Below are 57,509 nucleotides of genomic sequence, written 5' to 3' on the forward strand. Positions count from 1 at the left end.
CTCCAACCGCCTGGTTCGTAGCCAGGTACTCTATCCAGTTGAGCTACGAGCGCGTTGCTTCATGATTCATATTGTATCGACACCGTGCCGCGTCATGGTCAGGCTTCACCAAGGTGAATGTGACGTGAGTTGGCAAAATGGCGGTGAGGGAGGGATTCGAACCCTCGATAGGGCTACAAACCCTATACTCCCTTAGCAGGGGAGCGCCTTCAGCCTCTCGGCCACCTCACCGCGACTCGATGGGCGTGAATGATAGCGTTTTGTCAGAAGTTGTCAAACGCTTTTTGCCCTGAAACTGTTTAACTGCGTCATAATTAAACAGTCTGCGTAGTTTTTAGCCCCAAAATAAAAACCGGCTGCAAAAGCCGGCTTCTTGATGTGGCGATTACACCACAAGACCCATCCGTTATTCAGGCGCTTGATCGGAATCCTTCTCCGCCTGAATTCGCATGTAAATTTCTTCTCGGTGCACAGAAACGTCTTTTGGAGCATTGACACCAATTCGTACCTGATTTCCTTTGACGCCGAGCACAGTGACCGTGACATCATCACCAATCATCAGTGTCTCCCCGACCCGTCGCGTTAATATTAGCATCTAATTTTGCTCCTTCATTTCAACTACATATCCTGCGACACATGACCACACTGTGCTGGATAATCATCAAATACTAGCACCATCTCTGATCAGCGCGGATATGATATTTTTCATATCGGCGGAGACAAGCATCAGAGCTTCACAAGACTGTTGTTTCTTTGTCAGCGTGTCACATTCCTGTGATAACGAATGTACGCTTTTAGCATAGCACAGCTGCTATGCCTGCAAGGCGAAAACAGCGTCTATTTGACAAAAAAACACGCTCGGTTTCAACACTTCACGACATATTCTGACGTAACGTGCTTATTTTACTCACAGAATGCCCGCAGATTCCTCTCTCGCGGCTACCCATTCAGCTTTTCTTCAAGCCATCCTGGCACGCTTGACAACGCCTCCGTTAACTTCTCAGGCTGGGTTCCTCCGGCTTGAGCCATATCGGGACGCCCACCCCCTTTGCCACCGACTTGTGCCGCGACAAAATTTACCAGCTCGCCAGCTTTAACGCGTGATGTAAGACTCGCCGTGACACCGGCAATCAAACTCACTTTGTCGCCCTGGCGTAACCCCAACAGAACAATGCCATCACCCAAGCGATTCTTCAGGTCATCAACCATTTCACGAAGCGCTTTCGGGTCTGCATCATCGAGTTCTGCAAGAATAACTTTTTGTCCACCTATACGCTGGGCTTGGTCAACTAGCGAAGATCCTGCGTGTTTCGACAGCTGACGCTGGAACTCAGCAATTTCTTTCTCAAGTGATTTCTGTCGTGTGATTAACTGCTCAATACGCTCACTGACCACCGCCGGATCAGACTTAAGCACACTCGCGATACTCTGTAGCCGCTGTTGCTGCTGTTGCGTATATAAAACTGCACTGGCGCCCGTCGTAGCCTCGATACGACGAACACCGGACGCAATCCCCTGCTCGCTTGTCACCCGGAACATCCCAATGTCTCCGGTCCGCTCAACATGTGTTCCGCCACACAATTCGAGTGAGTACGGACCCATCTGCACGACACGAACTTCATCATCATATTTCTCACCAAACAGCGCCATTGCACCACGAGCTTTCGCTTCCTCAATTGGGAGAATGTCAGTCGTGAGCGGCGTGTTAAGCCGAATCTGTTCATTCACTTCAGTCTCAATTGCGAGAAGTTCTGATGCAGTCACCGCTTGAGGATGTGCAAAGTCAAAGCGCAGCCGCTGCTCATCAACCAAAGAGCCTTTTTGCATCACATGCTCGCCTAATACGTTGCGCAAAGCTGCATGGATAAGGTGCGTGGCTGAGTGATTCCGGCGAATTGCCCAACGGCGCTCGTCATCCACCACGGCAGTCAAGCTATCACCGACGCGCAATTTCACCTCGGCCGAGCCATGATGTCCTACAGCCTTCCCAATGTATTGGGTGTCGGTCACAACAAAGACTGGCTCACCATCGAGTTCGAATACGCCGATATCACCGACCTGCCCACCACTCTCTGCATAGAATGGGGTGTGGTCGAGGACCACAATCGCATCGTCTCCTGCTGCAACCTCACTCACCGCCTCGCCGTTCACAAAAATATCGGTGATGGTCGCTTGATGCTCATAGTCCGTGTAGCCGTGAAATGTAGAGACGGTTTCTGATTGAAGACGGGCGTTATAGTCCGCACCGAATTGCGACGCCTGCTGTGCGCGTTTGCGTTGCTGCTCCATCGCAACATCAAAGCCAGTTTGGTCAAGCCCAAAGCCACGCTCACGCAAAATATCTGCCGTCAGGTCATATGGAAAGCCATAGGTGTCATACAGCTTGAACGCAATCTCTCCGTTCAGGGCCTCGCCCTCCGCCAAGTCGCTCATCGCGTCTTCAAGCAGGCTTAGTCCCCGTTGTAAGGTCCGCGCAAATTGCTTCTCTTCTTGCAACAACGCTTGCTCAATGCGTGTTTGAGCCTGCTGCAATTCTGGAAATGCTTCTCCCATCAGACGGACTAACTCGCTAACGAGTGTGTGAAAAAATGGTTCGTTTGCGCCAAGTTTAGTCCCATGTCGAACCGCCCGACGGATAATACGGCGTAACACATAGCCTCGCCCCTCGTTCGAAGGCATTACGCCGTCGGTAATCAAGAACGCGCAAGAACGAATGTGATCGGCAATCACCCGCAATGATTGCGCTGAACGATCGTCAGTTCCTACGGCCTTCGCTGCCGCATCAATGAGGTGAACAAACGTATCGGTTTCATAGTTCGAATGAACTCCTTGCATCACTGCAGCAATCCGCTCGAGTCCCATGCCGGTATCGACCGAGGGCTTCGGTAATGGCTCAAGGGTTCCGTCCGACTGTCGGTTGTACTGCATGAAGACCAAGTTCCAGATCTCGATATAACGATCACCATCTTCTTCTGGCGTTCCAGGAGGACCACCCCAAACATCCGGTCCGTGGTCATAGAAAATTTCCGAACACGGACCACACGGACCTGTATCGCCCATCTGCCAGAAATTATCTTTCGCGCCAATCCGAGCAATTCGATCCGTCGGAACACCTATTTCATTGGCCCAAATCGCGTAGGCTTCATCGTCCTCTTCAAAAACCGTTACCCACAGTTTCTCTTTCGGTAACTTGAGTTCCTCGGTTAAAAACGCCCAGGCATATTGAATGGCTTCACGCTTGAAGTAGTCTCCAAAACTAAAGTTTCCAAGCATTTCAAAAAACGTATGGTGACGCGCAGTATACCCAACATTCTCAAGATCGTTGTGCTTCCCACCCGCCCGGACACAGCGTTGTGAGCTCGTTGCACGCGAATAACTCCGCTTGTCAGTGCCCAGAAATACATCTTTGAAGGGCACCATTCCCGCATTGGTAAACAGCAAGGTGGCGTCATTACCAGGGATGAGCGAAGCACTTGGCACGATGGCGTGGCCACGTTCAGCGAAGAAATTCAAAAAGGCAGTACGAATATCGGCACTGGTCATACTCATAAATACATTCCTGCTGTCAGTCCGGTTTTGCGATATGCGGGGACACAAACGTCAATTTTGAAAGTGGCTAAGAATACCATAGGGATGGCACAGAAAACAGCCACTTACCGGGGTTTAGATGGGGTCTTCTAGCGAGGAATCCAAGGCCGAGCGGACTTGTTCTCCGGTAAATCCACGTTGCGCCAAATAACGCATCCGACGGGCTTGCTCTTTCCGTCGATCAGCGGCATCTACTGGGTGTGGAAACCGCCGTTGAAATCGCTCGCGAGCAAGCGCAAACCAATCGACATCTTCAGCCTCAAATACGCGCTGAATTTCGTCTTCATCCACGCCTTTATGTTGCAACTCAGCGCGAATTCGCAATGGGCCGTATCCTTGTTGTACACGCTGACGAAAAAATACATCGGCAAAACGCGCATCGGATTGCCACTTACGCGTTTCCAAACGCGCTACTACTGCCCGGACAGCATCACGCTCAAAGCCCTTTTGTTCCAACTTGTGAGACAATTCATGAGCGCTGTGCTCACGTCGGCTCAGTAGCTGGACCGCCCGATGTTCAATCGCACGCTGATCGGTGGGATCGTCTGGTCCACGCTTGCCTTTACGACGCCGTTCAACCATCAGAATACTGTCTAACGTGCTGGCCGCAAGGCAAACTCAACCTGCACCGAGACGCTAATGTGTTGCTGACCTGGCTCGGTCACACTGGACTCCATCGCCATTCGCATCGGGGCCATATCCATGTGTGCGGGCGCATCTCCCTGTTCCGTGATTCGCAGCAGATGAGAAATCCGTCGGCTACTATGCTTGGCCAGCTCATTCGCCTTCTCGTGGGCCTGCCGAACCGCTTCTTCCCGTGCTTGCGCATACAACGCAGTCGGATCGGCAATTGAGAAGCGAATACTATCAACCTGCACCACCCCTACATCAATCGCATCATCAATCACCCGATCAAATAGGTTGAGATCCGCTAAAGTCACTTGTACCACACGGCTCACTTCATACCCTGCGAAAATAGCTTCTCCATCACGATAATTGTAGCGTGGTTGGATTTGCAGTTGCCACGATTGGATATGCTCCCGCGGAACCCCGTGTTCGAGTAAGACATCGCGCAACTGGCCGGTTACGCGGTCGGTATTTGCCTGCAGGTCTCCGAGTGCATCGCCTCGAAAACGAACCGTAAATCGAATATTTGCCTGATCAGGGACCCCAACCGCACTGCCAGATGCCGTCACGTGCACCGTGTCTGGATCGATATTTCCATGCGGCGCCGGCATACAACCCACGAGCGCCATTACAGCCATCAGACCAAGCGCTGTCAGGGATAAACGGAGCTTAAAAAAACAAGTTCGGTGTGTCATACGCTTTCCTTCCCTTTACTCTGTCGGACCGGTGAAACAGAACGACTCAATGCAATTGCTTGCGGTCTGCGCACTTCACAGCGCAAGCGTTGCGCAATGCCAACTTCCCCCACCGACCAGTAAACCGCGGGCAGAAACGCTTACCACACGTGCTGTTGGTTGGATTTCGGCCATTGTTTGGACCATAATTTCCAGCGCTCGTTCATCCTGCGGTAATCCGTACGCAGGCAGTAAGATCACGTCATGGTCACCAACTCGGACCCGGGCAAAATTCACGTAACTCGCCATTAACTGCATGCCTGCAATCCGTTTGCGGACGCCCAGACGGTGTTCAATCGAAACCGCTTCCGCTGCACTCAAACGAGGCGCGCGCGGCAGCGGAAGTTTTATAAGTTTTAAGGAACGTCCCTGCGCATCCGTATGAGTCTGGAGAAAATCGACGACACGACGACAGGTCGCATAGTCAGGGTGCGCTGGGTCATCTGTACTGGCAACAGCAACGACTCCCGGCGCTAAGAAACAAGCGATATTGTCGATATGACCGCCGGTTTCATCTGCAGTTAGTTTTCCTGGCACCAAGAGCAGCTTTTCAATTCCGAGGAATTCTTTCACGTGGGTATGCAAGGCGCGAGCGGTCAACCCACTATTCGTCGGGCGAAATAGAATACTCCCACTGCACGCGAGCGCGGTTCCTTCACCATCATGGTGCAAAGCACCGCCTTCTAACACCAAGTCATGGGCTTGGCTAGTCAACCCAAGATGCGAGGAGAGCCAATCTCGGGCAGTCACGTCGAGTTTAAATTGGTCATCAATTCCGCCCCACCCGTCAAAGCGATAATGCAGCGCCGCCTTTTGATCGCAATCAACAAAGGGTGCACAGTCGCGAATCCAAACATCACCGAAAGGAACCGAGTGCACGCGAACGTTTGTCGGCAATCCGCTCGGCATGGGTGCGTCAGGATGCACCTGCAAAGCCACCGGTACATTCAAGTCGGATAGTATCGATAAAAAAGCCCGCACATCCGCTTGGGCTGCTTCGCCACTCTGAGGCCATATATCGCGCCGATAGGGCCAACGCAACCAAAGTGCGGATGCCTCAGACCATTCGGTTCGCCAGTTGAGTTGCTGCTTGGTGGCTGCGACCTGAGTACTCATGATGATTTCTGTCCACCTGGGTGTTGTCTTTTCGAGGGTCTGCCTCGACTCGGACGTTTTGCTGATGGTTTGCCAGCAGGTTTTCCATCCGTTGCTGGTGTGCTTCGATGCGTTTGTGGCCTTTCTTTCGGGGTACGTCGTGATTTTCCTTGCCCAGTCCCAGCGCGTTGACTGCCTTCTCGATGACGGCGACTACCGCGCCGTGCTTGTTTTATCTGGCGTTGTTGATCTTCTTTCGTGATGACCGGCGCGGAGGTAAGCTCGGGAAGTTCGACTAATTTTCGCAAGTAGTTCACTTGTTCCATGGGTAACTCGACCCAACCGCCTTGAACGAGTCCTTTGGGCATCGTAAGTTCGCCCATCCGTACACGAATCAAACGGCTCACAGTGGCGCCCTGAGATTCCCACAAGCGACGGACTTCTCGATTCCGCCCCTCGGTTAACGTGACATGGAACCATTGATTCATGCCTTCTCCGCCACGACGACGAATGCGCTTGAAGCGGGCCATGCCATCCTCAAGTTCAACACCACGCAATAGTTTTTGAATCTGTGCCTCAGAGACCTCACCAAACACGCGAACCGCATACTCACGCTCGACCTGATAGCTTGGATGCATCAAACGATTGGCCAGTTCACCATCTGTAGTCAGCAATAAAAGCCCGGAAGTATTGATATCCAGACGCCCCACCGCAATCCACCGGGCTCCTTTCAAAGGTGGCATCCGCTCGTATACAGTGGCCCGCCCTTCTGGATCTTTCCGAGTCACCAGCTCGCCTTCAGGTTTGTGGTACACCAGTACGCGGCAAGGGACAGATTCTTCATCACTGGTCTTCACGACATGTCCATCAAGACGAATCACGGCATCGGCTGTGACACGTTCCCCTAGGGTCGCAACATGATCATGCACACGGATCCGCCCCTCGGTGATCATGGTTTCAATTTCACGCCGCGATCCATAACCGGAACGGGCTAATACTTTTTGTAGTTTTTCGCTTTCTTTCACTCGATGGGTTCCTCTGGGTTGTCACGCTCCCGCGTGTCATTAATTGCCGTGCTCTCGGTAATTAAGTGTAATTCATTTTCGCGATCCGCGTCAGACTTCAGGCGCGGTTTTTCACTGTCGCTATTCTGCTGTTCCTGCGGAGCTTGCAGGGCAAACTCGTCCTCGGTCGGCTCGAGATCCGGCCGCGGTTGCGCCAGCGCTGGTAAATCCGCCACCGACGTCAACGCAAAGTAATCCAGGAACGCCTTCGTAGTTGCATACAACGCAGGACGACCAGGAACTTCTTTATGGCCGACAATTTTGACCCACCCCCGCTCTTGCAGCGTTTTCATAATCTGAGAGCTCACGGAAACGCCGCGGACCGCTTCAATCTCCCCCCGGGTGACCGGCTGTCGCCATGCAATCAGAGCAAGTGTTTCAAGCAATGCTGCTGAATAGCGTGGTGCACGATCAGGCCACATATGAACAAGGGCCGGGCCCAATTCAGGTTTCGTCTGAAAGCGCCAACCTGAAGCGACTTCAGCCAATTCAATTCCACGGTCTTTGTAATCTTCCTGCAAGCCGTCAAGCACTTGACGCAAACGCGGGCGATTCAAGCGGAAGTCAGCAAGCACACCATTTAACAGCTGATCCAGAGTCACCGGCTCATCAGCGGCGAAGATCGCAGCTTCCACCAACTGCTTCAGTTGCTGATCAGATATCATGCAATAGCCTCCATGGTCGCCGCCTCACTCCGTCGACCGTCACGCCCCACATAAATGGTGGAGAAGTTCTCCGCTTGGGTCAGCACAATCAATCCTTCCTTGTTGAGTTCAAGAATGGCCAAAAAACTCACCACAACACCAGAACGCCCCTCTTGAATATCAAACAAGCGTGAAAACTCGACTCGTCCGTGCTCCTGCAAAAGCTCCAACACACGGCTCATGCGCTCGCGGGTCGATAGAACCTCGCGTTTGATTTGGTGATGGGCTTGCACTTTGACTAGCTGCATGACTTTCGCTAACGCGAGTCCGAGCTCTTCTAAAGTGACTTCGGGCGGTGTTTGCCCCGCAAGTTCACGTGCATCCGTTGACGCAGTGGCCGGAAAGAAATCACGATATTGTTGTGGTTGCTGGTCTAGTTGATTCGCACCTTCACGAATAATTTCATACTCTTTCAATCGACGAACAAGTTCAGCACGCGGGTCATCTTCGTCATCGTCCTCGCTCTGAACCTTGGGCAGAAGCATACGGCTCTTGATTTCCGCCAGCATCGCCGCCATCAGCAAATAATCTGCCGCGAGTTCGAGCTTCAGCTCACGCATCATATCGACATAATGCATGTACTGTTCTGTGATTTTTAGGATAGGCAAATCAAGGATATCCATCTTCTGTCGACGGATAAGATACAGCAGGAGATCCATCGGGCCCGAGAACAGATCGAGCATAAGCTCCAAAGCTTCGGGCGGAATGTAGAGGTCCTCCGGTTGATCAAAAACCGGCTCTCCTCGCACAAATCCTAGCGGCAGCGACTGCTGCACAGACCCCAAATCACTCATGATGTACCGTTCTCGTTATTATTGGCTCGCCACAAACTATGGTTTTTATTGAAACGGTGTTGGATCCCCTTCCCCCACACGAATAATGTTGATCTCATCATCGACCAAGTCAACCACTGTGGTTGGCTGTTCCATTAAGTGGCCACCATCAATCACCAAATCCACAAGTTTTTCAAGTCGCAAACGAATTTCATAGGGATCCGGCTCGGCAAATTCTTCTCCTGGGAAAATCAAGGTCGTCGACATCATGGGTTCGCCCAGCTCGGCAAGTAACGCCTGCGCAATTGCGTTATCCGGCACTCGCAAGCCAATCGTTTTACGTTTTGGATTCATCAGGCGCCGCGGGACCTCTTTTGTCGCCATCAGCACAAAGGTGTATGGACCGGGCGTATTGTTTTTTAATAAACGAAACGCTTGGTTACCAACTCGCGCGTAAACGGACAGTTCCGACAGATCACGACACACTAAAGTGAAGTTGTGTTCACTTCCAAGTTGGCGAATACGCAAAATCCGCTCCACCGCGTCCTTATTTTGCAACTGGCAGCCGAGTGCATAGCCCGAATCTGTGGGATAGACGATAACCCCACCCTGACGCACGATATCGGCGGCTTGCACGATCAGTCGATGCTGTGGATTCTCGGGATGAATTTGAAAAAACTGACTCATCCGTTCTCCACCTTGCTCCATTGTGTCCACACGGGCGCTACCTCACTTTGATACTTTAAATTTCGTCCCAATTCCCTGTATTTACCGGGCGCATGAAAATCCGATCCCATTGAGACGTAAAAACCATACTCGTTGGCTAACTCCAAAAGCCATTGGCGCTGCCAGGGCGCCTGCTGTGATGAGACCGCCTCGAGCGCTTCTGCACCACATGCTTTTAATTCAACTAATAACCGGCGCAACCATTTGTTGCTTAATCCATACGCCAGCGGATGTGCCAGACCGGCCACCCCGCCTGACGCTCGAATCGCTTCCACTGCCTCTTCCACTGAGCACCACTGAGATGCCACATAAGCACACTGGCCACGTCCGAGGTAGCGGTCAAAAGCGCTTTGAATATCTTTGCAATGACGTGCTTTCACCAGAGCTTCCGCAAAATGCAGACGAGTGAGCACCGCGTCCCTAGGCTGCTGGTGTGGATCCGGTAAATCTTCAGCTGGGATCCCTTGCTTAAGTAACTTCCCATGAATCGCGACGCTACGTTCCCGACGCTTATTTGCTTGTGCCGTTAATAGGGCCGTTAAACGCGGAGCTTCCGGATCAAAATTCCACCCAAGAATATGGATTTCAAATCCTTCCCAGCGTGTGCTTATCTCAACCCCCGGAATCAAGACGACGCGTGCAGCACGCTGTTCGGCTAACACGCGCTGCGCCGCTTGGTACCCCGCAATCGAATCATGATCGGTAATTGCGAGCACATCAATCTGCATATTTTCAGCACGCAGCAGGAGCTCATGCGGGTGAAGTGCTCCGTCAGAACATCGGCTGTGGCAATGTAAATCAATGCGTTCCGAGCCGGGAGGCACGGCCACAAAGGGCTGCGATCTTCGGGAAGACCGGCCGGCGTTCGAAACGTTTTCCTGTGTAATGGCGTCGTTTTTTGCGTTTATCATAAGAAGCATCATACGCCCTTTCGCCCCACAAAACTAACCTCGCCATCCAAAATTTTCTAACTTTTTGTTGACAGCGAAAGGGCCTTCCGTTTACCTTTCGAGTATCGAATTTTAAATACAAGTTTCATTAAGTTGTCTATGCAAACAACAATCCACAGCAACCCGTTGTCACGCTCACATGCAGGCCAAATCGGCGCGGCAGGTGCGCACGTTCATGCGTGGTGGTGGCATCCCGGATGCGGGTGATGTTGTGCGTGTAGAAACGTAACGAGAGAAAGCCAAATGAGGCACCTCACGTTGACCAGATAACCACAACAAGCCCGCTCTCTGAGCGGGCTTGTTTCGTTTTAGCCAAAGGGAAAAATAGATGACATCCCGATTGACAGAATTTCCGGTCGCCACCGTGCGCTTAACGCTCGACTATCAAGCTGATCCTGTCCACATGTTTCGTCAACTCACGGCAGGGCAAAGCAAACAAGCAGAGCATATCTTGCTTGAGTCAGCTGAGATCTCCTCCCGTCAAAACCTAAAAAGTATTTTGATGGTAGATGCAGCGCTTCGCCTGATCTGCCGCGGAGATATCGTCACCATTGAAGCGGTTTCCGATAGCGGTGCGCTGCTGCTGCCCTGGATTGCGGAACAGCTTCAACCCGACGCAACCATAGTAGAGAGTGTCCCCTCTCAGAAGCGCACTTTGGTTCTGCGTTACACCCCCCCGCCCGAAGGGTTAAGCGAACAGGAGCGTCTGCAGTATCCAAGTCAAGTGGCTCCGCTGCGGCTCCTCCAACAACAACTCAAGCACCAGGGACAAAACCACCCCCTCGGGATTTTCCTTACAGGTGTTTTTGCCTATGACTTTCTGGCAACCTTTGAGTCCTTACCAGATGTGCCTGAGGGCGCGAACACCTGCCCAGACTATCAATTCTATCTCGCCGAAACCTTGGTCGTAGTAGACCATGCGCGGGAACACACAGAACTGCTCGGTCTGCTCCCTCACAGTGACCGTCAGGCGGAAGAAGACCGTCGCGGTCAACGTTTATACCAGCGCATGGGCGAACTGATGGCGCGCTTGCAGGCTCCAACAACTCCGACTGCGACGCCTCCCATCTCAACTCAGCCCGCGGCCAAAGATTCAGCCTCCATTGAGGCCCAGCCTTCGCAAGCCGTGTTTGCCGAAATTGTTGAGTCCATGAAAGAACATATTCGTGCCGGGGATATCTTTCAGGTGGTGCCTTCACGCGAGTTCTCGCTCCCCTGCTCCGATGCGCTCGGGAGTTATGAGGCACTGAAACGCAGCAATCCAAGTCCCTACATGTTCTATCTCAAAACCAACGAGTTTGAACTCTTTGGAGCATCACCCGAATCGGCCTTGAAATATACCCATGCCTCCCGCCAAGTCGAACTCTATCCAATTGCTGGAACGCGCCCGAGAGCGCGCGATGCCGCTGGGAACATTCGTCTCGATCAAGATAGTCGGATCGAGCTGGCTCTGCGCCAAGACCAGAAAGAATTGGCCGAACACATGATGCTTGTCGATCTCGCGCGCAACGATCTCGCTCGGATTGCCAGGGTCGGCTCTCGATATGTCGCTGATCTACTCAAGGTCGATCGATACTCCCACGTGATGCATCTGGTATCTCGCGTCGTCGCAACCTTAGCCGATACCTACGATGCGCTCGACGCCTATCGCGCCTGTATGAATATGGGAACCCTCGTGGGGGCGCCCAAGCTCAGTGCGGCAACCTTGATTCGTCAAGCGGAGCAAAAACGGCGCGGCAGTTACGGAGGCGCGGTGGGCTACCTCAGTGGCAACGGTGATATGGATACTTGCATTGTGATTCGCTCCGCTTTCGTACGAAATGGTATCGCAACAGTGCAGGCCGGAGCTGGCGTTGTGTTTGATTCGGACCCCGCCGCAGAAGTCGCTGAAACAGAGCAAAAGGCCGACGCTGTCCTTCAGGCGATTCAACAACATGAACAAGCGCAGAAATTGGTATCAGCTCACACAGAGGAGTTCGTAAAATGACTCAGATTGGCGAAATTTTACTGCTCGACAATCAAGATAGCTTTACCTACAACCTAGTCGACGAGCTGGCACAACTGGGATACGGACTAACCGTCTATCGAAACACAGTTCCGGTCTCCGTCATTGCCGCGCACCTGGAGCGTGCCGCACAGGTGGGCCCAGTGTTGCTGTGTTTGTCACCCGGCCCTGGCCACCCAAAAACCGCTGGAAACCTGATGGAGGTGATCGCCATGGCCGCTGGGCGCTACCCTCTGCTTGGCGTATGTCTTGGATTTCAAGCACTGATTGACTACTTCGGCGGCACTGTCGATCGCTGCCATGAGACCGTTCATGGCAAGCCCAGCCGGATTCAGTGCACCAATCACCCGATTTTTAATGGGTTAAAAATGCCCTTGCCAGTCGCTCGATATCACTCCCTGCAAGCCATCCATGTCCCGAATTCGGTCAACATTATTGCCGAGGTAAACGACATTCCAATGGCTTTTGAGCATCCCGGTATGAAAGCGATTGGCTTTCAGTTTCATCCAGAATCTATTATGACCAGTGAAGGCAGTCAGCTGTTAAAGCAAACCATTGATTATCTGACAGGCGCCACACACACCACGGAAACATCTCAGGAGGCATCATGCGCGAACTTGTAAAGCTGCTCAATGCGGAGGCTCTGACGCTGGAAGAGAGTCAAAAGCTGTTTGGCCATATTCTCGCGAATCAAATGACACAGAACCAAATCGCAGCCATGTTGGTGGCCATGAAAGTGCGCGGCGAAACACCTGAAGAGATCGCGGGGGCTGCCTTGGCGCTTCTCAATGGCTGCAAACAATTTCCCGCTCTCGATTTTCCCGTCGCCGATACCTGTGGAACTGGCGGTGATGGTAGTAACACAATTAATATTTCCACTGCGGCAGCTCTCGTGCTTGCCAGCATGGGCGTGGCCGTCGCCAAACATGGGAATCGCAGTGTTTCCTCTCGTTCAGGTTCAGCGGATGTGCTTGAAGCGCTCGGTGTACCGCTCGATTTATCGCCTGATGAAAACCATCAACTTCTTAAAGAACACAAGTTTTGCTTCTTATTTGCCCCCCACTATCACCCGGGTGTGCGCTACGCTATGCCGGTCCGCCAAGAATTAAAAACTCGAACCCTGTTCAATCTGCTTGGCCCGTTAATTAATCCCGCGCGGCCTCAAGCACAGCTCCTTGGTGTCTACACCGAGGCATTATGCCGCCCATTAGCGCAAACACTGCAATTACTGGGGTGTCCTCGTGCGATGGTTGTGCATGGCAGCGGACTTGACGAGGTGGCTTTGCATGGTGCAACCACGGTAGTCGAGGTCAATGGCAAGGAGCTCATTGAGTACCAACTCACACCCGAGGATTTTGGCTTCCCACGCGCAGACATTGAGAGCCTCCGCGGCGGCGACGCTGACCAGAACGCGCGTATGCTAAAAGCCGTTTTTGCCGGCCAAGGTGAGCCTGAACATGCCCATGCAATTGCAATGAATGCCGGCTGCATTCGCTATTTGCTCGGCCATTCAAAGAATGTGCGTGATGGAGCGCATGAGGTCTTAGAACACATCCAAAGCGGGAAAGCACTCACGCACTTACAACGATTGCAGGAGGCATTTTAACGTGGCTGTGACTGAATTTATAAATGCGTCTACCCCGACTGTGCTACAAAAAATCTGCGCCACTCGACAAACGCGTCTTGAGGAGATGCGTGTGCACTATCCGGAGGATACCGTGTTTCAGGCAGCGGAAGAAATGACTCGCCCGACGCGCGACTTTACGGCTGCACTCCAGACGGATTCGGCAGCTTTTATTCTCGAGTGTAAAAAAGCGTCCCCATCCAAAGGGGTCATTTGCAGTGATTTTGATCCCGTTGCGATCGCACGGGTGTATCAAAGTTATGCAGCCGCGATCTCGGTCCTTACAGAGCCTGACTATTTTCAAGGCGATTTCTCCTACCTTCAAGCGGTCAGCGCCCATGTGCAAGTCCCCGTGTTATGCAAAGACTTTATCTTTAGTCGGTATCAAGTGGCCTTGGCACGTTACTTTGGAGCAGATGCCATCCTGCTCATGCTCTCTGTCCTTGATGATGAAACCTATCGTGCACTGAGTATTTACGCAGAACAACTTGGATTGCACATTTTAACGGAAGTGAGTGATGCGGATGAAATGCGTCGGGCCACGGCATTAAACGCCAAAGTCATTGGCATTAATCATCGAAATCTGCGCGATCTCTCTGTGGATTTACACCGTAGTGAAGTCCTGAGCGCACTTGCACCCAATGAAGCCGTGCTGATTGCTGAATCGGGAATAGAAACAAATGAGCAGGTCCGCCAAATTGCGCCATTTGTGAATGGCTTTCTCGTGGGAGGTGCGCTGACCGCACAAACGGATATTGACGCTGCCTGTCGTCGGCTGCTTTACGGTGCGCACAAGGTGTGTGGATTGACTCGCCCCGCTCATGCATTGATGGCGCGAGATGCCGGCGCATGCTTTGGTGGCCTGATATTTGCCAAACGGTCTCCTCGGTGTATTTCGCTGCAACAGGCGAAGTCGATCTGCGCGGTCGGTGGATTGCAGTATGTGGGCGTTTTTGCTCTCGATGACTATCACGGATTGTCGGCCACAGAAATCGCTGGGAACTTGGTGCGTATCGCGCAAGAGCTGCAACTGCGTGCGATCCAGTTACATGACGTTCCTGACTTCCTCGCGCGCCAACCTGATGCAGCAAAAACACTCGCGCTCGCATTGACTCGAGCCTTGCCTAGCATCTGCGAACTGTGGGTTGCAGTCAAGGCAGATGAGGTCAACACCATTCAAGCGCAGTTACCGGGAGTGAATCGCTGGCTACTCGATACTGGGAAAGGTGGCAGTGGCAAGACTTTCAATTGGTCACAAATTCCAACCCATGGACGGGAACACATGATGCTCGCCGGTGGCCTCAATGCAGAAAATATTACCGCGGCGCTGCGCCTCAACTTGGCCGGGTTTGACGTTAACTCGGGTGTGGAAGTAAGTCCCGGCGCGAAGTGTTCGCAGCGCGTCCATGGTTTTTTTAACCGGCTGCGCACTTACGGACGCGCGTCTGAAGTCCAAACCACCAAGGCTGAAAAGCAGCCGGTGGAATAAGGAGACGAATATGCAACCGAATCACACGAAATCTGAACGAAATACGAGTAAAGAAACCATGAACGAAGCCGAACACACAGCAACGCGGGAGCGATTGAGTCCCTACTTTGGAGATTTTGGTGGCCAGTTTGTCCCCGAGATTCTTCTTCCTGCCCTCGATCAGTTGGAAAACGCGTTTCTTGACGCCCAAGCAGACCCTGAATTTCAAGCGGAATTTAAGCACCTGCTCGATACCTACTTGGGCCGCCCCACGCCCCTGAGCTTATGTCAAAACCTAACCCAAGGTTCCCCCGCAAAGATTTACATGAAGCGCGAGGATCTATTGCATGGTGGCGCGCACAAAACCAATCAAGTACTCGGTCAAGCGTTGCTCGCCAAACGAATGGGCAAAACGCGTATTATTGCCGAAACCGGCGCCGGCCAGCATGGAACTGCGACCGCGCTAGCCTGCGCACTATTGGGACTTGAGTGCATTATTTACATGGGACGAAAAGACGCGGAGCGGCAACAACCCAACGTATTTCGTATGGAGCTGATGGGTGCCAAAGTGGTCCCTGTGGATGCGGGCAGCGGCACACTCAAAGACGCGGTCAATGAAGCCATGCGGGATTGGACTGCGAGCTATCCAACGACCCATTATTTACTTGGAACGGCAGCAGGTCCCCACCCATTCCCAACCATTGTTCGTGAATTCCACCGGATGATTGGAGCCGAAGCAAAAGCTCAGATTTTGGCAGCCGAAGGCCGTCTGCCTGATGAAGTCATTGCCTGTGTCGGAGGTGGCTCCAATGCCATTGGCATGTTCGCAGAATTTATTGATGAACCGGGCGTTCGTTTGACCGGTGTTGAGCCGGCCGGACGCGGGGTCGAAAGCGGTCATCACGGGGCCACCCTAAGTGCTGGGAAACCCGGTGTTTTGCACGGCTGCCGGTCGTTCTTAATGCAGGATCCGGATGGTCAAGTCGAAGAGTCCTACTCGGTCTCTGCAGGATTGGACTATCCTGGCGTGGGGCCCCAGCACGCGCATCTGCATGCCATCGGGCGTGCACAATATACCAGTGTTACCGACGAACAGGCGCTCGAAGCGTTCCAGCTTATTTCCCGACACGAGGGAATTATTCCTGCACTTGAATCGGCCCACGCGATGGCCTACGCCATCGAGCGAGCGAAGCATGCGACCAAGCCTGAGATCCTGCTGGTGAATCTATCGGGTCGTGGTGACAAAGACATTGATCACGTACGACGCATTTTTGCAGCACAGGCGGCAGCAAACGGAGGTGCAAAATGAGCCAACGTTATGCCTCCATGTTCACCGCCTTACAACAGAAGAATCAAGGCGCTTTCGTTCCATTCGTGACCTTGGGTGATCCCGATTTGGCGCAGAGCGAAGCCATCATCCGTACACTCATAGACGCCGGAGCCGATGCGCTCGAATTGGGCCTGCCTTTTTCTGATCCGGTCGCGGACGGGCCCGTCATTCAAGCTGCCAATATTCGTGCATTGAAACACCACGTGCGCATCCAAGATTGCTTTGATCTGATTGCCAGGGTTCGTGCGGACTTCCCCGAAATTCCCATCGGGCTTTTAGTATATTGCAACCTTGTGGTCGCCAATGGCAGTGACAGCTTTTATCAGCGGGCCGCTGCGGCAGGTGTCGATTCTGTGCTAGTCGCAGATGTGCCCTTACGTGAAGGAAAGCGTTTCATGTCGGATGCGAAGGCCCACGGAATTGCCCCCATTTTCATCGCGCCACCGGATGCCTCGGAAGCCACCTTAAAACAAGTTGCAGAGTACAGCGAGGGGTACATCTATTTACTCAGCCGCGCGGGGGTAACTGGGGCGAATGATACCGTCAATGCACCGGCCGAAGCGCTCATTCAAACACTCAAAGATGCCGGAGGCGCACCTGCCTTGCTCGGATTCGGCATTGCGCGTCCCGAGCATGTCCAAGCAGCAGTGCGGGCGGGCGCTGGTGGTGCGATCAGTGGATCCGCAATTGTCTCCATTATCGCCAATAATTTGGATGCCCCCGATACCATGCTCAAGGAGCTACACACCTTTGTGCAAGGAATGAAAGCAGCAACGATTCGCGATTAAAGAAACCTGTTTAAGCCATCCCGCTTAAGACTTTTCTTTATCCGCTCACTCGGTTGGATTTGCCGGCGCGTCTTGTGCCGGCTTATTTTGTACCGGCTTATTTTGTGCAGGTAGGTCCAACTCATGAGCATGGTGTTTGAGCTCATCACCACTGAGCATGATAGCCAACCAACGGGTATTGGGATTTTCTTCAAATCCAATTTTTACCATCATGGTTAACGGCACTGATAACAGCATACCGACCGGCCCAAGGAGCCAACCCCAAAAGATCAATGACAAAAAGACCACCAAAGTTGACAGACCCAAACCCCGGCCCATCACACGAGGTTCAATCAGATTTCCCATCACCAGATTAATCGCTAGGTAGAGCGCAGCAACCGCACCCGCCATCAAAGGCGAGAACTGAATCAATGCCATAATAACCGCAGGAATTGCGGCTAAGATCGAGCCGATATTGGGGATATAGTTAAATAAAAAGGCGACCACAGCCCACAAAATAAAGTGGTCAACACCGAGCAACCATAGACCAAAACCTACTAAGAATCCGGTCACCAAACTAATAATGGTTTTCAGCGCAAGATACTTATTGATAGCGATCAGCATCGATGAAAAGCGCTTCATTTGCTTTTCTGGCTGCCCAAAAGCCAAACTAATCTTTTTTGGAATAAGGGCCGATTCCGCCAACATAAATGCGACAATCAGAAGGATCAGCAGGGTGTTGGTCAGCATCCCACCCAGACTCGATAAAATGTTCACCGCCATTGACATCAATCGGGCCGGATCGAACTGTTCCTGCAGAAGTGCTTGATTCAAATGAATATTGAACTGTGCGGCAAAGGTCACCAACGCGGAAAATTGCTCTGTCATGCGTGCCCGGTACACAGGCATGTTCAGGGTGAATTCATTGACCGATTGGACAATCAGGCCCGCCAACGCAAAGCCCGCCACCAAAATGACCATCACAATCGCGACAATCGCTGCAAACGGCGGGAGATTCTTTAACCGAAACCATTGAATGACCGGTTGAAAAATGATGGTAATAAATAAAGCGAGCAGAAAAGGCACGACAATCACGCTAGCGGCCTTCACTCCAGCCAAGATGACAACAATAGCGGCCGCCACCACGAAAATTTTACTCATCGATGAAAGTGCCGAAGACTGGTCTGACATACGGTGCTCTCCGTATCTGTTGTTTTAGTGCTAAGCTGATGACGATACGTCATTATTCGAGGCCTCACAAGTTCAACTGATTCGGAGCAGCCCATGAAAATTCTAATGACCGGTGGAACGGGGTTTGTCGGTTCAGCCTTTATCAAACGCTATGGTGATCAACACGAAATCACCGTGGTATCCCGTCATCCTATACAGGCCAAGAAAACCCTTGGTCCGACGGTGTCCGTTCTGCCCAGTCTTGCGGAACTTGAGCACCTCAATGCGTTTGATGCGGTGATTAATTTAGCAGGCGAACCTATCGCGGATAAACGCTGGACTGATGCGCAGAAAGAGCGTATTGAACAATCTCGCTGGCATATCACAGAGACATTAGTTGGCCTCTGTGCTGCCTCGGATCACCCACCACACACCTTTCTATCCGGTTCTGCCATCGGCTACTACGGACGACAAGGCGCGACGCCTGTCACCGAAGATGACAACACGCCCCATGACGAATTCAGTCATCAATTATGTAAGCGCTGGGAAGCAATTGCTCAGGAGGCCGCCTCTGAACAGACTCGGGTGTGTTTGTTACGCACTGGTGTGGTGTTGGCGGGTCACGGTGGCGCCCTGAAAAAAATGCTGCCCCCATTTCGTCTCGGGCTCGGTGGACCCATTGGTGACGGCCAGCAAATGATGTCCTGGATTCATTTGGATGATATGGTGGCTGGAATTCAATTTCTCCTTGAACATGATCAGTGCCAAGGACCCTACAACTTTACCGCACCTCATCCAGCCTCCAACGAAGCGTTCAGTAAAACCTTAGGGAAAGTCTTGCATCGACCCGCCTTCTTCAGGGTCCCAGCGTTTGTCCTGCGTACTGCGCTGGGTGAAATGTCGGATTTACTGCTAACCGGACAAGCTGTGTTACCCCAGCGGCTTGAACAAGCTGGATTTGTCTTTGAATACCCACAATTAGAGCAGGCGCTACACGCAAGCGTATAGCACCTGTTCGTTTGTTACGCTAGGTTCCGGATTAAATGGCCAGTGCGCTGTCGTAACATGCGCCAGCACACGGCCCACCCAAGCACTGCAACCACCAAGGCGCCTAAGCCGGGACCCAGAATCCAGAAACGTAAGTGGAGTGCGGGTTGCATGTTGAAGACTTGCGTTTGGAGCAGATAGATCGACAGCTCCATCGCTAAAGTAGCGATCAATCCTGCCAGCGCTCCGAGTACAACAAACTCATAGGTCACCGCACGCGATAGAAGCTTTGAGCGCGCCCCAAGGGTTCGCAAAATAACCAGCTCTTGCTGCCGCTCTTCAAGCGAGGCTTGAACCTGCGCTACCAAAACCAATGCTCCAGCCAGTATCACGAGGATCATCACGAAGGTGATCGCTAGAGACACATGACCAATGACGTCGCGAATTTGCGTCAAGATATCTTCCACGTCAATCAGGGATGCCTGTGGGAAGTCCCGGAAGAGTGAATACAATTCCGCGCGACGCTCAGGTGGCAAATAGAAACTTGCGATATAAGTCGCTGGCATGTCTTCTAACAAGTCGGGGCTAAACACCATATAGAAATTCGGCTGCATGGTATTCCAATCGACTTCACGAATATTGGTCACGGGCACGGTAAACTCATCGGCCGCCACGCGGAACGTCAATTCATCTCCGAGACCGATATTGATCCGCTCCGCGACTTGTGATTCCACCGAAACGCCCGGCTCACCTTCGCGAAACCACTCGCCCCGTAACAGAGTATTTTCCGCCGGAAGATCTCGCCGCCACGTCAATTGCAGCTCCCGACCGAATCCTTCCCGGAATTCACTTTCATCGCGCTCTTCCTTCGTGACCGCGTCGCGGACCAAATCGCCATTGATGGCCACCAAGCGACCCGGAACGATAGGATATAAATCGGTTGCTCGAATATGCTGACGCTCAAACATGCTTTGCATCGGCTCAACCTGATGGGGCGCGACATTCACCACAAAATAGTTCGGTGCATCATCCGGCAATTGATTCTGCCAATCTTCCAACAGCTCGTGACGCAGGGCCAACACCAGTAAGAACAGCATAACTGCCACAGAGAAACTAAGCATCTGCATGCTGTTTTCCGCAGCACGACGCTGCAATCCTGCCATCGCAAGACGCCAGCTACTTCCCGCTTGCATCCCCGCCTGCCGGCTCGCCCGAATAAACAAACGACTGATCCCCAGCAGCAAAAACATCGCAAAAATTCCGCCCGCGAATAACGCTGATGACAGAATAAACGACCCACTATATAACACCATCAAGGTATATACGGTGCCGCCTGCAATCACCCAGTGAACCCACTTCGCCAGCCCACTCGCAAGCATATCGCGGCGCAAAACACGCAAAGGAGGAATCTTGAGGAGACGTAACAATGGGTAGAGGCTAAACATAATCGCGCACAACAGGCCGGTTGCAATGGCGAGCACATAAGGTCCCGTGCCCCCTTCCGGAAGCACATATCCGAGTTGTGCACTGACCCACCCCGTCACGCTCCATTGCAACGCGGTTCCGAGGAGCAATCCAAGTAGAATGCTCACCCCCGTGAGTAGCAATAAGTGCAGAGTGAAAATGCGACCAATTTGCCCAGTGCGTCCACCGAGGGTTTTCATAATGGCAACCGCGTCAAAATTTCGCTGCGCGTAGCGTTGCGCAGCAACCGCCACTGCCGTCGCCGCCAATACAACACCCAACAAACTCGCGAGGAGCATAAATCGCTCCGCTCGGTTCAGGGCACTCGACAACGGAGAGTCACCGTCCTGAATGCTAGTCCACCGCTGGGTGACATCATCCAGTTGTGGCATCAACCAGTTCTCAAAGCGCTGGATATTGCCCGGATCTCCGGCAAACAGGTAATTGTAGTTCACACGACTTCCGGGTTGAATTAAGCCAGTCCGGTCCAACTCATCAATATATATCAGCACCGTGGGGCTATCCGTAAACACACTGAACCCGGCATCCGGCTGATGGGCCAAAATCTGCGTTACGGTGAATTCCGCATCACCAATCTCGATCGACTCGCCGATATCGAGTGCGAGTGTATTGAACAGACTTCCTTGTACCCAGGCCTCACCCGGCGCTGGGAGCATGTCGGTTCGTTCGCCATCTACATAAGGCGCTTGCGCGATTTCTAAATGACCACGCAGCGGATAACCGGAGCTAACCGCTTTTACTTCCACCAGCGTCAATTCACCATTCGCGAACGCCATGGAATTAAACGTCGTTCTCCGCGCCCACGCCACATCATCCTGCTCTGCACGTTCAAGCCATTCGGTTGGTATTTCTGCGCCGCGCGAACGCAGCACACGGTCTGCCGCAAGGAATTCAGCACTGCGATCGAGCAAACCCAGCTGCAAACGCTCGCTAAATACCGACAGCGACAACACCGCACACACCGCGAGTGCAACCGCCGCCGCCATAATGGTGAGTTCGCCCCGACGCAACTCATGTTTTAATAATCGCCACGAGATCTTATGCCACATTGCGTTGCTCCGTCAGCACACCGCCATCGAGGTGGAGAATTCGATCACAGCGCTCGGCCAGACTATTATCATGGGTGACCATCACCAGCGTCGTTCCAAACTCTCGGTTCAATTCAAAGAGCAGTGCCTCAATCCGTTCGCCGGTTTTGCTGTCCAGATTACCCGTAGGTTCATCCGCAAATAAAATTTGTGGTCGGCCAATAAACGCCCGCGCAATCGCCACACGCTGCTGCTCTCCCCCAGAAAGTTGATTTGGATAGTGAGTTAAACGTTCTTCAAGGCCAACTTTCTTCAATAGTTCACGAGCCTGTTGCTCAGGATGTTTGCTGCCTGCTAATTCAGCGGGCAGCATCACGTTTTCGAGGGCCGTTAAACTCTGAATAAGAAGAAAAGATTGAAAAATGAATCCAATCTTTTGCCCACGCAGAATTGCACGCTGCTCTTCATCCAATTCACTTAAATTTACGTTATCTATGGTAATGTGTCCGGAGCTGGGTAGATCCAAACCGGCCATGAGCGAGAGCAATGTAGACTTCCCTGAACCTGATGCCCCGACGACAGCGACCGCTTCACCGGCATCAATAGTAAAATCCATAGGCTGAAGAATTTGCAATTCACCTTGGGTCGTCACAACATTGCGAGAAACGGACTGAACTTGAATAAGTGCCATATGCTGAAAAAATTCCTTTACGTCATTTTGGTTGCGCTCATTGCGCTGTCTTCCACAGTACGTGCGAGCGAGTCAAATGTATCATTAATGGTGCTCGGTGATAGCCTTGCCGCAGGGTATGGCATCGCGGAAGCCGATACATGGGTTGCAGATATTGGTCGAACATGGCGAACCCATCATCCCCGACTCCAGATCATCAACGCGAGCATTAGTGGTGAGACCACCCAAGGGGGACTGTCTCGTCTTGAAAGTCTGTTAGATCGCCATGCGCCTGATGTTGTTTTTATTGAGTTGGGCGGCAACGATGGGTTGCGTGGCTTCAACTTGAACACGATGGAGTCTAATCTACGCCAGATGGTTGAGATCCTCCAGTCCAGAAACGTGAAAGTTGCCATCAGTGAAATTGAGATCCCACCGAATCTCGGACGCCGATACACACAAATGTTCCGGGATGTCTTTCACCGGGTCGCAGACGATATGGAGATTCCATTGATTCCCTTTTTCATGCGGGAAATTGCACTCAATCCAGATTACATGCAAAGCGACGGCATTCACCCGAATCTTTCGGCCCAGCCGGTCATTGCGGATATTATGGAACCGCAATTGCGTGCTTTGTTGGAGGCCCTGTGAGTCGATACTATTACGTGAGCCTTGGCAGTAATATCGAGCCTGAAAAACACTTTGCCGACGCCTTCGCCCAACTGAGCGCCCGTTTTGGGACTTTGCTTGTGATGCCCGTGGTCAAAACGGCCCCGTGTGCGATCGATACAGCGAATGACTTTCTGAACACCTTAGTCGTGTTTGCATCCACGTTGTCGACTCACGAACTCAAAGCTTGGTTTAATCAGCTAGAAACGCAGCATGGACGTGATCGAAACGACCCGATGCGCAGTGCGAAAGATCGCACCCTGGACCTTGATATTCTCGCCAGCCAGGAGCACCTCGACTTCTCAACGACCGCTACATTTGAAGAACCCTACACGCAAGCCTGCGTAGATGCGCTCATCCACCCTCAGGCCACGCAAGAGATTGTCTTGCAGGGACAGCGGCTAGGTCACCGAGCGTCCGCCATCGACACGGATCACCGCAGCGGTCATATATTCGTTATTGAGGATACTTTGGATCGCCTGCTCGAGCGCCTCGAACCCGCCTTCAACCGGGAGCAAGGTCTCGCTTAACACCTGTTTTTTATCGCCGTCGCTGTGCTCCGGTAAAAATTTAATCGGCCCAGGCTGAATAGCGTTCACACGGACCCGCGGCGCCAAGCGCTTTGCAAAACTCAGCATGAGATTCTCTAAGCCCGCTTTTGTTGAGCAATAGAGCGCGTATTCCGGATTCGGATTACTCGCATAAATATCCGTCACATGAATAATATTTGCAGTTGGCCGCTGACTGTTTTGCAGAAGCGTACTGAGTGCTTGGTTCAGGCGTGCGGGCAACTTCATGTGAATCTGGTATAACGCATCATAAAAGGCACATTCGTCTTCCGCATGGGCTGCGTCTTTTTCGTAAATAGACGCATTGTGCAGGATGAAATCGAGGCTGTTCGTTTCAGCCTTGATCGCCGTAATCGCTTCGTCCACGCTTCGATCATCCAATGCATCACAGGCGATAACCGTGAGGTTTTGGTTGGCCACAGCCATGTCTCCAAGCTCACCACCGGTACTCCGCGACAGGGCCATGACCCGCCAGCCCTGCTCTAACAGCCCTTTCGTCATATGCAAACCCAGGCGGCGACCCGCGCCCGTTATTAATGCGACTGCTTGTCCCATAAATCCTCCTCATCACTCGCGCTATCTTAACGCATCGCAGGCATAAAGCGATCACCGGATACTTAGCACGCCTTGCCGCTTGTTTTCATTTGTTATGAAAAAAGTCTAAAACTATCTCAACAACGCAGTTTTTATTGATATTTCACTGATCTGCGCCACTATCAAGAGGCCACATTTACTTTTATTGAGGTCGTTATGAAGTTTGCATATGGAATTGGAGTCGTTCTTTGCTTGATATTCGCCCCGTTGGTTGCACACGCCGATGTTATCGCCATAGAAAATGTCTATGTATTTGATAGTCGCGAAGCGACTCGCTCTTCTCAACCTCAGGTTGTGCTTGTGCAAGGAAGCCGTATTCTAGACGTCGTTTCAGAAATTCCCGACAACATCTCCCCGAGCCGCATTGTAAACGGCAAAGGGGGGACCTTGATTCCTGGCCTCATTGATGCGCACTGGCACGCAGCGCTTGCGGCGCCGAGCCAGATTGACGCCCTGACCGCCGATCCGGGTTATTTACATGTGCTTGCTGCCAACCTCGCCAAAACCACTGTACTGCGTGGATTCACCACCGTCCGCGACATGGGAGGCCCGACCTTTGGTCTACGCCGCGCGATTGAACAAGGCATTACCCCGGGCCCACGTATCTTCCCCTCAGGCGCGATGATCTCCCAAACCGGAGGCCATGGAGACTTTCGCTTGCCCCATGAGGTTCCGCGTGGCTCAACGACCCCTTTGAGTCATACAGAGCTGCAAGGCGCCGCTGCGATTGCCGATGGCGAAGCGGAAGTGTTACGGCGCGCCCGTGAGCAATTAATGCTCGGGGCCACCCAAATCAAACTGATGGCCGGTGGCGGTGTATCTTCTCTCTATGACCCGCTTGATGTGACGCAGTATACCCATGATGAACTAACAGCAGCCGTGGCTGCAGCGGAGAACTGGGGAACATATGTAACGGTCCATGCTTATACCTCGCGCGCTATTCAGATAGCGATCGGTGCGGGTGTGAAAAGCATTGAGCACGGCCAGTTGGTCAATGAAGAAACCGTCCAATTGATGGCCGAGCGCGACATCTGGTGGAGCTTGCAGCCATTTTTAGATGATGAAAATGCCAACCCTAAAACAGGCCTCGCCCGCCAGAAGCAATTACAAGTTGCCCAAGGCACGGATACCGCCTATGCCCTTGCTCGTCAATATGGCGTCAAGGTCGCGTTTGGAACGGACGTATTATTTAGCGGTGGTAACGCGGAGTCGCAAATGCCCCGACTACTCTCCATGCAACGATGGTTCACACCCGCGGAAGTTCTGCAGATGGCCACCTACAACAATGGTCAGCTACTCCAGCTCTCCGGACCACGGTACCCTTACCCAGGCCCTCTTGGACTCATTGAAGCGGGTGCAATGGCTGACTTGATTATTGTGCGGGGCAACCCGCTCGAAGACTTGAATCTACTCTTGAATCCCGAAGCCAACTTCCAGGTAATCATGAAAAATGGAGTGATTTACCAGACGCTTGAGAGCGCGCAGTAAAACCCGCAGGCGAGAAACGAAAAACGCCTGCAGGTGCAGGCGTTTTCTATGTATTTTTCACGTGTTGCGCACATGAAAGATGCTTTCGCATCGAATATGTGGCGTCCCCTAGGGGATTCGAACCCCTGTTGCCGCCGTGAAAGGGCGGAGTCCTAGGCCTCTAGACGAAGGGGACCCAGAAAAAAGCTTACCGAATTGGCCGCGCGGTAAACCCTGTGCAAATGATGGCGTCCCCTAGGGGATTCGAACCCCTGTTGCCGCCGTGAAAGGGCGGAGTCCTAGGCCTCTAGACGAAGGGGACGCAGACATTTGCATTTGCGCGAAGAAGTGGCGTCCCCTAGGGGATTCGAACCCCTGTTGCCGCCGTGAAAGGGCGGAGTCCTAGGCCTCTAGACGAAGGGGACGCATTTCTTGGTGCGCGCCGAATGTTTGGTGGAGCTAAGCGGGATCGAACCGCTGACCTCTTGCATGCCATGCAAGCGCTCTCCCAGCTGAGCTATAGCCCCACATTCGGGTCTCGCTGATAAAGGACTTCTGTCCCCGACAGCGAGGCGCATTCTAAGAATCCAGTGTATCGCTGTCAACTGTTTTTTCGGACTTACGGCTTGTTCGCCTATTTTTTTGCCAATATGATTTCTTTTTCAACAAATCCGCAAAATTTGAGGCAGAACACACGCTTACTTAATCATCGGAATCTTCGTCAGAGCCATACTGATAAATCGGCTCAACCCCATCTTTACCGGTAATCGTGCACCCTAAATCTTTGAGCAATCCATCTTTTACAGCGTATATCCAGCCGTGGATCGAGACTTTTTGCCCCCGATCCCACGCCTCTTGAACAATGTGATTTCGTGACAAATTACGCACTTGTTCAACCACATTGAGCTCACACATCTGTTCAAATCGAGCATCATAAGGCAATGTCTTTAATTCCCCTTCATGGACTCGATAAATATCTTTGATGCCGTGCAGCCATTGGTCGACCATCCCGTGTCGATTAGTTTCCATCGCGGCCGCCACGCCACCGCATCCGTAATGCCCTACCACGAGGATATGACGGACTTGCAACACATTGATTGCATACTCAATCACTGCGAGGCAATTGAAGTCTGTTTGAATGACCTGATTCGCGATATTTCGGTGAACAAACACTTCACCCGGCGCCAGCCCAACGATTTGATTAGCCGGAACTCGGCTGTCGGAACAGCCGATCCACAAATATTCTGGTTTTTGCTGCTGAACTAAGCGTTCGAAAAACTCAGGGTCCTGCTCCACTTGGGTCTGCGCCCAGGCTTTATTATGTGCTAGCAGTTCACGAATTTTCGGCATGTCAGGCATTCTCCTCACGGGCTTGAATAAACTCCAGCGCGAGCCCAATACGCTCTACCACAACCGCTTGCGGTATAAGAGCGAGTGTGACATCCAACGAGGGTGAATTACCACCCCCTGTGGTTGCAACGCGTAAGGGCATGCCCACTTTCCCCATACCCACATCCAGTGCCGCACAGGTATCTTGAATCGCTTGCTGTATCGTCTCTGGGGTCCAGCTTGTTAATGCCGCGAAGCGCTGCTGCACATCGCGCAGTGGTTCACCCGCCACAGGACGCAAATGCTTTTTCGCTGCTTGCTCTTCAAAGCCCGTGACTGGTTCATAAAAATAGCGGCTAATTTCGGCCATCTCCCGCAAGGTCTTTACCCGTTCCGCTTGCAAGCCCACAATCGCGGTCAAGGCCGGGCCACCGGTCGTAGCAATTCCGAGCTGCTCAAAATGCCATGCGAGCTCAGCCGCCACTTGCTCAACAGGCAGGGTCTTCATGTAATGCTGGTTGAGCCAATTAAGTTTTTCCGTATTGAAGGCCGACGCTGCTTTGTTAATATCACTCAGCTTAAAGATGCTGATGAGCTCATCGCGACTAAATACTTCTTGATCACCGTGAGACCAGCCGAGTCGCACCAAATAATTAATCATTGCTTCCGGCAAATAGCCTTTGTCTCGATACTCTGTGACGCTCACAGCGCCATGACGCTTAGATAACTTCTTTCCATCGTCACCCAAAATCATCGACACGTGCGCATACTCAGGAATCGGTGCACCAAGCGCCTGCAGGATATTGATCTGCCGCGGTGTATTGTTGATATGGTCCTCACCACGCACCACGTGGGTGATTCCCATATCCCAATCGTCCACTACAACACAGAAATTGTAGGTCGGAGTTCCGTCGGTCCGAGCAATAATCAAGTCATCCAATTCTTTGTTTGAAATCTCGATCCGGCCCCGGACATGATCATCAAAAACCACGCTACCCTCTTGCGGATTGCGAAAACGGATTACGTACGGCTTGCCAGGTTGATCTTCAAGCCCATAACATTTGCCGTCATAGCGCGGCTTTAAACCGGCCGCCATCTGTTCTTCACGCATTGTCTCGAGCCGCTCATGCGAGCAGTAACACTTGTACGCCTTACCTTCAGCCAACAACTGATCAATCACTGTTTGATAACGATCAAAGCGCTTCGTTTGGTAAATGGGAGGCTCATCCCAAGTTAAGCCAAGCCACTCCATCCCTTCAAAAATGGCATCGATCGCTTCTTGAGTTGACCGTTCGCGGTCCGTGTCTTCGATCCGAAGCACAAATTTACCACCGGCAGCCCGTGCCACGAGCCAAGCATAAAGCGCGGTACGTGCACCACCCACGTGGAGATAGCCCGTTGGGCTCGGAGCAAAACGCGAAACAACTGACATGCAAGAATCCCTACCATTAAAGTCAAAATGAATGGGCCGAAGTATATCAGAAACGAAAAACGACAGGTACGGGCGGGGGAAAAAGAAAAGCCGGCGTATCGCTACGCCGACTTTCACAAATTAGGGAGCAACATCCGTGTCGCCAATTTCATCCAGAAAGAATGCTTATCCTGCAAACATGTACCGGCATATCCGTGCCGTAAAAACGCAACCGGAACTTCACGGTCCTTATGAACGAGCCATTACGTTATGGGTGTAGTCTAAAGAACAACAGTTCAGGAAGAAACCGAAGATTTGTTACAAAATATTTCAAACTTCGTAACATTCGTGAGATGGCGTCGCAGCGGGGCTACTAAATTTATTCGAGAGCAGAAACAAAAAAACTGCCGAGTGGCAGTTTTAGAAATGGTGGATGGTACTGGGTTCGAACCAGTGACCCCCGCCTTGTAAGGGCGGTGCTCTCCCAGCTGAGCTAACCATCCACTGAGATTTCTATGACGTCGATGACATAACTGGTGGATGGTACTGGGTTCGAACCAGTGACCCCCGCCTTGTAAGGGCGGTGCTCTCCCAGCTGAGCTAACCATCCATTCGGTTTTCAGTGTTGCCACTGACACTCAGTTATGTAATCTGCAACTCATTATGAGCGCCAGAGCGCTTCCCTGTGTTGCGAGGCGCTATTATAGGGCGGTGCTTTTGCCTGTCAACAGGAAATTATAAACACATCCACTGACTGCTGAAAAAACCAACGCATTGACCTGAGTTTAGCCTGTCTGTGGTGCAAAATCGACCGGTCCCAACCGATGACTCAGGCAAACACAAATCACCCGTAGGTTTTTAGTTGTTCACGCAGTTCGTGTAATTCGTCACGCAGTCGTGCAGCTTTCTCAAACTCGAGGTTCTCTGCGGCTTTGTACATTGCCTTCTCCTGTTCAGCAATAGCCTGGCCGATTTCCTTGGGACTTTTGAACTTGGGAATTTTAATACCTCGGGCTACCGCTTCTGCTCGTGCTTTTTCCCGTTTACGTTTCCCGGCATCACCACCAAGATCCATCACGTCAGTGACCCGTTTGTTCAGCCCCATCGGCGTAATTCCGTGTTGGGTATTATATTCAATCTGTTTAGCGCGACGTCGGTCGGTTTCATCAATGGCTTTTTGCATGGACTTTGTAATCCGGTCCGCATACAGAATCGCTTTGCCATTTACGTTACGCGCCGCCCGGCCGATGGTCTGAATCAGCGAGCGTTCGGCGCGTAAAAAGCCCTCTTTGTCGGCGTCCAAAATCGCCACCAATGACACTTCCGGCATATCGAGTCCTTCCCGCAATAGGTTGATTCCAACCAGCGCATCGAACTCCCCGAGACGCAAATCACGAATAATTTCCATGCGCTCAACAGTATCAATATCGGAATGTAAATAACGCACACGAATTCCATGTTCGTCGAGATAGTCAGTCAGGTCCTCTGCCATTTTTTTGGTCAGTGTCGTAATCAATACGCGCTCACCAAGTTCTGCGCGCAGCCGAACTTCTGACATCACGTCATCGACCTGGGTCCCGACCGGCCGAACCTCAATGGTTGGATCAATCAACCCCGTCGGACGCACAACCTGTTCGATGACTTCGCCTTCACAGCGTTTGAGCTCGTAATCACCGGGCGTGGCCGACACATAAATCGTTTGAGGTGCAATTGCTTCAAATTCATCAAACTTAAGTGGCCGATTATCCAGTGCGGATGGCAAGCGAAAACCGTAGCCGACGAGATTTTCTTTGCGCGACCGGTCGCCCTTATACATTGCACCAACTTGTGAAACCGTTACATGGGATTCGTCAATAATCAGAAGTGCATCATCTGGCAAGTAATCCATCAATGTCGGAGGTGGCTCACCCGGCGCGCGACCAGATAGGTAGCGTGAGTAATTTTCAATTCCCGAGCAATAGCCTAATTCCAGCATCATCTCAATATCAAACTGGGTCCGCTCACGAATCCGCTGCTCTTCAATGAGCTTGCTCTCCCCAAGAAATTGCTCTCGGCGCTCTTTCAGCTCAACTTTTATCCCTTCAATCGCTTCAATAATTTTTTCGCGCGGGGTGACATAGTGGGTTTTCGGGTACACGGTGAAGCGTGCTAAATCTGCTTGCATCACTTGCCCGGTCAAGGGTTCAAAGAGACTAATACGCTCTATCTCATCATCGAACAACTCAACACGCACCGCCATGTCATCGGATTCCGCTGGAAAAATATCGATCACCTCACCCCGGACTCGGTAGGTACCCCGAGTAAACGCTTGATCATTTCGGGTGTATTGCAAGGTGGCAAGCCGACGCAGAATATCGCGCTGGTCAATGATGTCGCCCCGCCGCAAGTGCAGCATCATTTTCATATAGGAATCGGGATCACCCAAACCGTAAATCGCGGAAACCGATGCAATCAAAACAACATCGCGCCGTTCCATAAGCGCTTTGGTAGCAGAGAGCCGCATTTGCTCAATGTGCTCGTTAATGGACGCATCTTTCTCGATAAAGGTGTCTGTGGTCGGTACATAGGCTTCCGGTTGGTAATAGTCGTAATAGGAAACAAAGTATTCCACCGCATTGTTAGGGAAAAACTCCTTCATTTCCCCATATAACTGAGCCGCCAATGTTTTGTTATGCGCCAAAATAAGCGTTGGACGGTTGGTCCGTGCAATGACATTGGCCATCGTGAACGTTTTTCCCGAACCGGTGACTCCAAGCAGCGTTTGGTGGGCTAACCCTGCATCGAGGTTGGTCACTAAGCGTTCAATAGCCGCCGGCTGATCACCCGCAGGTTGATACTCAGAAACGAGTTGGAATTCACGCGCCATAACGTCCCTCTCCTTCTTTTTGAGTTGCTGAACTTTTTGCTACCGTCGCTTCAGTCACCGGCATCTCAGTTCCCGCTCCAGCCGGTTTTTTCTCATCGTGTCCATTGCCCCGCTCCGCATCGGTCAAGCGCATAAACCATCGATATGCCATCCAAGCCGTTAAGACGTTCGCAATCACTCCACCAATAAATAAGCCAAGGAGACCCGCTAGGTGATTTCCCAACCACGATAACGGAACAAACATGACAAACAAGCGCAATACACTAAGTAACAAAGCCTGCATTGGACGGTGCAGCGCATTTAAGGAGGAATTGGTTAAAATAATACAACCCTGAACACCGTACCCCAGCGGCATAATGATAACAAACCAAGCCAATACGTCAGCGACCGCCTCTTCCCGCGCAAAAGCGGTTTGAATAATTGGTAAACTCGCCAATAAAACCAAATAAACGGCGGCTTGGAACAGAAGGACAAACCGAAGCGCAACTTTGTATGCCTCTTGCACCCGCGTAATCTTTCCTGCACCAAAGTTCTGGCTGATCAGGGGCGGCAAAGTCATCGACAATGCAAGAATCACAATCGATGCCATCGATTCCAATCGGGCCCCGGCCCCGAATGCAGCCACTGCAGGAGCACCGTGTGTCGCAACAATGGCCGTTAAAATCCCCAACGAAATCGGCGTCAGCATATTCGCTCCCGCCGCCGGTAAACCGATGGTCAAGAGCTTCCGAGAAGACAGGATAAACTCCGTAACGGAAGGTGGGAGCGGGTCAATCAATCGCTTCCGGCGGATCAGCAAATAAAGAATAATCGAAAACCCAATGCTCCAAGAAATTACGCTCGCAAGTGCTGCACCCTGCATACCAAGCGCAGGGAATGGACCTAATCCGAAAATCAGCAATGGATCCAGAATCGCATTCATCAGGCCGCCCAACCCCATGATCAATGAAGGCGTCTTCGTGTCACCAGAGGCCCGCAGGATACTGTTTCCAACCATCGGAATGACTAATAGGATTGCACCAGCAAACCAAATATTCATGTACGCATCAATGAGGATCTGGATTTCAGCTGAAGCGCCAAGCAGCGCAAAGATAGGCCGAGAGAACAAAAAGCCGACTAAGGACAGCACCCCCACAAGCAAGGCCGATAACCAGAGCGCGGAACTGCCTACGTGGCGTGCCGCAGTATCTTGATCCGCACCGAGCTTGCGCGCGATCACGGCACTGGTACCAATTCCCAAACCAATGGTGAGACTAATGACAGTAAAGGTCACTGGAAACGTAAAACCAATCGCCGCGAGCTCTTCGGTGCCAAGCAATGAGATAAAAAATGTATCGACTAAATTAAAACTAATCAGTGTGGCGATACCAAAAATCATCGGCCACGTCATTCGCCACAGGGTACGGGGAATGGGCGCGTTAAGCATTTCTTGCTTACGCGATTGCGGGGTTGATCGATGCGTTCCACGACGCGCTTTCTCAGAGGAATCTGGTGCGTCGACGGGTGGCAGTGACATGCTTGCTCCTCGTTACCACAAAACTACGTCGGCGAACCCGCCGAGCGCGTTGAGGAAAACGCGTAGTATAGCGAAATTCCGATGAACTGACTATTCACCATCATCCCATGAATACTGCGCAAATTCTGTCAATTTAACGGACGCAAACGGCTGGCCCGACTAGACTTTTGGACCTGCTCCACTTATAGTGGCTGCCTGATATACACCCCAGGTTTTCTTCCCTACAACATACGCAGACAGGTGCTTTGTGGACTACAAACTTTCACAGCGCGTCAACGCTATCAAACCTTCTCCGACTCTGGCAGTGAGCCAGAAAGCTGCCGAACTCAAAGCGGCTGGCAAAGACGTGATTGGTTTGGGCGTTGGAGAGCCAGACTTCACTACCCCAGAATTCATTTGCACCGCTGCGAAAGCCGCGATCGACGCTGGCCACACACGTTACACCGCCGTGGATGGCATTCCAGAACTGAAAAAAGCCGTCTGTGAAAAATTCAAGCGAGATAATCAATTGCACTATGAGCCTAGTGAAATTCTAGTCTCAGCAGGCGGCAAGCATAGTATTTTTAACCTCCTCACGGCATGGCTCGATGCGGGTGATGAAGTCATCATCCCGGCACCGTATTGGGTTTCCTACCCTGACATGACGCTCTTAGTCGGTGCGGTTCCGGTGGTTATCGAGGCGGGAATTGAGCAAGCATATAAGATCACGGCAGAGCAGCTAGAAGCGGCCATTACACCCAAAACCAAAATGTTGTTCCTGAATAGTCCATCCAATCCGACTGGAATGGCCTACAGTGCAGAGGAACTAAAAGCGATTGCGGACGTGCTACGCAAGCACCCGCAGGTATTAATTGCAACCGATGATATGTATGAGCACATTCTGTGGACTAACGCTCCGTTCGTAAATCTCCCGATGGTTGCACCAGACCTAAAAGATCGCACAGTCATTCTTTCAGGTGTTTCCAAAGCCTACGCCATGACCGGTTGGCGGATTGGATATGCGGCAGGGCCAAAGCCCCTGATCGCCGCCATGAAAAAAGTTCAGTCGCAAAGCACCTCAAACCCAGCGTCAATTTCACAACATGCTGCGTTAGCCGCATTGACGGGCGACCAATCATTCATTGGTGAGATGGTGACCGAGTTTAAAGCACGTCATGACCGCCTTATCGAAGGCCTGGCAAAAATTCCCGGACTGAAAGTGCGTCCTGGCGATGGGACCTTCTACGCATTTCCAAATGTGGAAGGCTTAATGGCGATGGTAGGCGTAGACAGCGATATCGAACTCTGCGAACGCTTACTCAGCGAAGCCAATGTAGCACTCGTTCCCGGTTCCGCCTTTGGGGCTCCTGGACATTTCCGACTTTCTTTTGCAGCAAGTCGTGAAATCCTCGACGAAGCCGTCAAACGCATCCATGCGTTTGCTGCAAAATATTCGTAACCAACACAACGCGTTGGGTCTGCTCGGGTGGGAATCATGCCCGCACACCCAACGCAGTGCGTTGGCTACAATCATCACCCGGTGATAGTATCGCTTCTAGCCCGCACACCCAACGCAGTGCGTTGGCTACAATCATCATCCGGTGATAGTATCGCTTCTAGCCCGCACACCCAACGCAATGCGTTGGGTATGATACCCTGTTCCGCACCGCTCTCTCCTTTTTGTCCGTAAAAAGCCAATAACCCGCTCTCTTTCGAGGTAGAACAACCGTGGATATGCAAACGTTATAGATTTAATCGCAGAAATGTCACAATTGCATAACGAAAGAAAATGAGAGTAATCCCTTACAAGCAACTACCCAGAAACTGGTAAATTTATCGTGCATTGTGAATAAATTTTAAGAAATTAATTCACAGGAGTGATCCAAACGTGGCGGAAATTCACGCGAGAACTGCACAAAAACCATGCCGATCTTCATATACAACCTAAACCATTGATTTATATGGAATATAAAAAGCGTGCCAGAATGTATCCTTTCCGCTCAATCCGCTATAGCCTACGTTTTGTAACGCAACCCACAGACTTAACCACAAGGTTATCCACAGAAATAGTGGATAAGATCGGGAGCGCTAGACACAGCGCGGTTTCGACCCTTCTGTGGATAATTTGTTAACCCCAAAAGCAAAACATTTGGCGAATTTTTAATCAGGTTGATACTCCGCAACGCTAAGTTATGCAGGTTTCGAACAATTTCACTACAAAAAGTCGAAATTCTGCGCAATTAAACGTTTGCGATGAAATTTCTCTTTGCAAGATGTTGACAGGGTCGGGGCATCCCTTTAAGATTCCGCCCCGTTAAGCGATTCCCCAGTAGCTCAGTTGGTTAGAGCGGTGGACTGTTAATCCATGTGTCGTTGGTTCGAATCCAACCTGGGGAGCCACGCTTACATCCCAAAAGAAACACGCAAGACCCCCTTTGAAATTCCCCAGTAGCTCAGTTGGTTAGAGCGGTGGACTGTTAATCCATGTGTCGTTGGTTCGAATCCAACCTGGGGAGCCACAAACTCCTTTTCCCTGTCTTTCGCTGCATCCAACACACCGAACAAACAAGTAGCCAACGCACCGCGTTGGGACTGAAATTCGAAAGCAACTCCATCCCGAGCAAAACCCAACGCCCCGTTACGGAACATGCGTTGGCTACTTAGAGGACGGCGACGGTCAAGCCAGCGATGAGGGTACCGAGGAAGGCGCCAGCGAGAACATCACTGGGATAATGCACACCGAGGGCAACGCGAGAAATGGCAACGAGCGTGGCCCAGCCGTAAAAAATGGGGGCCCAGACAGGGAAGCTTGCTATCACCAGCGCAGCAAACAAAAATGCTGCCGTGGCATGTCCGGATGGGAACGAAAATCGATCTGCGGGTTTGATCACGGGTTTGACTTTTCGACGTAACCACGGACGATCACGCCGCAGCAGATTCTTCAAACCAATAAAAAGCGGAATTTCAATTGCAAAAGCGAGCAGTGCACGCTGAATAAACAAGACACTCCCTTCGACTGCAGCAATTGCAGCGAACAGAGCAAACAGCGCATAGTATGGCCCGTCACCACTGCGCGACAGCCAAAAGGCCAATCTGCTTTTACGGAGCCCTCGGGTCGAGCGGAACATCCAATCGAACGTCCATTCATCGAGCGCGCGTAGTCGTGCAAAAATGTGAACCAAACAACCAACCTCTTGCTGAAAATCCGAACCGAACGGCAGAGCGGACTCATTAGTTTACTTGAAAGCAGGTATTCTGCCTACGGCTTCTTAGGATTCCCTTAAAAATACCGACACTGCAAGTTGTTTCTCCTCGCCTAAAACCGGATAATACCCCAAGAAAACTCAATGACCTGAATTGCTCGGTATCTGGACACCATGACCGAAATCGTTTTGCTGCTTGTGGCCACTGTATTGGTCAACAACTTTGTATTGGTTCAATTCCTTGGATTGTGCCCATTTATGGGGGTCTCAAATAAACTCGAGACCGCTATCGGCATGTCCTTGGCAACCACGTTTGTCCTGACCCTCGCCTCGGTCAGCAGTTACCTCGTGAATCAATATATCTTGCAGCCACTGGATCTGATGTCGCTGCGCACACTGAGCTTTATCCTTGTGATCGCCGTCGTCGTGCAATTCACCGAAATGGTCGTGCAGAAAACAAGCCCAACCCTGTATCGTCTGTTGGGTATCTTCTTACCGTTGATTACTTCAAACTGCGCGGTTCTCGGGGTCGCACTCTTGAATGTCAATGAACAACATAACTTTATCGAATCGATCGTCTACGGGTTTGGTGCTGCCGTGGGCTTCTCGCTCGTCCTCGTACTCTTCTCCGCGCTCCGTGAGCGTCTTGCCGCCGCTGATGTGCCGTTGCCGTTCCGCGGCGCCGCCATTGGAATGATTACGGCCGGACTGATGTCGCTCGCCTTTATGGGCTTTGCCGGATTGGTGAGTTTCTCATGAGTTGGATCGTCGGTATCGCAGCACTCAGCATCCTCGCGCTCGTCGCAGGACTCATTCTCGGTTTCGCAGCCGTGCGCTTCCGAGTAGAAGGCGACCCCATTGTTGAACAAATTGATGCATTACTACCGCAAACCCAGTGCGGCCAATGTGGTTATCCGGGCTGCCGTCCTTACGCCCAAGCAATTGCCGATGGCGACGAATTAAATAAATGCCCGCCGGGTGGACAAGCGACCATTGACAAGCTAGCCGACTTACTCGGACGCGAAGCAAAACCACTGGATGCAGCCCATGGAAATGAGGATGTGAAGAAGGTAGCGGTTATTCGCGAGGATGAGTGCATCGGCTGCACAAAATGCATCCAAGCCTGTCCGGTTGACGCCATCATTGGCGCGACCAAGCAAATGCACACCGTCATTGCCGATGAGTGCACCGGATGCGATCTCTGTGTTGAACCCTGCCCCGTCGACTGTATCGATATGCTCCCCGTTCCGGAAAAACCGGAACGCTGGAAGTGGAATCTTGAGCAAATCCCCGTAGCCGTGCTGGACGCAACGCAAGCGTCTTCATCCCATTCCGTATCTGCGGATGAGGAACACAGATGAGCTCATCAGCCAGTGTAAACTCAAACACAGTGCAACTCTGGTCCTTTCCGGGTGGAATTCATCCCCCGGAGCGCAAGGCGCCCGCGAATGAAACGCCCATTCGCCGTTTCCCCATTGCGCCAGAACTCATTGTTCCTCTGCGCCAACACATTGGCGCCTTGGGTGAACTTGTCGTTCAAGTGGGTGATTATGTCCGCAAAGGTCAAGCCTTAACCCAACCGGGTATTGAGCACGGCCTGCCCGTCCATGCACCAACGTCGGGAATCATTGTCGAGATAGGCGATTTTCCACTCAATCATCCATCGGCCATGCGGGGTCCAGGTATTCGCCTGCGCGCCGATGGAGACGACCTATGGATCGATCGTCATCCACTCCCGAATTATCAAAGCAGCACCAGACTACAGGTTCTTGAACATTTACATCAGTATGGTATTGCTGGACTCGGGGGCGCCGGTTTCCCCACCGCACGTAAGATTGCGAGCGCCAACGGAATCGACGTACTGATTATCAACGGCGTGGAGTGTGAACCCTACATTGCGGCCGATGACCGGCTCATGCGCGAACATGCCGATGCCATCGTCCGGGGGACCGAAGCCCTCCAATGGCTAACCCAAGCAAAACGTGTAGTCATTGCAATCGAAGACAATAAGCCCGAGGCCATTACGGCCATGCAATCCGCCGCACAGAACGCCACCTCCTCGGTGATCGAGGTCGTCGTGATTCCGACCAAGTATCCATCGGGTGGCGAGCGTCAGTTGATTCAAATTTTGACTGGAAAGCAAGTACCAGCACAAGGGCTACCCCTCGATATTGGTGTGTTAATGCACAATACGGGGACCGCGTTCGCGGTGTCTCGTGCTTTGGAAAAAGGCGAGCCACTCATTGAACGTGTGGTGACACTCACGGGTGAAGCACTGGCAACTCCCTGCACCGCTTGGGTTCCCCTCGGAACGCCCGTAGCTTACCTTTTGGAGCAAGCAGGATTCACACCGGAACGGGATCAACGTGTCATTATGGGTGGGCCTATGATGGGCTTCACTTTACCTCACCTGCAGGTTCCGGTGATAAAAACAACCAATTGTATCTTAGCGCCCACCCGTACAGAGCTTCCAGCTGCAGGCCCAGAGATGCCCTGTATTCGCTGTGGTGCATGTGCCGATGTCTGCCCTGCTTCCTTGTTACCGCAACAGTTATACTGGTTTGCAAAATCGAAAGACTATGATGGTCTCAAAACACATCACCTCCCAGATTGCATCGAATGTGGAGCCTGTGCTTACGTATGCCCAAGTGAAATTCCGTTGGTGCAATACTATCGGCAAGCCAAGGCCGAAATGCGCGAGCAAGCCATTGAGCATCAAAAAGCCGAAATAGCACGGCAACGGTTCGAAGCACGTCAGGCACGGTTGGAACGAGAAAAACAAGAACGTCTTGAACGGCATCGTAAAGCCGCAGAAGCCCGTGAAGCAGCGCTTGCTGCTCGCGAACAGAACACCCCAGCGGCCTCTGAGGGGGATAATGACCCTGTGAAAGCCGCGCTTGCACGCGTGAAAGCGAAAAAAGCAGCGGCCGAGGGAGCGACCACCTCAAGCGCGTCGTCGAAGGACGATCAGGTTGCGGCCGCGGTTGCACGAGCAAAAGCGCGTAAAGCGGCTCGCGAGGCAGAGAACCAAACCTCGAACACGCCGGCTAAGCCATCAGCACAAAACGATGCGCCCCGAGTTGAAAAGCCAGTATCCAATAAAGACCAAGTGGCTGCCGCTGTGGCGCGTGCAAAAGCGCGAAAAGCGGCTCGAGACGCAGAGAAGGATAAAGATTCATGAGCTTTTATGTCGCTTCATCTCCGCATCATCACCTGCGTCGCAGTACCGCAGATTTAATGCGCCTCGTGTTAATTGCCATGATTCCAGGTATTCTCGCCCAGTGGTATTTCTTTGGTTGGGGCGTCATCCTGCAACTCGCCCTAGCGATTGCTGTCGCGCTTGCAAGTGAAGCACTCTGTTTGTTAGCGCGCGATCGTGCGCCCAGTTCTGGGTTGCGGGATTACACCGCGGTCGTGACTGCTGCGCTCCTTGCCGTGAGTATCCCACCCCTCGCCCCGTGGTGGATCATCGTGATTGGGACACTCTTCTCAATCGTGGTCGTCAAACACCTATTTGGTGGCGTGGGGCAAAACATATTCAACCCGGCCATGGCAGGTTATGTCCTGCTGCTCATCTCCTTCCCTGTGCAAATGACCAGTTGGCTGCCGCCCAGCAGTCTGACCGAATTACCGGGCTTGTGGGATAGCATTCTTGTTTTCTTGTTTGGTTTTACCGGTGAGGGATTCAGTCTAGAACAAATTCGTCGAGTCGAGAGCGGTACCTTGCTTGATGCAATTGTAATGGCCACGCCTCTCGATCACATCAAAACCGAACTAGCCCAAGGCTTCACCCTCAGTGAAGCCAAGAGCGCACCGATATTTTCCGGTGCTGCAGGAATGGGATGGCAGTGGGTCAATGCCGCCTATCTCCTTGGGGGATTATTCTTAATTCAGCAACGCGTTATCACCTGGCATATTCCCGGCGCCTTGCTGGGCAGTCTTGGCCTGTTTGCATTGATAGGCGCATTGATAGCGCCCGACCACCTCCCCAATGTGGATATTCATTTGTTGAGCGGTGCCACCATGCTCGCGGCCTTTTTTATCGCGACCGATCCGGTCTCGGCCGCGACCTCAACCCGCGGCAAACTCGTGTACGCCGGTCTTATCGGTGTGCTGATATATGTGATTCGGACCTGGGGTGGTTATCCTGATGCAGTGGCATTTGCCGTTCTTTTGGCGAATTTGTGTGTTCCCGTGATTGATCAGTACACGCGCCCCACAGTGTATGGACATCGGGAGGAACGTTCATAATGCCGACGTTACGCAAAAGTATTCAACGAAATGGTTTCATTTTAGGTGCTTTCGCCGTCATCGCGACGTCTCTGATTATTGGCGTGCAGCTTTTGACCGCAGATCGGATCGCCGAGCAACAACGCAATGATCTCCTGCGTACATTGAATACCCTCATCCCCCCTGCGATGCATGACAACGATCTCTATGCAGACTGCACGACCGTTTCTGCACCCGATATTCTCGGCCTTGCACAACAACCGGTGTATCGAGCGCGGCTTGACGGCGAGCCAACGGGCCTTGCGATCCGCACGACCGCGCCCGACGGTTACAGCGGGCAGATTCACATGTTGGTCGCGCTGAATCCGACCGGAACGGTCAAAGGCGTTCGTGTTTTACAGCACCGAGAAACCCCAGGACTCGGAGACAAAATTGAAATCGCACGGGATGATTGGATTTTAAGTTTTGATGGCCAACGCATGCGCAGTGAAACCGATGCACGTTGGGCGGTGCGTCGCGATGGCGGTATGTTTGACCAATTCACTGGCGCGACCATCACGCCTCGAGCCGTGGTCAATGCGGTGTCCCGGACGGTGTGGTACGCTCAAAATAATACTGAAGAATTGTTTGCCGCACCTGCCGATTGTTATGGTCAGATAGAGCCTGTCACGGTCATGAATCCCGAGGAGACTGGATGATGGATTCAGAGTATCAAACACTCACACGCGACGGCTTGTGGGAAAATAATCCCGCACTGGTTCAGCTGTTGGGCCTCTGCCCGTTACTCGCGGTCACTGGAACCGTCACAAATGCCTTAGGCTTAGGCCTCGCCACGATGCTGGTGCTCATTGGCTCGAACTTGACGGTTTCACTCGTGCGCAACTTCGTCCCAAAAGAAATTCGGATTCCCGTATTTGTCATCGTCATCGCAACCTTTGTCACCCTGGTGGAATTGTTGATGAACGCATTCACCTACGGTTTATTTATGGCCTTAGGGATCTTCATCCCCCTGATTGTAACCAACTGCGCGATTATTGGGCGTGCAGAAGCGTACGCATCGAAAAATCCATGGCCAAAGGCAGCCTATGATGGTTTTGTCATGGGACTTGGCTTTGCGTTTGTCCTTGTGGCACTCGGTGCACTGCGCGAACTGCTGGGTCAAGGGACATTACTGGATGGTGCCGAGATGCTACTCGGGGAGTGGGCTCGGGACTTACGCATTCAGCTTATCCAGTTTGATTACCCACTGCTCCTGGCGATTTTACCGCCGGGGGCCTTTATCGGCATGGGCTTTCTCATTGCTGGCAAAAACTGGCTTGATGCACGTCGACAACGCAAAGCCGCCCAGAGTCCGGTGGTGAAAGCGCAGCGCGCTCGCGTAACGACGGTAAACTAAAAACAGGACACAACGCATATGAACCAACAAAAACGCGTCGCGATCCTTGAGCGGCTTCGGGCAGCCAACCCGCATCCAACCACAGAACTTAATTTTAGCAATCCGTTCGAATTGCTAATTGCTGTATTGCTCTCCGCACAAGCAACCGATGTTGGCGTCAACAAAGCGACTGGACCCCTTTTCAAGGTTGCCAATAATCCAGCCGATATGCTCGCACTCGGTGTTGATGGTGTGAAGCACTACATCAAAACCATCGGCCTATTCAATACGAAGGCCGAAAACGTCATCAAAACCTGCCGTATTTTGGTGGAAGTTCACGGCGGTGAAGTTCCAGAGAATCGCGAGGCGCTCGAGGCACTTCCGGGCGTGGGCCGAAAAACCGCAAATGTGGTGCTGAACACGGCGTTTGGCTGGCCAACGATCGCCGTCGATACGCATATCTTTCGGGTGAGTAACCGCACCAAGCTAGCACCTGGAAAGACGGTTGATGCCGTCGAAAAACGACTCCTTAAAGTCGTACCAGCGGAATTTAAAGTGGACGTCCATCACTGGCTCATTCTGCACGGCCGATATACCTGCATCGCGCGGAAGCCCCGCTGCGGTTCATGCCTGATCGAAGATCTTTGTGAATTCAAAGACAAAGTCGATTTGTAACTCGTTAAGGATACTCATGACCCAAATCAAGCCTGCGCTAAAAGACCGTTTCCGTGGTTATCTTCCCGTGGTTATTGACGTCGAGACCGGTGGATTTAATGCCAAAACGGATGCGTTGCTTGAGATTGCTGCCGTTCTTCTCGATTTCAATGGGTCCGGCGAACTGGTGCCGGTTGCGACCCATCACGCGCACATTGAGCCCTTTGAAGGGGCAAATATCGAGAAAGCAGCCATCGAATTTAACGGGATCGATCCCGCTAATCCTCTGCGCGGCGCCGTCTCAGAGCGCGAGGGTTTGCATGAAATATTTAAGGCGGTGCGAAAAGCACAAAAGGCTGCAGGATGCCAGCGCGCTGTCTTGGTAGGTCATAATGCAACATTCGATCATGGCTTCGTGATGGCTGCTGCTGAGCGGGCCGGACTGAAGCGCAACCCGTTCCATCCTTTTGTCACCTTTGATACCACAGCACTCGCCGCGCTGACGGTCGGCCAAACCGTGTTGGTGAAAGCCTGCCAAGCGGCGGGTATCCCATTTGATGGCAAAGAGGCCCACAGCGCATTGTATGACACAGAGCGCACTGCGGACCTCTTTTGTTGGATGATTAATCGCTACAAAAACTTAGGCGGTTGGCCCCTCGCTTAGTAGGCAATTTGGACGGGTAACGAACAGGTATCCGTTCCCACTTCGCACAATTGATAGGTCAATACTCCGCTTCCACGTAATCCGGTATCATCGGTATATCGGCCATTGTTTTCGATATTCCCGAGCACCTGCCAGTGCGGCGACCGAGACAACCGCATCATACGAGGCAGGGAAAATATAGAAGGTACTGGAGCTATTCCCAGCCGCAGCAACACTTAGCACGCCATTGTTGTTTAAACGGGTGAAGGTGTTTCGTTCCGTGGCTGAATTCCCAGTGCCGCCTGAACCATTTGAATACCGTACGGCGCATTCGGTTTGAACTCACCCTTTAGCAGTAGGCGCTTTTGGTCCGTTTCGACATAAATGACATTGGGGTTGTTCCGAAGGCCACGTAATGCTTGAGGTGGCACTTCTAACGCCATCGCACTCTCGCGACTTAAGTCCACCACAGCGCGTCCGCCTTGACGCTCGACAAAGCGCAGAACTTCTGCTTTTGCTCCGGGTTGGAATCCGACAATAACGCGCTCGGACTCACTCCCATGCGCACCTGAAAACACAAAAACAGCCAGCATGGCTGCCGAAAGATGATGATATTTGATCATGAAGATATGGAAGTTTCCAGAACTAAAAATGTTTATTTTTTATACAGATGGGAAATAAAAAACCGCGCTAGGCGCGGTTTTTGTATTCATGAATCAAAAAATGATTGAGTCGAGCAGTTACAGCTTCGCGCTGTTTTTGCTTAAGTAAGCAGCAACACCTTGAGCGTCTGCTTTCATACCTTCATCACCTTTGTTCCAACCGGCTGGGCATACTTCGCCGTGCTCTTGGTGGAAGGCAAGTGCATCAACCATACGCAACATTTCGTCGACGTTGCGGCCTAATGGCAGATCGTTGATGACCTGATGGCGAACAACGCCATTTTCATCAATCAGGAACGAACCACGGAAGGCAACCCCTGCTTCTGGATGCTCAACATCATACGCCTTGCAGATCTCGTGCTTGACGTCTGCAACCAGTGGGTATTTCACTTCGCCGATTCCGCCTTTCTCAACCGGCGTGTTACGCCATGCATGATGCGAGAATTGTGAATCGATGGAAACACCGATGACCTCAACACCACGGCTTTCAAATTCAGCCAAGCGCTTATCAAAAGCAATCAACTCGGAAGGACATACGAACGTGAAATCCAGAGGATAGAAAAACAACACCGCTTTCTTACCACGGATGTGATCGCTCAACGTAAAGTTTTCAACGATCTCACCAGTACCTAAGACTGCCGCAGCGGTAAAGTCCGGGGCCTGACGGCCAACTAATACAGCCATTTATATCTCCGTTCTAGTTTAGTTAAACAAAAGCTCAGGACGTCGTTCTACGCGACGTTTCTTTTTTAAAACTTATGCATTGTAAGGAATGCGATTGAGCGCCACCTGCGTGGCACTCATACAACTCCGCATGGAGAGAGGAGAGACGAATAACGTCTCAAAACTGCACTTACTATTTATTTTTGCTCGTCTTCAACCGAAGGTGCCGCTTCTTCCACTAGCGGTTGCAACTCACCCGCTTGGAACATTTCCAGAATAATATCGCAGCCGCCAATCAACTCGCCGTTCACCCACAATTGCGGGAATGTTGGCCAGTCTGCAATACGCGGCAGTTCCGCACGAATATCTGGGTTTTGCAGAACGTCCACATAAGCGAAAGGCTTGCCACATGCCATCAAAGCTTGCGACGCCTGCGCTGAAAAGCCACAACTTGGAAGCTTCGGCGAGCCCTTCATATAGAGCAAAACCGGGTTCTCGGCGATTTGTTGACGAATGCGCGCTTCGGTCGTCTGCGTTTGTTCAGGTTGCATATCTTGCATGATAAATCCTCACCGAGTACTCAAATTTGGAGCCGGATTATAACATAAGAACCTGCACAGGATGAAGCGGTCCCACGCTTCTGACAAAGTAAAAATGGAGGGTTGAAAACCAAACGAGATATCCCAATGTATATAGAGTCATGGCAAACCCCGTTATTTTTTGTCTGTGGTTCGCTATACTCAATGGAACGAAATTTCTAAATAGCGCGCGGCAAGCGCCGCGTGAGACAAGTCGGTACAGCATTCACGCCGATGTTTTTTTATGACAATCGAAACGGAGAAGCAATTATGGCTTTCGAACTACCCGCATTGCCTTATGAGAAAAATGCCTTGGAACCCCACATCTCAGCGGAAACTCTTGAGTACCACTATGGCAAACATCACCAAACCTACGTCGACAAACTGAACGGACTGGTTGAAGGTTCAGAGTTCGCGGGCAAGTCGCTCGAAGAAATTGTGAAAACGTCGAGCGGTGGTGTGTTTAATAATGCAGCACAGGTCTGGAACCATACGTTTTACTGGCACTGCTTAAGCCCGAACGGTGGTGGTGAGCCTACCGGTGCATTGGCAAAAGCCATCAACGCGAAATGGGGCTCATTTGCTGACTTCAAAAAAGCATTTGATACTGCCGCTGTAAACAACTTCGGCTCAAGTTGGACTTGGTTGGTGAAGACGTCTGACGGAAGCTTAGATATCGTCAACACCAGTAACGCTGCAACGCCATTAACAGACGACAATCTGACGCCTGTTCTAACCGTTGACCTGTGGGAGCACGCATATTATATCGATTACCGGAATGCACGTCCGAAGTACTTGGAGTCGTTCTGGAAATTGGTCAACTGGGAATTTGCGAGCAAAAACTTCGGCTAAGCAACTCGCCCATAAAAAAACCGCAGCATGCTGCGGTTTTTTTGTATCTGCATTTACTCTCAAGATAATGCTCGCTGCCTATGCAGCTTTTCTACTCGACCAAGTTCTCGGGGATCGACTCGCGCAGTTCAAGCCAGATTTTGGCTGAGTCGTACCCGTACTGGCGCACCAGATTCGTACTGCCATTATAATCTGCAGCCGCAACGGTTTGACCTAACGCTGCGTAATAGGTGCGAGCAAGCTCCCGACCCGTTGCATTAGAAAAGTAAAATTGACCAATGCGTGCATAAAGGCCTTTGAAACCATTCAGCACCAAGACATAAATTGGGTTTCCAGAAGCTAGCGCGAGTTCATGATTGAGATAGTAATCGAATTCAGCGAAGGCTTTCGCACTGTCTTCAAGAGTCTCCGCACCGCGCAACACTTCTGCACACCGTTCGGGGTTGTTCCGAATCGCCTGGCGAATATAAATCGCACTGATATTCGTTCGAGCCGATAACAAATGGTCGACGAGATCCGGCATCCCTTCTTCATCGAGCCGCGCAAGCGTCTCAAGAATGTTCAGGCCCGAGGTTTCCCAAAAGTTATTTACCCGTGTGGGCTTACCATGTTGAATGGTCAACCAGCCATCGCGCGCGAGACGCTGTAACACCTCACGCAAGGTCGTTCGAGTTACACCGATCAACTCAGAAAGCTCGCGTTCTGCCGGAAGAATAGAGCCTGGAGCAAAGTCACCTTTCCAAATCGACTTTACAATAAACTCTTCCGCAAACCCCGCGGGGCTTTTCGCTTTGATAAACATAAATGCCTTTTTTCCGTCAGTTGGACTCACTCTAGCATATTCCAATACGAGTTAATTCCGCTTATTATGCCGTGAATGATGATTTACTTCGGCACTGTTATAACAATGATTGTAACGTGCCACTAATGGTCGGACAAGTTTTATCATCTTTACTTTGAGTCTACTTTGTAGACCGCCCGAATAACGGGTCAACAAACGTCGAGATTGTCATGAATTTCTATCGCCAGCCGATTTCAATTTGGCTTACACTGCGCGGCCCTTGGGTACTCCTCGCAGTATCCGCGACCAGTTTAGTGCTCGCTGCTTTGTACTTCCAGCATGTTCAAGGGCTCATTCCTTGCGTTCAGTGTGTCTACCAACGAACTGCCATGATGGCAGTTGCAATCTTTGCTTGGTTTGGTGCCATAGCCCCGCACAAACCTGCGGTGCGCACGATTGCTTGGCTCGGTTGGCTCGGAAGCGCTGCAGCAGGTTTTTATTCAGCGCACCACCACATATTCCTGCAAACTCGCGCAAATCCATTATTCACGAGCTGTAGTCCATTCCCAGACTTTCCAAGTTTTGCGCCGTTGCATGAATGGTTTCCGTCGCTATTCGCAGCGGGAGGACTCTGTACCGAGATCGATTGGTCTTTCCTCGGGCTCTCGATGCCGGGTTGGTTGCGCGTGATTTTTGCGGTCTACATCATTATCGCATGCACGGTCTTTTTGACGCGGATCGTTCAGCAACGTCGAATCTAGGGTACGAAACGCAAAGGCCAGCGGATAATAACACCGTCTTCTGGGTCACATTGGGTTTCCGAAACCACCGAGTGTCCGACGACAGACATGCCTGCCGCAATCATCGGAGCACGGTCTCCCCCATGCCGTAACGGATGCCACGAAGGAAGGTCATGCCCCTCATAGAGCCGCCGATAAGCACAGGATATGGGCATATAGTGAATGTGCTCTAAGTTACTTGGCGATAACACCACACACTCGGGCACAGTGGCGAGTCGATCGTCGTAGTCAGTGCACGCACCACGCGTTCGGTCGAGTAACTGACAGGTTACATTGGTGAAATAAAGGGTTTCCCCCGCTCGCATGGGGTCGTCACTCGAGTCCCCTTGCCCCCCAATGCTTGGGTCGTCTGCAGGCTCATGACTGATACTGGGCTCAGGGCTGTCTAACAACTTGTGCAGGCAGCATTTTCCGCATCCATCACAGAGGGATTCCCATTGTTCGGGAGTCATCTCTGCGAGGGGGATGGTTTTCCAAAAGGGCAATTCCATAGGCACGAAACCAGTCCGTGAATTAGCCAAAGTGCGAGCGGCTTTGCACCAAAGCTTGCCAGCCAAACACATTAAAATCAGAGGTCGTTAACTCGAGGTCAAGCGCATCGCCATGTTCAAGGGGACCGACGCCCGCTGGGGTCCCTGTAAGGACCACGTCCCCGGGTTGCAATCGGAACACCGACGCGATCTCACGCAACAGCTCAGCAATCGAAAAAATCATGCTTCCGACGTGCCCCTCCTGCTGCAGCTGCGCATTGCGGACTAAGCGAAAACGAAGTCGTTTTAAGTCACCCGCCTGCGATGTGGGCACAAACTCGGTCAACGGGCAGCTTCCGGCAAACGCCTTCGCACGCTCCCACGGATGCCCTTTCGCTTTAAGTTGGTCTTGTACATCACGGCGTGTGAGATCGAGCGCCAGACCGACCCCGGCAATCGTTGCCAGCAGCGCATCCGGCTTATCTTTCGGAATATGCTGAATCAGTTCAGGTCCCAACGGGCGGCCGATCAACAAAGCGAGCTCAAGTTCATGGTGGCACGCTCCTCCACTTGAAGGGACAACCACGGTTGAAACTTCTGCACGTCGCAACGGCTGGTAGGCCGTTGGCGGCTTCATGAACAAAATAGGCGCCTCGGGAACGGTATTTCCCAATTCCTTGGCGTGATCCGCATAGTTCCGTCCCACACACACAAACTGGCCTAATGCGAAGGGTGTCTGCGCACCATGGATCCAGTACAACGGGGTACTCATGATCAGCGTCCCATTTGGATACGGTCTGCTAAATGCCCGACGGCCACAACAAAGTAATTTGAGCGATTCCAACGCATCAACACATCCCAGTTGTGGTACGCCAGATAAATGCGACCCGTTTGATCATCAGGGATAATCAACGATGCCTCAATGTCACGGGTCGGGAGATCGGTTCCGTCGAAGCGACGCACCCCGAGTGCCTGCCATTCAGACAGTGATTTTTTTGTGCTTAAACCGGCGACACTGGTGTCAAAGTCCTCTGGAATCCGAACTTGCCGTCCCCAGGTTTTACTGTCATCCCAGCCCACTTGTGAAAGATAGTTCGCAGCAGAGGCAAACACGTCCGGAAAACTGTTCCAAATATCAATTTTTCCGTCACCATCAAAATCCACCGCATAGCTTAAAAATGAGCTTGGCATAAATTGGGTTTGACCCATCGCACCAGCCCATGAACCACGCATTTGCTCGGGCTCGATATGCCCCGCATCAATAATTTCGAGAGCCTGCATCAGTTGACGCTTAAAAAATGCTTCTCGGCGCCCTTCGTAGGCAAGCGTTGCCAATGCCGATACCACGCGGAAGTTTCCGGTAAAGCCACCATAATTGGTCTCAATTCCCCACAACGCCACAATGAATCGAGGTTGGACGCCAAATTTCTCGCCAATCTCTTCCAGGAGCTCCCGGTGCTCTTCATATTTGCGAATGCCTTGCTGCACTTTCCAGTCCGGAACTGCGCGAGGGAGATAGGTATCGAGCGTGATTGTGAATTCCGGTTGGTTCCGGTCTGCACTCACGGCACGCTCATAGAAGCGAATATCTGCAAACGCGCGCTCAATGGCTTCTTCCGAAATTCCATGCTCTCGTGCTTCCGCTTTGAGCGTTTCTACGTAGGCTGGAAATCCATCGGGATCAACAGCGTGCGCTGCGAAGACCAATCCGAACGTGGTTGTGAGAATCACACAGGTCCGAAGACAAGCGCGTTGAAAGGAAGTGAAAAGCTCGCGCATCAGGAATAGCCCCCTCTGATGTTGTTATGTTTTATCTGACCGCAGTCCGTCTAACAGGTTCTCGGGTGGCGGCGGTACCTGAAGATAGTACCCCTCGTTTTCAAGCGCTGCCAGTAACTTTACACCGCTTAAACGCGCAAACTGTCTTTCCGCAGTGACATTGAGTCGCAAGGCCTCTTGTTCCGGCGAAAAAAGCGTCTGTAATGGGGCTGGGAGATCACTGAGCGGAGTGGTTAAAGGCAAGTACAAATAGGTATCGGCCTTCTTCTTTGATTTAAGTACACGGCACAACATAGGTTTTCTCACGTTTTCTGAGACGTCTGAATCAATCGTTTAAGGGCATCGCGGACCAAAGTGCCGCGCCAACCTGAGTAGAGATCCGGTGCCGGTAATCCGGCTCGTGTGCTTGGGCGCAAGAAGCGCTCCCACACATAGACATCATTCAACTGTTTACGCGAACCAAGCAAAGACACTGGAATGCCTTGCGACTCACCGATTTCCTTCAATGCTGCCTTCGCCGCTTTAAAATAACGCTTATAATCCCCATCTTGATCATAGCGAGGAATCGGCTCCGGTTGCTCATCCACCGACATCGCCAGTCCGCGCTCGACACAGTCTAAAATGGCATCCGCATAACGACGCAGCGCCATCGGATGTAAGTCATCTATAGTCGACAGCGCATAGCGAGAACTCGGTTGCGTGCGCGCTATTTCAACGAGGATGTGATCCTTGGCGATAAAAGGAAGCGCAACATTTTTCTCACGTGCGGTTTTTAATCGCCACTCGGCCAATGCCTTCAGTACTGCCCTTCCAGGTCCGTCTAATAATGATAGACCGCCAATATCACGCCATGCCAACGCGGCAGGAAGCTCTCGACCACGGCGTTCAATTTGTTCCGCACATTCGGCCATGATCAGCGCTTCTTTGCCTTCTGCGACGGCTTGCGAACGAAGACGTGGGTAAATTTCTGACAAATAGGCGACATCGGCTGCCGCATAGGTTAACTGAGCTTGAGTCAGAGGTCGCTGCAGCCAATCGGTCCTTGACTGGCTCTTATCCACGGTGACCTGCAACATCTGTTCGACGAGCCCCGCGTAACCAATCTGGCTGCCATCCGTAAGAAACGCATAGGCAATCTGCGTGTCAAACAACGTGGCGGGTGTTCCCTGCTTCTGATGCAAGATCTCGAGATCTTCTCCCCCAGCATGAACCACCGTGAGTACATGAGGATCTCGCAAAAGCGCCCACAATGGGGCTAAATCAACCCCGTTTAATGGGTCAATAAGAATTAGTGAGTCACCCGCTTTCGCTTGGACGAGGCCAAGTTCTGCGTACAGGGTACGTGTACGAACAAACTCGGTATCCAACGCAATCCAACCTTGCGTCCGGGCCTGATCGCAAAACGCCACCAGTTCCCCGGTGGCGTTGATCATTTGATAGGTGATCGGTTCGATCATTCGTCTCGCAACTCGCGTCGTAAAATTTTACCGACATTGGTTTTCGGAAGTTCATCCCGGAAATCAACGAGCTTCGGTACCTTGTACGCCGTTAAGTTTTCACGACAATAATCGATAATTTCTTTCTCCGTGAGAGAATCGTCTTTCTTCACGACGACAATCTTCACAACTTCACCCGATGCCTCATGTGGCACACCCACGGCCGCGACTTCCAGCACTTTTGGATGGCTTGCCACCACATCTTCAATCTCATTTGGATAGACGTTAAATCCAGAGACCAAAATCATATCTTTTTTCCGGTCAACGATCCGGAAGAATCCATGCTCGTCAACGGTTCCCATGTCTCCGGTCGCGAACCACCCATCTTTGATGGCCTCTGCAGTCGCTTCAGGACGTCCGAGGTAACCCGCCATGACTTGCGGACCCTTGGTCCAAATTTCACCGGTTTCACCTTGAGGAACCTCATTCCCATCCTCATCGACAATTTTCACGTCAGTGGACGGCAAAGGAATTCCGATAGACCCTGTGTAGTGCTCAATATCAAACGGATTCGCCGTGACAACCGGCGAACATTCGGTCAGACCATAGCCTTCAAGCAACGCAGAACCGGTCACTTTCTCCCAGTTCTCAGCGACCGCTCGTTGAACAGCCATGCCACCACCGAGCGCGATCTTCAAATGACTGAAGTCCAAGTCTTTAAATCCAGGCGTGTTCAGCAAACCGTTGAACAGGGTGTTCACACCTGAGATCATGGTGAATTGATGCTTGCTGAGTTCTTTGACAAAAGCAGGCATGTCCCGCGGATTGGTGATTAAGATGTTTTTCCCACCAAACTTCAAGAAAGCCAAGCAGTTCGCTGTCAATGCGAAGATGTGATAGAGCGGCAATGCGGTAATCACGACTTCTTTACCGTCACTCAAACGCGGCAAAATAAACGCGGAGATCTGGTCGAGGTTGGCCACCATATTACGGTGTGTCAGCATAGCGCCTTTCGAAACACCGGTCGTACCCCCAGTGTATTGCAGGAACGCAAGATCGTCACCGCTCATGTCTTGTGGGCGGGTATACGAAACTTTCGCGCCAGCAGCCAATACGTCGTTAAATTCAATGGTGTTATCCAAGCTGTACGCTGGAACCATTTTCTTGACATGCTTAACCACTAGATTAACGATCCAACGCTTGGGAACGGGCAGCATATCGCCGATTCCAGTCAAGATGACCTTGTCGAGGGACACGTCTTTGCTAATTTTCTCGAGGGTATGAGCGAAGTTCTTCAGAATCACAATCGCTTTGGTACCGGAATCGGTCAGCTGATGTTTCAGCTCCCGCGCGGTATACAATGGATTAACGTTCACCACGACCATGCCCGCCCGGAGAATCCCGAATAATGCGACCGGGTACTGCAATAAGTTCGGCATCATAATCGCAACGGGATCCCCTTTCTTAAGGCCCAGGCTTTGCAAATATGCGGCGAATTGTTCGGTCAGCTTATCAAGCTCAGCATAAGTGATGTCTTTATCCATGTTGTGAAATGCAACGTTATTCGCGTACTTCTTGACGCTCTCTTCGAAGATTTCAATTAACGAAGGATAATGATCCGGATTGATTTCTGTAGGGACGCCTTTCGGGTAGCGTTTCAGCCAAATCTTTTCCACCGTGAATGCTCCTGAATTAGATATTATTCTTTATGAAAACACTTCATACTCTCATATCGGACCAGTTGATCCTAGCACTGATCCGCCCATTTGTGCATTTCCGGTCAATATTCGCACAACTTCCTCAGGCTGCTCCATATGCACGTGGTGCCCCCCTTTGAGCGTATAGACCGTTTTTTGTGCGACCGTTGCTCCCCAGGCATCAAGTGCCTGTAAAATTTCTGGCGTTCCGCAATCACCGAGCACCACATCGACCGGACATCGAATGGTCGATAAGAGTTCGTGTGCATGGGACGCACTGAAACGAAATAGCGAAGGTAACCGCACCCGAGGGTCCACCGTCCAAGTGTAACCACCAGGCACTTCGCGCAAATTTCGTTCGACTATAAAACGCGCCAGATCCGGATTTAGATTGCTCGTTTCCGCCCGAAGCCGAATCAATCGCTCTTTGTCTGAGTATACAGGTGGTCGCTTTTGTGCAAGCTTTCTGCGTTCAGTCAGCGCATTTTTGAGCTGTGTCACCCACTCGCCATCACGTTTTACCCACAACCCGAAGGCCTCAATCAGGGTCAAACGGGCGACACGCTCCGGCACCACCGCCGCAACAACTTGTCCGACAAATCCACCCATACTGTGACCGACCAAGTGGACATGCTGCAAGTCGTGATGCTCAAACAAAGCGACGAGATCCGCCACATACTCGGTAAAATAATACCAAGCCCCTTCGGATCGGTGAAATGACCGCCCATGTCCCGGGAAATCAAGTGCAGCGAGATGACGCTGTGATGGCCAGTGCGCCAAGAGTGGTGTGAAACTGGCGGCATTATCAAGCCACCCATGCAAACAGAGGGTGAGTGGCTGCTGTGCCGAGGATTGAAACGCAAAATCGCCGGTGCGAAGACCGGCGATTATTTGTTTTTTGGTTGATCCCGTTTCTAATTCGAATTCCTGCAAGAATTCATTCTCCATTATTAAAGACGGTCATTGTAAACAATCACTGAATACGATTTTCCCGCGTCGGACGGATACGCTGACTGCCACCTTGCTCTGGTTGGCGCTGACGCTGCTGCGGTGCTTGCTGCGTCGAACGCGAAGGCGCAGGCTGAATCACGCGCGTTCCGTAGGGGAAGTAATAGGGATGATAGCGGTAAGGACCCGTTCCGTACAAGTAATGGCGATACCATGGCGAGAACGGATCACGATGCCATACTTCAATCCGTTGCGGATCTTCGCGCCAGAGCTGGAGGCCCCGGGCCGTGACCATCGGGAACTCAAAAACATATTCCCCAATTAAGTCTTCACGAAAACCTTGCACATCGCCAAGTACCGTCACCTCACGACCCACACGGTAAACTTCGGGATCTGCGAACCCCGCAACCACAAATCGAAACCGACCCGGCGTGTTGTTAGTCACCAGTGGGCGGCCAGTGCCACGCAAGTCAAAGTACACCACCTCAACCTCAGAGTGATCTTGACGATTGTGCACTTGCGCAATCACGCCGCCCCAACGCACAGGCGTTCCGACAGAATCCTCTCCCGCTTCAATTACGCTACGATAGGTTGTCGTCTCCGTTCCATCCCCGCGGATAGGCTCTGGCAAGCGCGCAGCGCAACCGCTCAAAAACACGGCGAGCCCGAGGGTCAGTAAGACTTTCTGATACATCTTCATGGTGTTTACCTCAACAGCATGGGCCATCCAGTTGCCCTTATCGGCCTGGCAGCTTTTGCCAAGTCACCTCATTGCGGACATATTCCACATCAAATTGATCTGCAGTCACCGTTTCCCCGCGAGCCCATGCATCGAAAGCCACCGGCAGCATATCGAGCGCGTGCGGGAAACGAACATCTACGGCGCGCTGTAACCTGACGTGAGGAAGATGCTCTATCAGCACATCTCCGTAGGTCTCAAAACCCGTTCCAACCGTGGTCCAGGTTAGGTCAGTTAGTTCATCCACCGAGGGCACTGTTACCTCCGAGGGAGCGCACACAACTGCTTTTCCTTGTATACGCATCAGACCGTCAACCCGTTCAAGGGTTCCCCAATAAACTTCCCCCATTCGAGCGTCAATGGCGGCAAGCACATGGCTTGCATCATGCAGCCGAACGGCTTGTTGCGCCATCGCAACCAAACTCGATACGGGAATCATCGGGATTGATTGACTAAACGCTAACCCCTGGGCAATACCCGCGGCAATCCGCACGCCAGTAAAACTACCCGGCCCACTTCCAACCGCGATAGCATCCACGTCCTGCAAGGTCAGCCCCGCCTCATCCAAAACGGACTGCACGTACGGTAGGAGCAAGTCCGCGTGCTGTCTCGGGGCTTCTTGTCCTCGCTCAAAAACCCCATCCGCACAGCTCAATGCCACCGAGCAAAACTCAGTTGCGCTATCAATCGCAAGAATTGTTGGAATAGGATGGGTCATGTTCGACATCAATAGATCCTTTCTTTACCTGTCATTTACCAAAACAAAGGGTTCCACCGCTATTATCCGGACTTTTCACTCAGATGGCGAGCTTGATTCAACGGCAGCAATCTCATCCTTGACTTCGGATTCTTGCGCGGTTGCAAGAAATGTCAGCGCTTTGGTGAGAGAACGGGTGCGTTGCATCGGTGGCAAACTGGCCAAGAATGTCGAACCATAGCCTCGCGTGACGAGTCGGTTGTCGCAGATGATCAATACGCCGTGATCGTGCACGTCGCGGACTAACCGTCCAGCGCCTTGTTTCATGGTAATAACCGCTTGCGGGATCTGGATCGTCGCAAACGGGTCCATCCCTCGTAACTTTGCATCTTCCACACGAGCTTGAAGGAGTGGTTCGTCCGGTGAGCTAAACGGCAATTTATCAATAATAACGCAACGTAACGCATCGCCACGGACATCCACCCCTTCCCAAAACGAGCTGGTTCCAAACAACACCGCATTCCCTGCTTCAACAAATTGATTGAGCAGCTCACGCTTGGCGGTTTGCCCTTGCACCAGCACCGGTCGACTTAATTCATCCCGGAGAATGGTTGCCACCAGTTGCAGCATGCGATGACTGGTGAACAAGACAAAGGTTCCACCTGTGTTATGCGCGACCACTTGCCGCACGATATCGGCGAGCGCGTGGGGCATACCTCGCTCATGGGGTTCTGGAAGATAACGGGGCAAACAAAGCATCGCTTGTTGCTTAAAATTAAATGGGCTGTCGAGAATCAGCGTGCGCTCGGGGGCTAATCCCAAACGCTCATTGAAATATCGAAAATCACCATTGACGGTCAGCGTTGCCGATGTAAAGACCCACTTCGCCTCTTGAGCGGCCAGCTGGCGTCCGAACGGTTCAGCGACCGACAATGGCGTCCGATGAATGCTGACATGTCGTGCAGTGCTCTCGTACCAATAGCTGTAGCCCGTCACTTGGGTATTCTGGAGCAATTCCCAGCGTTTTCGAATCAGCTCAAGGCGCTCGAAACCAAGGTCTAGCTCTTTATCGCGACCAATCAGAGGTTTGCACATGGCATGGGCTCGGGAGAGCAAATCGCCAAGGCGGCTCGCCGCTTTCGCAATCCCATCGTTATCCAGAGCCTGACGCCAATTTCCCCGTTCAGGGTCAAGCGCGAAACTTAAACGCAAATCGCGAGCGCCCCGCTCGACCTGATCGGCCATTTGGCTCAAGGAGCGGGCATCACGCACGCTCGTCTTCACAATCAATTGAATGTCTTTGCACCAATCAATCACCTGCCGCGTCGAGACCGTATCACTGAAATATTGACTAGCAATATCAGGCAGTTGATGCGCCTCATCAAACACAATTAAATCAGCGGCCGGAATCAATTCACCAAACCCAGTATCTTTGAGGACTAAGTCCGCACAAAACAGATGATGATTCACCACCACGATATCGGCTTCCAGCGCATCTTTACGTGCTTGCACGAGGTAACAATCTTCGTAATGCGGACACTCGCGACCGAGACAATTATCAATAGTACTGGTGACGCGTGGTAGGACCGGTGCATCCTCCGGCAAGGCCGTTAATTCACCAAGATCCCCAGTCTTCGTTCGGTTTGCCCAATCGCGAACGGTCTGCAATTGATCGAGGAGGGCCTCATCGGCATCAACCGGATGCCGGACCGATTGCTCCATCCGCTGAATACAGAGGTAGTTTGAGCGGCCTTTCAACAATGCAGCAACCGATTGTGGGGCGAGCGCTTCTCTTAAACGAGGCAGGTCACGATGAAAAAGCTGCTCCTGCAAATTACGGGTCCCCGTGGAGAGAATCACTTTCCCGCCCTTCAATAAAGCGGGAGCCAGATAGGCAAACGTCTTCCCCGTTCCGGTCTCGGCCTCCACCACCAGTTGCGCCCCTGCTTTCTTCAGGTCTGCAATAGCTGCAGCCATTTCCTGCTGGGCGGGTCGGGGCTGAAATCCGGGTAATGACTGGCTTAATGCGCCACCTGGCGCAAAAATTGCACGAACCTCTGACATCCATCCATCCTTTGCGATATGCTGTGGGCATTATTTCACAAGT

At 51.9% G+C, this 57,509-nt stretch carries 53 protein-coding genes, 10 tRNA genes and 1 pseudogene (1 of these 64 running past the window's edge); 23 read left to right on the forward strand and 41 right to left on the reverse strand.

From position 1 onward, the window contains the following. From CWE11_RS04490 to CWE11_RS04545, 12 genes are all read right to left on the reverse strand, one after another. A tRNA-Arg gene (locus tag CWE11_RS04490) sits at positions 1-53 on the reverse strand; it reaches 24 nt to the left of the window's first position. Between the two features lie 85 nt (positions 54-138). Continuing rightward, positions 139-231 (reverse strand) — tRNA-Ser (locus tag CWE11_RS04495). A gap of 175 nt (positions 232-406) precedes the next feature. Beyond that, a complete protein-coding gene (gene csrA, locus CWE11_RS04500; RefSeq protein ID WP_126776409.1) occupies positions 407-595 on the reverse strand; it encodes a carbon storage regulator CsrA in 189 nt (62 codons plus the stop codon). A 344-nt stretch (positions 596-939) separates the two neighbouring features. Next, a complete protein-coding gene (gene alaS, locus CWE11_RS04505; protein WP_126776410.1) occupies positions 940-3,549 on the reverse strand; it encodes an alanine--tRNA ligase in 2,610 nt (869 codons plus the stop codon). Positions 3,550-3,663: 114 nt separating this feature from the next. Then, a complete protein-coding gene (locus tag CWE11_RS04510) occupies positions 3,664-4,170 on the reverse strand; it encodes a regulatory protein RecX (protein WP_126776411.1) in 507 nt (168 codons plus the stop codon). Between the two features lie 11 nt (positions 4,171-4,181). After that, positions 4,182-4,910, reverse strand: a complete 729-nt coding sequence (locus tag CWE11_RS04515; RefSeq protein ID WP_126776412.1) for an SIMPL domain-containing protein — start codon at positions 4,908-4,910, stop codon at positions 4,182-4,184. A 75-nt stretch (positions 4,911-4,985) separates the two neighbouring features. Then, entirely contained in the window at positions 4,986-6,065 is a 1,080-nt protein-coding gene (locus CWE11_RS04520; protein WP_126776413.1) for an agmatine deiminase family protein, read from the reverse strand. After that, the gene (rluB, locus tag CWE11_RS04525; RefSeq protein ID WP_126776414.1) at positions 6,062-7,069 is read right to left on the reverse strand and encodes a 23S rRNA pseudouridine(2605) synthase RluB; all 1,008 of its coding nucleotides are present in this window, start codon (positions 7,067-7,069) and stop codon (positions 6,062-6,064) included. Before rluB ends, CWE11_RS04520 begins: the two co-directional genes overlap by 4 nt. Further along, positions 7,066-7,773, reverse strand: coding sequence for an SMC-Scp complex subunit ScpB (gene scpB / locus CWE11_RS04530; protein WP_126776415.1), 708 nt, complete (start codon positions 7,771-7,773; stop codon positions 7,066-7,068). The genes rluB and scpB overlap by 4 nt, the downstream gene beginning before the upstream one ends. After that, positions 7,770-8,606 (reverse strand): segregation and condensation protein A, encoded by an 837-nt coding sequence (locus tag CWE11_RS04535; RefSeq protein WP_126776416.1) that lies wholly within the window; start codon positions 8,604-8,606, stop codon positions 7,770-7,772. The genes scpB and CWE11_RS04535 overlap by 4 nt, the downstream gene beginning before the upstream one ends. A gap of 45 nt (positions 8,607-8,651) precedes the next feature. Next, a complete protein-coding gene (locus CWE11_RS04540; RefSeq protein ID WP_126776417.1) occupies positions 8,652-9,272 on the reverse strand; it encodes an L-threonylcarbamoyladenylate synthase in 621 nt (206 codons plus the stop codon). Beyond that, positions 9,269-10,141, reverse strand: coding sequence for a PHP domain-containing protein (locus CWE11_RS04545; RefSeq protein WP_241971726.1), 873 nt, complete (start codon positions 10,139-10,141; stop codon positions 9,269-9,271). The genes CWE11_RS04540 and CWE11_RS04545 overlap by 4 nt, the downstream gene beginning before the upstream one ends. 448 nt (positions 10,142-10,589) lie before the next feature. Between CWE11_RS04545 and CWE11_RS04550 the strand changes: the two genes are divergently transcribed. From CWE11_RS04550 to trpA, 6 genes are read left to right on the forward strand one after another with little or no spacing between them, the layout of a single operon-like run. Further along, positions 10,590-12,248, forward strand: a complete 1,659-nt coding sequence (locus CWE11_RS04550) for an anthranilate synthase component 1 (protein WP_126776419.1) — start codon at positions 10,590-10,592, stop codon at positions 12,246-12,248. Continuing rightward, positions 12,245-12,889: an aminodeoxychorismate/anthranilate synthase component II gene (locus CWE11_RS04555; RefSeq protein ID WP_126776420.1), complete on the forward strand. Its 645-nt coding sequence runs from the start codon at positions 12,245-12,247 to the stop codon at positions 12,887-12,889. The genes CWE11_RS04550 and CWE11_RS04555 overlap by 4 nt, the downstream gene beginning before the upstream one ends. Continuing rightward, entirely contained in the window at positions 12,874-13,872 is a 999-nt protein-coding gene (gene trpD / locus CWE11_RS04560) for an anthranilate phosphoribosyltransferase (RefSeq protein WP_126776421.1), read from the forward strand. Before CWE11_RS04555 ends, trpD begins: the two co-directional genes overlap by 16 nt. Before the next feature lies 1 nt (position 13,873). Beyond that, positions 13,874-15,379: a bifunctional indole-3-glycerol-phosphate synthase TrpC/phosphoribosylanthranilate isomerase TrpF gene (gene trpCF / locus CWE11_RS04565; protein WP_126776422.1), complete on the forward strand. Its 1,506-nt coding sequence runs from the start codon at positions 13,874-13,876 to the stop codon at positions 15,377-15,379. A gap of 58 nt (positions 15,380-15,437) precedes the next feature. Then, positions 15,438-16,667, forward strand: coding sequence for a tryptophan synthase subunit beta (gene trpB / locus CWE11_RS04570; protein ID WP_126776552.1), 1,230 nt, complete (start codon positions 15,438-15,440; stop codon positions 16,665-16,667). Then, entirely contained in the window at positions 16,664-17,476 is an 813-nt protein-coding gene (trpA, locus tag CWE11_RS04575) for a tryptophan synthase subunit alpha (RefSeq protein ID WP_126776423.1), read from the forward strand. Before trpB ends, trpA begins: the two co-directional genes overlap by 4 nt. Before the next feature lie 45 nt (positions 17,477-17,521). On the opposite strand, the gene CWE11_RS04580 is transcribed toward trpA, so the two are convergent. Then, positions 17,522-18,646, reverse strand: a complete 1,125-nt coding sequence (locus CWE11_RS04580; RefSeq protein WP_126776424.1) for an AI-2E family transporter — start codon at positions 18,644-18,646, stop codon at positions 17,522-17,524. Between the two features lie 93 nt (positions 18,647-18,739). On the opposite strand from CWE11_RS04580, the gene CWE11_RS04585 reads away from it, so the two are divergent. Continuing rightward, positions 18,740-19,633: a TIGR01777 family oxidoreductase gene (locus CWE11_RS04585; protein ID WP_126776425.1), complete on the forward strand. Its 894-nt coding sequence runs from the start codon at positions 18,740-18,742 to the stop codon at positions 19,631-19,633. 14 nt (positions 19,634-19,647) lie between these two features. Here CWE11_RS04585 and CWE11_RS04590 read toward each other — a convergent pair whose 3' ends face one another. Both CWE11_RS04590 and CWE11_RS04595 read right to left on the reverse strand, forming a co-directional pair. After that, complete coding sequence (locus CWE11_RS04590; protein WP_126776426.1) at positions 19,648-22,146, reverse strand: ABC transporter permease; 2,499 nt, start codon at positions 22,144-22,146, stop codon at positions 19,648-19,650. Beyond that, positions 22,136-22,816, reverse strand: coding sequence for an ABC transporter ATP-binding protein (locus CWE11_RS04595; RefSeq protein WP_126776427.1), 681 nt, complete (start codon positions 22,814-22,816; stop codon positions 22,136-22,138). Before CWE11_RS04595 ends, CWE11_RS04590 begins: the two co-directional genes overlap by 11 nt. Here CWE11_RS04595 and CWE11_RS04600 point away from each other — a divergent pair, their 5' ends adjacent. Then, positions 22,817-23,446 carry an arylesterase gene (locus CWE11_RS04600; protein WP_126776428.1) on the forward strand — a complete coding sequence of 210 codons (630 nt, stop codon included), beginning with the start codon at positions 22,817-22,819 and terminating at the stop codon, positions 23,444-23,446. 14 nt (positions 23,447-23,460) lie between these two features. Next, positions 23,461-23,745, forward strand: a pseudogene (gene folK / locus CWE11_RS12130) (2-amino-4-hydroxy-6-hydroxymethyldihydropteridine diphosphokinase); the annotation flags it as partial. Between the two features lie 120 nt (positions 23,746-23,865). On the opposite strand, the gene CWE11_RS04610 reads toward folK, so the two are convergent. After that, positions 23,866-24,588, reverse strand: coding sequence for an SDR family NAD(P)-dependent oxidoreductase (locus CWE11_RS04610; protein WP_126776430.1), 723 nt, complete (start codon positions 24,586-24,588; stop codon positions 23,866-23,868). 195 nt (positions 24,589-24,783) lie between these two features. Between CWE11_RS04610 and CWE11_RS04615 the strand changes: the two genes are divergently transcribed. After that, positions 24,784-26,115: a metal-dependent hydrolase family protein gene (locus CWE11_RS04615; protein ID WP_126776431.1), complete on the forward strand. Its 1,332-nt coding sequence runs from the start codon at positions 24,784-24,786 to the stop codon at positions 26,113-26,115. 99 nt (positions 26,116-26,214) lie between these two features. On the opposite strand, the gene CWE11_RS04620 is transcribed toward CWE11_RS04615, so the two are convergent. The 10 genes from CWE11_RS04620 to CWE11_RS04665 form a co-directional block, all read right to left on the reverse strand. Then, a tRNA-Glu gene (locus tag CWE11_RS04620) sits at positions 26,215-26,290 on the reverse strand. Positions 26,291-26,340: 50 nt separating this feature from the next. Further along, positions 26,341-26,416: transfer RNA gene (locus CWE11_RS04625), tRNA-Glu, on the reverse strand. 27 nt (positions 26,417-26,443) lie between these two features. Beyond that, a tRNA-Glu gene (locus CWE11_RS04630) sits at positions 26,444-26,519 on the reverse strand. Positions 26,520-26,545: 26 nt separating this feature from the next. Beyond that, positions 26,546-26,621: transfer RNA gene (locus tag CWE11_RS04635), tRNA-Ala, on the reverse strand. A 175-nt stretch (positions 26,622-26,796) separates the two neighbouring features. Continuing rightward, complete coding sequence (can, locus tag CWE11_RS04640) at positions 26,797-27,444, reverse strand: carbonate dehydratase (protein ID WP_126776432.1); 648 nt, start codon at positions 27,442-27,444, stop codon at positions 26,797-26,799. Position 27,445: 1 nt separating this feature from the next. Beyond that, positions 27,446-28,855 (reverse strand): glutamate--tRNA ligase, encoded by a 1,410-nt coding sequence (gene gltX / locus CWE11_RS04645; protein WP_126776433.1) that lies wholly within the window; start codon positions 28,853-28,855, stop codon positions 27,446-27,448. Between the two features lie 406 nt (positions 28,856-29,261). Next, positions 29,262-29,337 (reverse strand) — tRNA-Val (locus tag CWE11_RS04650). Between the two features lie 31 nt (positions 29,338-29,368). Then, a tRNA-Val gene (locus CWE11_RS04655) sits at positions 29,369-29,444 on the reverse strand. 234 nt (positions 29,445-29,678) lie between these two features. Continuing rightward, positions 29,679-31,700, reverse strand: coding sequence for an excinuclease ABC subunit UvrB (gene uvrB / locus CWE11_RS04660; protein ID WP_126776434.1), 2,022 nt, complete (start codon positions 31,698-31,700; stop codon positions 29,679-29,681). Beyond that, positions 31,690-33,126: an MATE family efflux transporter gene (locus CWE11_RS04665; protein ID WP_241971733.1), complete on the reverse strand. Its 1,437-nt coding sequence runs from the start codon at positions 33,124-33,126 to the stop codon at positions 31,690-31,692. The genes uvrB and CWE11_RS04665 overlap by 11 nt, the downstream gene beginning before the upstream one ends. A gap of 337 nt (positions 33,127-33,463) precedes the next feature. On the opposite strand from CWE11_RS04665, the gene CWE11_RS04670 reads away from it, so the two are divergent. The 3 genes from CWE11_RS04670 to CWE11_RS04680 all read left to right on the forward strand — a co-directional run bounded on the left by CWE11_RS04670 (position 33,464) and on the right by CWE11_RS04680 (position 35,714). Then, a complete protein-coding gene (locus tag CWE11_RS04670; RefSeq protein ID WP_126776435.1) occupies positions 33,464-34,654 on the forward strand; it encodes a pyridoxal phosphate-dependent aminotransferase in 1,191 nt (396 codons plus the stop codon). 864 nt (positions 34,655-35,518) lie between these two features. Next, positions 35,519-35,595, forward strand: a tRNA-Asn gene (locus tag CWE11_RS04675). 42 nt (positions 35,596-35,637) lie between these two features. Continuing rightward, positions 35,638-35,714: transfer RNA gene (locus tag CWE11_RS04680), tRNA-Asn, on the forward strand. Between the two features lie 141 nt (positions 35,715-35,855). Here the strand turns inward: CWE11_RS04680 and CWE11_RS04685 are convergent. Next, positions 35,856-36,377 (reverse strand): phosphatase PAP2 family protein, encoded by a 522-nt coding sequence (locus CWE11_RS04685; protein WP_126776436.1) that lies wholly within the window; start codon positions 36,375-36,377, stop codon positions 35,856-35,858. Between the two features lie 195 nt (positions 36,378-36,572). On the opposite strand from CWE11_RS04685, the gene rsxA reads away from it, so the two are divergent. Genes rsxA through rnt form a run of 8 tightly spaced genes read left to right on the forward strand, consistent with a single transcriptional unit; the run spans position 36,573 to position 43,321 of the window. Then, positions 36,573-37,157 (forward strand): electron transport complex subunit RsxA, encoded by a 585-nt coding sequence (rsxA, locus tag CWE11_RS04690; protein ID WP_126776437.1) that lies wholly within the window; start codon positions 36,573-36,575, stop codon positions 37,155-37,157. Continuing rightward, on the forward strand, positions 37,154-37,759 hold the full coding sequence (gene rsxB / locus CWE11_RS04695; protein WP_126776438.1) for an electron transport complex subunit RsxB: 606 nt from the start codon (positions 37,154-37,156) through the stop codon (positions 37,757-37,759). Before rsxA ends, rsxB begins: the two co-directional genes overlap by 4 nt. Continuing rightward, positions 37,756-39,579 (forward strand): electron transport complex subunit RsxC, encoded by a 1,824-nt coding sequence (rsxC, locus tag CWE11_RS04700; protein WP_126776439.1) that lies wholly within the window; start codon positions 37,756-37,758, stop codon positions 39,577-39,579. The genes rsxB and rsxC overlap by 4 nt, the downstream gene beginning before the upstream one ends. Continuing rightward, positions 39,576-40,649 (forward strand): electron transport complex subunit RsxD, encoded by a 1,074-nt coding sequence (rsxD, locus tag CWE11_RS04705; RefSeq protein ID WP_126776440.1) that lies wholly within the window; start codon positions 39,576-39,578, stop codon positions 40,647-40,649. Before rsxC ends, rsxD begins: the two co-directional genes overlap by 4 nt. Further along, entirely contained in the window at positions 40,649-41,326 is a 678-nt protein-coding gene (gene rsxG / locus CWE11_RS04710; RefSeq protein ID WP_126776441.1) for an electron transport complex subunit RsxG, read from the forward strand. Before rsxD ends, rsxG begins: the two co-directional genes overlap by 1 nt. Continuing rightward, positions 41,326-42,024: an electron transport complex subunit E gene (locus tag CWE11_RS04715; RefSeq protein ID WP_126776554.1), complete on the forward strand. Its 699-nt coding sequence runs from the start codon at positions 41,326-41,328 to the stop codon at positions 42,022-42,024. The genes rsxG and CWE11_RS04715 overlap by 1 nt, the downstream gene beginning before the upstream one ends. A gap of 18 nt (positions 42,025-42,042) precedes the next feature. Continuing rightward, positions 42,043-42,678, forward strand: coding sequence for an endonuclease III (gene nth / locus CWE11_RS04720; protein ID WP_126776442.1), 636 nt, complete (start codon positions 42,043-42,045; stop codon positions 42,676-42,678). A gap of 16 nt (positions 42,679-42,694) precedes the next feature. After that, entirely contained in the window at positions 42,695-43,321 is a 627-nt protein-coding gene (rnt, locus tag CWE11_RS04725) for a ribonuclease T (RefSeq protein ID WP_126776443.1), read from the forward strand. Between the two features lie 233 nt (positions 43,322-43,554). Here the strand turns inward: rnt and CWE11_RS04730 are convergent, their stop codons facing one another. From CWE11_RS04730 to grxD, 3 genes are all read right to left on the reverse strand, one after another. Then, on the reverse strand, positions 43,555-43,923 hold the full coding sequence (locus CWE11_RS04730) for a hypothetical protein (RefSeq protein ID WP_126776444.1): 369 nt from the start codon (positions 43,921-43,923) through the stop codon (positions 43,555-43,557). A gap of 117 nt (positions 43,924-44,040) precedes the next feature. Then, positions 44,041-44,646, reverse strand: a complete 606-nt coding sequence (locus CWE11_RS04735; RefSeq protein ID WP_126776445.1) for a peroxiredoxin — start codon at positions 44,644-44,646, stop codon at positions 44,041-44,043. Between the two features lie 176 nt (positions 44,647-44,822). Beyond that, the gene (gene grxD, locus CWE11_RS04740) at positions 44,823-45,185 is read right to left on the reverse strand and encodes a Grx4 family monothiol glutaredoxin (protein WP_275540956.1); all 363 of its coding nucleotides are present in this window, start codon (positions 45,183-45,185) and stop codon (positions 44,823-44,825) included. A gap of 288 nt (positions 45,186-45,473) precedes the next feature. Between grxD and sodB the strand changes: the two genes are divergently transcribed. Further along, positions 45,474-46,055 (forward strand): superoxide dismutase [Fe], encoded by a 582-nt coding sequence (sodB, locus tag CWE11_RS04745; RefSeq protein WP_126776446.1) that lies wholly within the window; start codon positions 45,474-45,476, stop codon positions 46,053-46,055. Positions 46,056-46,146: 91 nt separating this feature from the next. Here sodB and fadR read toward each other — a convergent pair whose 3' ends face one another. Continuing rightward, positions 46,147-46,857, reverse strand: a complete 711-nt coding sequence (gene fadR / locus CWE11_RS04750; RefSeq protein WP_126776556.1) for a fatty acid metabolism transcriptional regulator FadR — start codon at positions 46,855-46,857, stop codon at positions 46,147-46,149. Positions 46,858-47,066: 209 nt separating this feature from the next. Here fadR and dsbB point away from each other — a divergent pair, with 209 nt between their 5' ends. Then, positions 47,067-47,597: a disulfide bond formation protein DsbB gene (dsbB, locus tag CWE11_RS04755; protein WP_126776447.1), complete on the forward strand. Its 531-nt coding sequence runs from the start codon at positions 47,067-47,069 to the stop codon at positions 47,595-47,597. Here the strand turns inward: dsbB and CWE11_RS04760 are convergent. The 10 genes from CWE11_RS04760 to CWE11_RS04805 form a co-directional block, all read right to left on the reverse strand. Then, complete coding sequence (locus CWE11_RS04760; protein WP_126776448.1) at positions 47,594-48,127, reverse strand: YcgN family cysteine cluster protein; 534 nt, start codon at positions 48,125-48,127, stop codon at positions 47,594-47,596. The genes dsbB and CWE11_RS04760 overlap by 4 nt on opposite strands. 22 nt (positions 48,128-48,149) lie before the next feature. Next, positions 48,150-48,878: a fumarylacetoacetate hydrolase family protein gene (locus CWE11_RS04765; RefSeq protein WP_126776449.1), complete on the reverse strand. Its 729-nt coding sequence runs from the start codon at positions 48,876-48,878 to the stop codon at positions 48,150-48,152. Between the two features lie 2 nt (positions 48,879-48,880). Further along, complete coding sequence (locus CWE11_RS04770) at positions 48,881-49,885, reverse strand: lytic murein transglycosylase (protein ID WP_126776450.1); 1,005 nt, start codon at positions 49,883-49,885, stop codon at positions 48,881-48,883. Between the two features lie 24 nt (positions 49,886-49,909). Beyond that, positions 49,910-50,179: a YcgL domain-containing protein gene (locus tag CWE11_RS04775; protein WP_126776451.1), complete on the reverse strand. Its 270-nt coding sequence runs from the start codon at positions 50,177-50,179 to the stop codon at positions 49,910-49,912. An 8-nt stretch (positions 50,180-50,187) separates the two neighbouring features. Beyond that, positions 50,188-51,342, reverse strand: a complete 1,155-nt coding sequence (rnd, locus tag CWE11_RS04780) for a ribonuclease D (protein ID WP_126776452.1) — start codon at positions 51,340-51,342, stop codon at positions 50,188-50,190. Further along, positions 51,339-52,997 carry a long-chain-fatty-acid--CoA ligase FadD gene (fadD, locus tag CWE11_RS04785; protein WP_126776453.1) on the reverse strand — a complete coding sequence of 553 codons (1,659 nt, stop codon included), beginning with the start codon at positions 52,995-52,997 and terminating at the stop codon, positions 51,339-51,341. The genes rnd and fadD overlap by 4 nt, the downstream gene beginning before the upstream one ends. A gap of 51 nt (positions 52,998-53,048) precedes the next feature. Beyond that, positions 53,049-53,951, reverse strand: coding sequence for an alpha/beta fold hydrolase (locus CWE11_RS04790; RefSeq protein ID WP_206750179.1), 903 nt, complete (start codon positions 53,949-53,951; stop codon positions 53,049-53,051). 40 nt (positions 53,952-53,991) lie between these two features. Further along, positions 53,992-54,666: a Slp family lipoprotein gene (locus CWE11_RS04795; protein ID WP_157981288.1), complete on the reverse strand. Its 675-nt coding sequence runs from the start codon at positions 54,664-54,666 to the stop codon at positions 53,992-53,994. Between the two features lie 37 nt (positions 54,667-54,703). Beyond that, entirely contained in the window at positions 54,704-55,432 is a 729-nt protein-coding gene (gene tsaB, locus CWE11_RS04800) for a tRNA (adenosine(37)-N6)-threonylcarbamoyltransferase complex dimerization subunit type 1 TsaB (protein WP_198675594.1), read from the reverse strand. A 66-nt stretch (positions 55,433-55,498) separates the two neighbouring features. Further along, positions 55,499-57,466 (reverse strand): DNA repair helicase YoaA, encoded by a 1,968-nt coding sequence (locus CWE11_RS04805; RefSeq protein ID WP_126776456.1) that lies wholly within the window; start codon positions 57,464-57,466, stop codon positions 55,499-55,501. Positions 57,467-57,509: the final 43 nt, after the last annotated feature.

The sequence above is a fragment of the Aliidiomarina sanyensis genome (assembly GCF_003987175.1).
Taxonomy (GTDB): domain Bacteria; phylum Pseudomonadota; class Gammaproteobacteria; order Enterobacterales; family Alteromonadaceae; genus Aliidiomarina; species Aliidiomarina sanyensis.

What these genes read in the sequence shown, in the direction of transcription:
- trpA (WP_126776423.1), top strand. Translation starts at nt 16,664, where the DNA reads ATGAGCCAACGTTATGCCTCCATGTTCACCGCCTTACAACAGAAGAAT.
- CWE11_RS04590 (WP_126776426.1), bottom strand. Translation starts at nt 22,146, where the DNA reads ATGTGGCATAAGATCTCGTGGCGATTATTAAAACATGAGTTGCGTCGG.
- CWE11_RS04775 (WP_126776451.1), bottom strand. Translation starts at nt 50,179, where the DNA reads ATGTTGTGCCGTGTACTTAAATCAAAGAAGAAGGCCGATACCTATTTG.
- CWE11_RS04610 (WP_126776430.1), bottom strand. Translation starts at nt 24,588, where the DNA reads ATGGGACAAGCAGTCGCATTAATAACGGGCGCGGGTCGCCGCCTGGGT.
- uvrB (WP_126776434.1), bottom strand. Translation starts at nt 31,700, where the DNA reads ATGGCGCGTGAATTCCAACTCGTTTCTGAGTATCAACCTGCGGGTGAT.
- CWE11_RS04600 (WP_126776428.1), top strand. Translation starts at nt 22,817, where the DNA reads ATGCTGAAAAAATTCCTTTACGTCATTTTGGTTGCGCTCATTGCGCTG.
- CWE11_RS04535 (WP_126776416.1), bottom strand. Translation starts at nt 8,606, where the DNA reads ATGAGTGATTTGGGGTCTGTGCAGCAGTCGCTGCCGCTAGGATTTGTG.
- CWE11_RS04795 (WP_157981288.1), bottom strand. Translation starts at nt 54,666, where the DNA reads ATGAAGATGTATCAGAAAGTCTTACTGACCCTCGGGCTCGCCGTGTTT.
- rsxC (WP_126776439.1), top strand. Translation starts at nt 37,756, where the DNA reads ATGAGCTCATCAGCCAGTGTAAACTCAAACACAGTGCAACTCTGGTCC.
- rsxG (WP_126776441.1), top strand. Translation starts at nt 40,649, where the DNA reads ATGCCGACGTTACGCAAAAGTATTCAACGAAATGGTTTCATTTTAGGT.
- CWE11_RS04735 (WP_126776445.1), bottom strand. Translation starts at nt 44,646, where the DNA reads ATGGCTGTATTAGTTGGCCGTCAGGCCCCGGACTTTACCGCTGCGGCA.
- nth (WP_126776442.1), top strand. Translation starts at nt 42,043, where the DNA reads ATGAACCAACAAAAACGCGTCGCGATCCTTGAGCGGCTTCGGGCAGCC.
- trpB (WP_126776552.1), top strand. Translation starts at nt 15,438, where the DNA reads ATGAACGAAGCCGAACACACAGCAACGCGGGAGCGATTGAGTCCCTAC.
- trpD (WP_126776421.1), top strand. Translation starts at nt 12,874, where the DNA reads ATGCGCGAACTTGTAAAGCTGCTCAATGCGGAGGCTCTGACGCTGGAA.
- rsxD (WP_126776440.1), top strand. Translation starts at nt 39,576, where the DNA reads ATGAGCTTTTATGTCGCTTCATCTCCGCATCATCACCTGCGTCGCAGT.
- rnt (WP_126776443.1), top strand. Translation starts at nt 42,695, where the DNA reads ATGACCCAAATCAAGCCTGCGCTAAAAGACCGTTTCCGTGGTTATCTT.
- CWE11_RS04715 (WP_126776554.1), top strand. Translation starts at nt 41,326, where the DNA reads ATGGATTCAGAGTATCAAACACTCACACGCGACGGCTTGTGGGAAAAT.
- fadR (WP_126776556.1), bottom strand. Translation starts at nt 46,857, where the DNA reads ATGTTTATCAAAGCGAAAAGCCCCGCGGGGTTTGCGGAAGAGTTTATT.
- tsaB (WP_198675594.1), bottom strand. Translation starts at nt 55,432, where the DNA reads ATGTCGAACATGACCCATCCTATTCCAACAATTCTTGCGATTGATAGC.
- CWE11_RS04510 (WP_126776411.1), bottom strand. Translation starts at nt 4,170, where the DNA reads ATGGTTGAACGGCGTCGTAAAGGCAAGCGTGGACCAGACGATCCCACC.
- CWE11_RS04520 (WP_126776413.1), bottom strand. Translation starts at nt 6,065, where the DNA reads ATGAGTACTCAGGTCGCAGCCACCAAGCAGCAACTCAACTGGCGAACC.
- can (WP_126776432.1), bottom strand. Translation starts at nt 27,444, where the DNA reads ATGCCGAAAATTCGTGAACTGCTAGCACATAATAAAGCCTGGGCGCAG.
- CWE11_RS04580 (WP_126776424.1), bottom strand. Translation starts at nt 18,646, where the DNA reads ATGTCAGACCAGTCTTCGGCACTTTCATCGATGAGTAAAATTTTCGTG.
- CWE11_RS04540 (WP_126776417.1), bottom strand. Translation starts at nt 9,272, where the DNA reads ATGAGTCAGTTTTTTCAAATTCATCCCGAGAATCCACAGCATCGACTG.
- dsbB (WP_126776447.1), top strand. Translation starts at nt 47,067, where the DNA reads ATGAATTTCTATCGCCAGCCGATTTCAATTTGGCTTACACTGCGCGGC.
- grxD (WP_275540956.1), bottom strand. Translation starts at nt 45,185, where the DNA reads ATGCAAGATATGCAACCTGAACAAACGCAGACGACCGAAGCGCGCATT.
- rnd (WP_126776452.1), bottom strand. Translation starts at nt 51,342, where the DNA reads ATGATCGAACCGATCACCTATCAAATGATCAACGCCACCGGGGAACTG.
- CWE11_RS04730 (WP_126776444.1), bottom strand. Translation starts at nt 43,923, where the DNA reads ATGATCAAATATCATCATCTTTCGGCAGCCATGCTGGCTGTTTTTGTG.
- CWE11_RS04665 (WP_241971733.1), bottom strand. Translation starts at nt 33,126, where the DNA reads ATGCTTAACGCGCCCATTCCCCGTACCCTGTGGCGAATGACGTGGCCG.
- csrA (WP_126776409.1), bottom strand. Translation starts at nt 595, where the DNA reads ATGCTAATATTAACGCGACGGGTCGGGGAGACACTGATGATTGGTGAT.
- gltX (WP_126776433.1), bottom strand. Translation starts at nt 28,855, where the DNA reads ATGTCAGTTGTTTCGCGTTTTGCTCCGAGCCCAACGGGCTATCTCCAC.
- sodB (WP_126776446.1), top strand. Translation starts at nt 45,474, where the DNA reads ATGGCTTTCGAACTACCCGCATTGCCTTATGAGAAAAATGCCTTGGAA.
- CWE11_RS04595 (WP_126776427.1), bottom strand. Translation starts at nt 22,816, where the DNA reads ATGGCACTTATTCAAGTTCAGTCCGTTTCTCGCAATGTTGTGACGACC.
- CWE11_RS04550 (WP_126776419.1), top strand. Translation starts at nt 10,590, where the DNA reads ATGACATCCCGATTGACAGAATTTCCGGTCGCCACCGTGCGCTTAACG.
- CWE11_RS04515 (WP_126776412.1), bottom strand. Translation starts at nt 4,910, where the DNA reads ATGACACACCGAACTTGTTTTTTTAAGCTCCGTTTATCCCTGACAGCG.
- rsxA (WP_126776437.1), top strand. Translation starts at nt 36,573, where the DNA reads ATGACCGAAATCGTTTTGCTGCTTGTGGCCACTGTATTGGTCAACAAC.
- CWE11_RS04615 (WP_126776431.1), top strand. Translation starts at nt 24,784, where the DNA reads ATGAAGTTTGCATATGGAATTGGAGTCGTTCTTTGCTTGATATTCGCC.
- CWE11_RS04585 (WP_126776425.1), top strand. Translation starts at nt 18,740, where the DNA reads ATGAAAATTCTAATGACCGGTGGAACGGGGTTTGTCGGTTCAGCCTTT.
- CWE11_RS04770 (WP_126776450.1), bottom strand. Translation starts at nt 49,885, where the DNA reads ATGCGCGAGCTTTTCACTTCCTTTCAACGCGCTTGTCTTCGGACCTGT.
- rsxB (WP_126776438.1), top strand. Translation starts at nt 37,154, where the DNA reads ATGAGTTGGATCGTCGGTATCGCAGCACTCAGCATCCTCGCGCTCGTC.
- CWE11_RS04805 (WP_126776456.1), bottom strand. Translation starts at nt 57,466, where the DNA reads ATGTCAGAGGTTCGTGCAATTTTTGCGCCAGGTGGCGCATTAAGCCAG.
- CWE11_RS04760 (WP_126776448.1), bottom strand. Translation starts at nt 48,127, where the DNA reads ATGGAATTGCCCTTTTGGAAAACCATCCCCCTCGCAGAGATGACTCCC.
- scpB (WP_126776415.1), bottom strand. Translation starts at nt 7,773, where the DNA reads ATGATATCTGATCAGCAACTGAAGCAGTTGGTGGAAGCTGCGATCTTC.
- CWE11_RS04765 (WP_126776449.1), bottom strand. Translation starts at nt 48,878, where the DNA reads ATGAGTACCCCGTTGTACTGGATCCATGGTGCGCAGACACCCTTCGCA.
- alaS (WP_126776410.1), bottom strand. Translation starts at nt 3,549, where the DNA reads ATGAGTATGACCAGTGCCGATATTCGTACTGCCTTTTTGAATTTCTTC.
- CWE11_RS04555 (WP_126776420.1), top strand. Translation starts at nt 12,245, where the DNA reads ATGACTCAGATTGGCGAAATTTTACTGCTCGACAATCAAGATAGCTTT.